Consider the following 57,671-nt stretch of genomic DNA (forward strand, 5'->3'; position numbering starts at 1 on the left):
GTGTCAAATCCAAAATTTGACATTCTCCATTTTTGCTAATTTCACTAGAGAGATTTTGAATCTGTGTTTGACTTATGCCACACTCAAGGCATTTATCTTTATGTGTGCCGATGATTTTTAGCGTGTAGCCTTTTTTCTCACACAGCTCTTTATGATTTTGCAAATCCATTTGTATTTGTTCTTTGATTTTTTCATTTGTGAGATAATCATCAGCCCTAAAGACATAGACATATTTTGTGTTAGATTCTAAGCCCCTTCGTGCCTCGATATTTTCATCGTCATTTTCCCTTTGTCCACCTGTATTTACCACTTTCAATGTTTTTCCACAAGCATCAAAAGTTTCATATTCTAAATTAGTTGTGGTGTGCCAATCTTTTATAAATTTGCACTCTTTTAGGATATGAAATATCGTATCCTTGCCCACGCCCGTTTCGCCTGTCAAAAATACATTGTAAGTGTTGCCCTGTCTTAGTCGCAAAAATGCCACTTCTATCACAGCGGGTATAGTTATCCTATATGCTGGTCCTGCCAAATCTACTCCCGTCCAAAGCCCTGTGATAACCCAGCCTATCGGTCCAGCAAATGCGCTTAAAGCTCGTGTAAGTCCTGCATTTGCTGCGAAGGTAAGCCCTCTGCCAATCACTTGCTTTGCCACAGCATTGGCTACGATTAGGGCAAGCTGATATGACGCAAAGCCACCCGCTTTTATTGCGCCCTGCATAGCAACGAGTGCTGCTTGCTTGCCAAATCCCATTGCACTGCTAATATTTGTGCCTTTGTTTATTTCTTTGACTATTTGTTCTAGCTCTTTTGTATCCATTTTATCTATGGCTTTTTCCAAAATCTTTGCAAACAATTCGCCCTCAATGCGCTCCACAGATGAATTTTTGTTGTAATTAACCCTCAAGTTATCACACACATCACAAAGGATTTCCTTATAAAGCACTCCCTTGCCACCTCTAAGCATTGTTGCGAAAGTGTTGCCACCAAAACATTGAATCTCTCCCATTATTTCCTCAATATATTTTATGTGGTCAGGGTGAAATTTTTTATAAAGAGGATTCATTGTCAATTCTTCAGTGAAATTCCCACTACCCTCTTTGCCTATGAGTATCTCCACAAGCGTGTCCAAATCTGCGCTTTGCATATAGCGCAAAAACTCCAAATCCTCATCAAATCTATAAGCCATAAAGCCTCCTTTTGTTTTTCATAAATTATACAAAAGGGGTGCGACAGCATTTGTCGTCTGCAACATAGTTGCATAAATTTTTGCAAAAATTTTGTGGATTTTTTGCAATTTTTGCGAAAATGTCGTGTGTAGCGGGATTTTCTCAAGCTACGATAAGTAACATTCGTTTTTTTTTTTTTTTGTAGATTGGATTTTGGGGAGATTTAGGGGTATTTTTGATGATTTTTGGGGTAATTTTTTGGAGGTTTAAGCGAGGTTTAAGGTATTTAAGCGGTTTTTAAGGTTTTGTGGGTAGGGGAGGCTTTTTATACAGATTTTATAATGCACTAGCCAAAGGGCATATAAGCTAAGCAAAAAATATCGCATATCATTTGTGTATGCTTTAGATAGCACAAGCGAAATATTTATCATAAACATTTCGCTTGTGAATAATGGAGAGATATAGTAGAGAATACTTCCTAAAGACTTTTTGGGCAGATTTTAGGCTTTTTATTTTTTAGATTTTTTTGGCTTTTTACCTGCATTGGCTTCTTGTGCTTGGCTTTGGGCTTGTGCTTTTGCGGCAATCTCTGCTTTTAGCTTATTGATATTTTCTAGCTGCTTGCACGCTACTTCAAAGCCACCTTTGCAGCCTTTGTCTGCCAAATCCACTGCTTTGTCGATATATTTGTCAATGTATGGTTTTGCCTTAAGCGTGTCTTTTGTTTGCTCAAAGTATGATTTGCCCATACCAAGACAACCCATAGCACTTCCTAGCTCGCAGGCTTTTTCATATAGTCTTGTTTCATTTGCTTTATCTCCTAGCTCGCCTACTACTTTGCCATAAAAAGCACAAGCTGAAGCATACTCTTTATCGCAAGTTTTGTATAGAATGTCTATGTCTTCAGATTTTACTTCCTCGCTAGTAAGCACTGCGACTTTTAGGACGCAGGATTTGTCATTGCCCTTGCCTTTGCACAGTTTGTGAAACTTTTTTACTTGCGTAGATTTGCACTTATCACGCTCTGCACCTTTATCTAGGGCATTGCACTCGGCTTGTTTTTTGCTCCACTCGCTAGTATCTATCTCGCTCCACACTTCCCAATCGCTATTTGGGTATTTTAGCTCAATGCTTTCCCCAATGTCTTGCTGTGTGTTAGCTTGTGTGCTAGTGGCTGCTTGAGTATTAGAAACCGCTTGAGAATCAGCTTGTTCATTAGAATCAGCTTGCACTTGAGGGGCACTTTGAGCTTGAGAATCAGCTTGTTCGCTAGGATTTACTTGTGTTTGAGATTCTTGCTTAGAATCTGGGCTAGATTCTTTGGCAGAATCCGTGCTTAGAGTCTCTCCAAACGCTACAAATCCAAAAAACCCAAACGCTAATACAATCGCTATTTTTTTCATAGCTACTCCTTTTAAAGTTTTAAGTATGTGAGGAAATTTTAGCATTTTTTTTTTAAATCAAATGATTTTTTAGTTGTGAGTGGATTAAAATCTGCGCAAAAAAATAATAAAAGATTATTACTAACTTGTTTTGCTGCCACAGACAAAAGACATAAGGGCATTTTAGATTTTGTCAATCATTAGCACAGAAGCTGGCATAGATTAGCATAGCTCATTAAACGCACTAAGGATTTTTAGCATATCGATATGCTCAGCAAAGTCGTGTGTGCGGATAATGTTCGCTCCATTTTGAAGTGCGAGTAAGTGCAAAGCCAAGCTACCACTTAGTCGCTCGCTTGGAGATTGTCTGCTTGTGATTGCACCGATAGTGCTTTTGCGACTAGCACCTACCAAAATCTCATACCCAAAGTGCTTAAAATGTGCTAGGTTTTGGATAAGGGCTAGATTTTGGGTGTGAGTTTTGGCAAAACCAAAGCCAATATCTAGCACAATCCTGCTTGCTTTGTGTGCTTCTAGCTCACAAATTTTGTGTGCAAAAAACTCATCTACTTCGCTTATGAGATGAGTATATTCACTAAGATTTGCCATATCTTTTGGCGTGCCTTTTGTGTGCATAAGCACTACTTGAGCGTGGTAGTGGGCGATGACTTCAAGCATTTTTTTGCTTTTTATTCCGCTTACATCATTTATCATTGCAAAGTCGTGCTTCAACGCAAAATCCGCTACTTCAGCGTTGTAGGTATCAATAGAAAAGGACACCTTTTTTGCTAGATTTTCTCTTCTTATAAACTCACATACTTCTTTAAGTCGTTTTTTTTCTTCACTTGGGTTTATCAGCTCACTTCCGGGGCGAGAGCTAGCTGCACCTATGTCGATGAGAGTAGCACCAGAATCTATAAGCGAGATTATGGATTCTATCGCCTTTTTTGAGCTGTGTCTAGAGTCTGCATAGAAGCTATCAGGGGTTATATTGATGATTGGCATAATGATTTTGTTTTGGCTATATTTGTTGGCGAGATGGGATTGTAGTTTTTTTGCTATTTGCTTTAGTCCAAAGGGTTGGATTTTGCATTTGTAGATGATTTTTTCTAGCTGTGTGTGCGTAGCGATAAGCAGAGCATTATATAGCTTTTTCTCCCCTAGTATCGCCTCTCTTGGCGTGGCTAAATCCCCCCCCGCGCTTAATGCCTCTTGCTTTAGGATATTTAGTGTGGGTAGGCTTAAATCTTGTAGTGAGAAAGCAAGCACTTCGCCCTTTTTTTGCATAATCTTTGCCCCCATTTTTTCTGTGCCGATTTTGCTAAGCCACTTTGGTAGCAAATCTATATTTACTCGCTCCAAAACCACTTCTTTTTTGCTATTTGAGCTAGTTTGTGTGCTTGCTTGTTTATCTTGCGTGTTTGTTTGTGTGGATAGCTTATGTGCTTCTTGCTTGGGATTTGGGGGGTTTTTTGGCATTTTGACTCTTTTTAGATTTTGCTTAGTTTTTGGGTTTTATAAAGCCCTTTTAGTGTTGTTTGTTTTTTGTCTAAGTAGTAGCATAAGTAGCAGTGGGGTTATCACTAGCGAAATTCTGCGGTAGTTGTGTAGCTCCAAAAGTGCGTTATCAAACATTTCTAGCTCTTCCTCGCTTAGCTTTATACCTGCTTTGTGGATAGCAATTAGTAGGGATTCTACCATTTCTTTGCCACTTGTTTTTGTCCCCTCGCTTGCGTTTATGTTTTTTAGAAAATCAAAGATTTTGCCCAAGTCTAGCCTTGTTATATCAAGTCCAAAAGAAGCAATCTCACTTTTTTCGCGCAAATCCTCTAGCACAAGCCTAGAGCGAATCGTAGGTAGCAAAGCGGTTTTGTTGCGCGTGATGATGATAAAATGGATATTTTGTGGTGGTTCTTCTAGGATTTTTAGTAGGGCGTTTTGGGCTTCATTGCGGAAGTTTTGTGCAGCAATGATGATAGTTTTTTTCTCTTTTTCGGCGATATAGGCTTGGGCGATTATGGCGTGGGCGTCTTCCATTTTGACTTCCTCACATACAAAATCACGCACGATTTCGTTGCGCGAGGCAATCTCATCTTTTAGCGACTGTGCTTTTTCAAAAATATCATAGCTTAGGATAATGTTGCCTGTGTATTGCATTTTGCCTCGATTGTTTTGATTCACTAGATTGGCTACTCTAGGACAACTTTGCCAAGCACAGAAGCATATAGCGATTTTTCAAATAATTGGAGCATCTCAATAAGTTTATAATCCAAAAATTCATCGCTTTCTTTTAGGACAAAAGATTGTCGCACGCCCTCATTTAGCACCCAAAAAAGTCCATTTCCTCTCCCCATACACAAATCCGCCATAATCGTATCGCTCCGCCCCACATACCAAAACATATAATCTTTGTAAGCGATTTTTAGCATATTGCGGATATTTTCCATATTTTCTTTTTGTAGCACAAAATGCGCGGGAAAAAGACTTTTTAGGCTAAGCACGGGTAAAATCGGGCGAGGTTTGCTAGAGCTATGAAATCTTGCTAGCGCATAAGATATGAACCAATCCCTACGCTCATCAGTAGCAAGTAGCAATGCCCCGCCATCTAAAATATGCTTTATCGCAGGGAGTGAAGTATCTGCCCAAATATTTCTTGCTACCTCAAGCCATTGTCTATCATTAGCCCACTTTTTGCAATCGCTGCGGATATTATCTAGCAGCCACGAGCGAAAATCTAACACTTCTTGCATAATATCTCCTTTTTTAAAAATATTTCCCTTTTTGGTTGTGATGGCTTAAGTCGCGCTAATATTTTTAGCCAAACTTAAAAAACATAGCTAACGCGCTTTTTTGATTGACATAAAAATATAAAAACAAAATTTGCATAAAGCTAAGATTTTTGATTTTTTGGATTTTGTCGTTTTGTTTTGTGGATATTGCTTGTGGATTTGCAGCTTGATATTTACACGGGGCAGGATTCTAGCTTGTATGCGCTATGCAGAGCGCGCACTGCATTTTCTGCGTGTCGTAGTCCGATTACCATAGAGACTTTTATCTCACTTGTGGAAATCATCATTATGTTGATATTTTCGCTTGCAAGTGCGCGAAATCCAGCACTTGCCACGCCACTGTGAGATTTCATACCCACACCCACGATAGAGACTTTGGCTATGTCGCAGTCATATTCGATAGATTCTACATCTTTTTTAAATGGCTCTAATGCTAGCTTTGTCTGCTCTATGTCTGTTTGGGGGATAGTAAAATCTATATCCGTCTTGCCATCTCTCCCGATAGTTTGCACTATCATATCTACATTGATATTGGCATTTGCAAGTGCGCTAAAAATCTCTGCGGCAATGCCCGGTCTATCTATCACATCTGCTATGCTTACTCGCGCTTGGTTTTTATCTAGTGCGATTCCACTTACGATTGGCTTTTCCATTATGTCCTCCTCTTTTGTGATAAGTGTGCCCTCTTTTTGGGTAAAAGAGCTACGCGTAACAAGCGTAACACCCCATTTTTTTGCTAGCTCCACAGAACGATTTAGCAAGACTTTTGCACCCATAGAAGCAAGCTCTAGCATTTCATCGTAGCTGATTTTGTCGATTTTGCGTGCGTTTTTTTCGATTCTAGGGTCGGTGGTGTAGACGCCATCGACATCGGTGTAGATTTCGCACAAATCCGCTTTTAGCGCACCTGCTAACGCCACTGCTGATAAATCGCTCCCTCCTCGTCCAAGCGTAGTAGTCTCTCCCTCTGCGCTCACACCCTGAAATCCAGCCACCACGACAATGTAGTCTTGTGCTAGGAGTTCTTTTATGCGTGCGGTGTTTATGGATTCGATTCGCGCTTTTGTATGTGTGCAATCAGTGAGTATGCCCGCTTTTTCGCCACTTAGTGAGATTGCTTTGTAGCCCTTTGATTCTAGGGCGATAGCTAGAAGTGCGGCGGTTACGCGCTCGCCTGCGCTTAGTGCCATATCTACTTCGCGCTCATTTGGTAGCTTGCTAAAGTATTTGGTGTAGTTGATAAGTGCGTCTGTTTGCCCGCTCATAGCAGATACTACGATTACGAGTTGGTTATTTTGGGGATTTTCATTTTTTTCATTTTGGGATTTTTCTTGTGTGGTTTTTAGTGCGTCTATCACGCGATTTGCCACGCTATCGATTCGCTCGCAATCTCCCACGCTTGTCCCACCGTATTTTTGCACGATTAGCATTATAGATACCCTTGCGTTTTGAAGTAGTTTAGCACCTTGCTATACACATCTCGCTTAAAGCTTTTTACTCTCTTAAACACTTCTGCAATCTCTACAAACTGATATGAGACAAACTCTGGGTGCGCTGTTTGTAGATTGATTTTGGCATTTGGCTTTAGCCTAAGCAAAAAATATCGCTGTGTTTGTCCATCAAAGGGTTGCATTTTTGTCCGCACATCTTCGGGAAAATCGTAGTTTATCCATTGTGGGTATTGCGCCAAAATCTCTACTTCATCAGTGCCTATTTCTTCAAGCAATTCCCTAAATAGTGCTTCTTGTGGATTTTCCCCCTCATCTATACCGCCTTGTGGGAATTGCCACACTCCGCGCACATCGCTTCTCTCGCCCAAAAAAAACTCACATTTTTTGGGATAATGTGATGAAAGGATTATAGCTGCGACATTTGGGCGGTATTTTTTTGCCATTTTTTGCCTTTACCTGTGGTTTTGTAGTTTTGTTTTGCTCTATATTTTGTTTTTTAATTTGCTTAAGATTTTTGCTTGTGGCTATTTTAGATTTTGCAATTTCAAAACGCATATTGTAGCATATTTGCGTATTATCTTAGTATTTGTTTTTGGGATAGATTTTGTGTGTTTGTATGTGTGCTACTTGTGTGTAGGATTTGGAAGTGGATTTTGGCAGGTAAGTATTTTTGTTGTGTTTAGTCACAAAGATAGAAGCTATGAATGTGCTTACTACCAAAATCACATAAGAGAAATCTTAAAATCTAAAAAACTAGCGATAGAGGTGGATTGTCATTTTTTCACTTTGTAGGGTTAGCTTTTTTTCATCTTTGTGCGTTATCTCAAATACTCCCTCAAGCCCCCTAACAAAGCGGAACTCAAAGCGGCTAACTTCTCGTGGAGTGCAGATTTTGCGCGTAGCACTTCCCGGGACAATCTCTAGGTGTGTCTTGTCATTCCACGAATACCGCGCATAATACGAGCCACAGCCACTCTCTCCTGAAATCCTATTTTCTTTTGTCTCAAATTCCATTGTAGCGATTTTGTCGATTTGGGCTAGCTCATATAGTGGTGTTGGTTGAGAGCTAGTGCTACCATTTCCGTTACTGCTACCATTGGCATTATTGCCATTGCTTGCGCTTGTCTCGTTGCTAGCATTGCTAGGTGCTTGGCTAGATTCTTGTGGCAGTCCATTTTTTAGCGATTCTTGTGCGTTTTGTGCTAGCACTTGAGGGGAGAGAAATTCCTCATCTGTAATGATGATTTTTTCGACATACCATTGGTTTGCTGGGAGATTGCCCTGCGTAGCTTTGCGCTGGATAAAATCAAACAGAGAGCAACCACTAAATCCACACAATATCGCTAAATTTATCGCTAGTAATTTTATTGCTTGGATTTTTTGCTGTTTCAATGTTTATCCTTTTTTTGTATTTTTGTGCTTGTGAGAATCTCTAAAGCCCCCAAATAGTGCAGATAGAATCTATGAAAGCCAAGTAGAATCTATAAAAAGCCAAAAAAACTATGTGGCTTTAAAAAACTTGAATTGTAGTGAAATCTAAATAACACAAAGCAAAATCTACTCCAAAATCCACAAAATCTTAAATCATTTTTCACTTAAAATGATTTTCTTAAAAAGTAATGTTGGATTTTGCTTGCGAGATTTGATTTTTGTGGTTTTTGGATTTGATAATTTTTGTGGTGTGCTATAAAATCTAGCTATGATTTTTGCGCCTTTCGCACCTATAAATATCACGCAAAAAGCGCAAAAATCCTAAAATCTACTAAGATTTTTAATTTTAGCGGATTTTGGTGCGTTCTAAGATTTTGCGACAAAGTGGGCTAGTAGTGAAATTGCACTTAAAAGCGGGCTGCTCGCTAAAATCATTTGGCTCTATGCTAAAGGCTACACTTTGTCCATTTGCGCGTGCTACTAGGCGATTTTTGGTAAACTCTAATGTGCAGTTGGGTGTATTGGACGCGTTTATGGAGTTTAGGATTGCTAGGCTTGATTCTCTCATAGCACTTAGCGGCTTTGGGTGTAGGGTAAAATCCGTGTAGAGTAGGGATAGTCTTTCTTGCAAGTTGCTAAGCGAGGAAGCAAGGGTGGCATAGCAGGATTTTTCCCTCAAGTGTAAAGAGCTAGGGATAGCTAGTATAAGCACACCTAGAAGTGCGATGACAAACACTAGCTCAATCGTGCTAAAAGCGGATTTTGTGGTTGATTTTGTGCTGAACTGATGACGGTTCATTTATGCTTGCAAATCTATGCTAGTAAAACTCTATGATGATTAAGCACAAGGCTAGAGCACAGAATCTTGCAGGTTGATTCTAAGTGGTTGAGGATAGGCTTTTAGAAGTTTTTGGCATAGTGGGGAGCTAGCAATAGGGGAAATCTCTATACTTAGGGTTGTCGCGTTTGTGTCGATTATCACGCAGTTGTTTTGGGTATCTAGTGTCCCCTCTTTGCCTAGTCGCACGCCATTAGTTTGTGCTATCCAGCGCAGTGGAGATAGCCCTGCGGTTCGCATTATAAACTCGCCATTTAGGACATTTGCGAGATTGTCTTGCGTGGTGGCAGCTACTTGGATAGATGAAATGATAGCTTGTATGTCTTTGTTTATCGCGGCGTATTGGGCATCTGTGCGCGTGGCACTAAGTTTTGGAATCGCAATGGCTGCTAGTATCCCAACTACCGCTATGACAAACACTAACTCAATAAGGCTAAACGCCCCTTGAAGTGATTTTGCTTTGTTTTGCATATTTTTCCTTAGAAGTAGGTTTTGTAGATTTCTTATGTATTTTTAGTCTGCCTAGATTTTATACTTTTTTCTGCACTTTTGATTTTACCCTAAAATCTTATCAAGCATTTTTTTGACAAATTCTGCGCATATTTTCGCGCTTGAGTCCAAAAACTCATCAAAGCTCACATCTGCGCTGCCATCGGCACTATCACTGATAGAGCGAAACACGCAAAAAGGCACACCAAAGCTATCGCATACTACTGCTACGCTCGCGCCCTCCATTTCTACGGCATCTGCACCAAAAGTATCAATCAGCCATTGCTTTTTCTCTGCATTATGCACAAACTCATCGCCCGAAGCGATAACGCCCTCTTTTAGCAAAATCCCCTCTTTTGTCCCTGCACTTTGTGCGCCGTATTCTTGCGCGACAAGGCTAGCTATGCCATTTAGAATCTTGCTAGATTCGATAAATAGCTTGCCCTCTGGGATAAATCCTAGTGGATGTCCAAACGCGCTAATGTCTACATCGTGCTGGCATAGTTTAGTAGCGATTAAAATATCGCCGATTTTTAGGTCTTTGTTTAGCGCACCTGCCACACCACCAAAGATTATCGCTTCACAGCCAAAGTGAGCTATCATCGTGGTAGCAGTCATCGCAGAGTGCACCTTGCCGATTTTGCTATATGCGACATATAGCGTGGCATTTTTATAAGGGATTTCATAATACACATTGCCACCCATAGCTTGTGCTGTGTGTGTGGGAAATAGGCTAAGCAGTGGTGTGATTTCTTCTTGCATAGCACCGATGATACCGATTTTTTGGTAGTTTGGAGTGATAGTAGATTTTTGTGAATCTTGCGGGGTGGATTGCTGCATTTTTGTTTTCCTTAAACTCTCTGTTTTTCCTTACTCTTTTGCTTTTTGTCGCGATATTTTTAGGATTTTCCTAGCTATTTTGCTCTATTTGGGCTATCGTGGCTTTTAGGGATTCTATGTCGCTGACATTTAGCGTGGTTTTTTGGCTTAGGCGTTTGTTTAGCCCTTTTAGCACACTTCCGTGCCCTAGCTCGATATAGCAGTCCACTTCGTTGTCTATGCTTTGGATAGATTGTTTGTATAGCACGGGGGAGGTAAGCTGGAGGCTTAGGAGTTTTAGAGCGTCTTTTGCGCTATTGTAGCTTTGTGCGGTAGCATTTGAGATGATAGGCAGGGCAAAGTTTTCTTTTAGCATTGGTTTTAGCAATGCTTCAAATTCCCCCCTCATTGGTTCTAGTAGCGGACAATGGCTTGCCACTGACATAGCAAGCAACAATACTCGCTTCGCTCCTAAGTCTTTTAGTGCGCTTTGTGCGAAGTCCAAATCCGCCTTTTTCCCCGCACACACCACTTGCCCATCGCCATTGTAGTTGGCAGCCCATATTTGTTTGCCCTCTTTGCGTAGATTTTCACACGCTCTCTCTAGCTTGGCATCTTCTAGCCCCACAACTACGAGCATTCCTGCGTCTATCCCCTCGCAAGTTTTTTGCATTAGCTCACCTCTTTTGCTAGTGAGATAAAGCCCATCTTCAAATCCCACACCCAAAGCCACGCATAGTGCGCTTATCTCGCCTAGCGAATGTCCTAGCGCACATTTGGCTAGAAGTGGGGATTCTTGCTGAAGTATGGTGTGAGCGATTTGGCTTACAAGAAATATCGCTGGCTGGGTGTATTGGGTTTGGTTTAGCAAGTCATTTTCGCTAAAAAGTAGCTTTGTAAAATCAACCTTTAGCTTCTCGCTTGCTATGCCAAACATTTCTTTTGCTATTTCAAAGTTTTCATATAGCTCTTTGCCCATACCTACGCTTTGAGAGCCTTGCCCGGGGAAAACAAACGCATATTGCATAATCACCTCGCTATAAGATTTTATGTATTTAGATTTTTGCGCAAATTTTTGCAAAACGCGTATTTTATCAATTTTTTGCTTAGATTTACACAGATTTTGTGTTTTTTGGATTTTGTGTTTTTGTATTTTTGATACGCTGATACGCGCTTGCAAGCCACAATGGGCTTGCTTGTAGATTTAATCATAACTTTAATAGGCTAAAATTCTTAAAACAAATCTTTGGAAACACGCCTTGAAGCGTCTTTGAAAATGCCTTTGGAAATTTATATGCAGAGTGTTTGGAGCGTTTATGAAAATGCTAGATTCTAGTTTGGATTTTGCTTTATTGGATTGTTTAGATGATTTTGATGATTGCGCTCCTGTATTTTTAGCGCAGAGCGATACCACAGCGGGATTTCTCTGTGCCAATCCCAAAAAACTAAATAGGCTAAAAAAGCGCGATGAAAATCAAAAAATCCTCCTCGCACTTAGTGATTTTATAGAGCTAAAAAAGCGATTTAGGATTCCGCCATTTGCCAAAAAAATGGTGCGAAATGCGAGGAAAACGAGCTTTGTCCTGCCAAATGGAAAAAGTTTCCGCGTGGTAAAAAAACCACAACGCATATCAATGGAGCGCAAAAGAGAATCTAGGGAATCTGGCAAAAAAAAATCTAATGTGCTAGGGCTTGGCTATATCGTGGCGGGTGGCGATATACCAAAATCTAGCTCGCTACATAGTGATTTTTTGGCACATTTTGGTGGGCTATATAGCACTTCGGCAAATGAGAGTGGCAAGCCATTTTCGCTAGAGTGGGCTGTGCAAAATGCCGATATTATCGTGATAGATTCTCTATATGAGGCAAAACCTAGCAAAATCTACAAGCTAGGCAGGACAAAGGCAAAAATCCTGCGACACTAGGAATACCAAGAAATACCAAAATCGCTAGAAATACCAAAAGTCCAAGTGATTTGATAAGAAAAGTAAAAAAAAACAAGAGCAAAATGAGGAAGGAGGCAAAATGAGAATTGATAAATTTCTAAACTCCACAAATGTCCTAAAATCACGCAAAATCTCTCAAGATATGTGTGCTTCGGGCGTGATAGAGGTAAATGGCGTAGTGGCAAAATCTAGCAAGGAAGTCAAAGTGGGTGATAAAATCACGCTAAGATTTTTAGACTCAAGCAAGACATATCAAGTCCTAGCAATCCCCACGACAAAGACTATCCCTAAGGCAAAATCTAGTCAATACGCACTGCTAATAAGCTAGGGCTATATTTTGGTTTGACTTTGGGTTATTTATGTTTGTGGCACGATTTTTGCGCTTAAGTGTTTTGCTATGAAATAAAAAGCCTAGAAATAAACCAAAATAAATCCAAAGGTAAATGTCAAAGTAAATGTATAGTTTTTTTTTTTTGTTATAATCGTGCTATTTAAACATTAAATAAGGTGTGCGAAAAGCCAAACATACAAATGGCAAGCAAAACTAAGCAATATGGCTTTAAGACAACCGCGTTAAAGCAAAATAGACTCCAAAGAGGACAACTCTAAACGAGGTCGCAAAATGAAACAAACCATACTACCAAATCTACCAAAATCTACCAAATCTCCTATCACGCTAAGTGCCCTGCTAGCACTTAGCCTCTATGCAAATGCGCAGGCTGGCGACATTACAAATTCTGTATATGAGCTACAAAACAAGTCAAATGAGAGTAGTGGGACTTTTTCTGTGGGAAGCACGCGCACTTGGAGCACTGCTGGAGCGGATTTTACCCAAAGCTATAAAAATGGCACACTCATCTTTGGCAACACTTCACAATCCCCCAAAACAGATAGCAGTATATGGTTTGGTGGCACGGATTGGCAAAGTGGGCTAGTAGGCTACATAAAGACAAAATTTGAAGCAAAAGATATATATCTCACAGGCACGATAGGTGCGGGGAATGCGTGGGCTACGGGTGGTGGCGCGGAGCTAAACTTCAATGCAAGCAATAGCTTCAAGGCAGAATCACTAGATTTGAAGTTCAACCACGCGGGATTGCAATATAGTAATTTCTTTGTGAGTGCAAACGACATAAACATAAAAAATTCTCAACTAAATGCCCGCTCTGATGGCTTCAAAATGCACTTGAGCTCAAGTAATGGCGATATTACCTTTGATAGCTCAAATGCAAATTTTGGTGGTGAGCTAGTAATCACTTCTGGCAAAAATATCAACCTCACGGGCAATTCTTCGCTTACTTCACGCGGGAATGTTATCCGCCTAAAAGCGCAAAATGGCTCTATCACGGGCAATGGAAATCTAAACTTCTCCTCTGGCACGCCTATATATGTCGGGGTAATTGAAATCTTGGCAAAAGATAAAATCGAGCTAGGCACTGCCAAACTTCAAGTAAATGCCTCCTCACTTGTGGGCTCTATGGATGGACGCATAGAAGTGAAGTCAGAAAATGGCGACATAACTTTTGACAAACTAGAGCTAGTGGGAAATAACGGAATCAGTGCGTTTGGGACTTATGCGCATATCAAAGCAGGTGGTAGCATAAGCGTGAAAACAAATGGCGCGATATACTCAAATCGTGGGCTAAATAACTCCACAGATACCGCAGGGAGATTTACCACCACGATTGAAGCGGGCAAGGACATTACTCTAAACAATACCGATATTTTCTTGCTAAATCAGCTAGCAGGAATCGGTGCTCCTGATAGTATGAAACTCATCGCAGGGGGCAGTCTAACTCACACTGGCACGATAAGTTTCCTTACCAATCAGCAGACTTGGGAGGGGGCTATGCTAGATATTAGCGGTGTGAAAGGAAGCGCGAAGCTAGGCAATATCATAGGCTCGGCTTTCTATATAAATGCAAATAAGACTTTGAGTGCGGATTCTATCACTATCAATGCTCGTCAGACAAATGGTGGGTTTTATGGCACAGGCACACAAATATGGACAAAAGAGGGTGGGAGCTACACTTTCAAGGATATAAATCTAGGCGAGTGTGGGCTTACCCCTTGGAATCACTGCGAGATAGCAAACACAGCTAGGCTTAGCTTTTTTGGCACGAGTGGTGCAGATACAAATGGCGCAGGTGGCAGCGGGACAAATTCATTTGTAAAAGGCTCTACCCTAACCATAGAAAACCTAAGCTTGGGCACTATGGCAGGGCTATATGCGAGCAACATACAAAATACGAATGTCAAAAACATAAGTATGTCAAATCTCTCAACTGCTGTCTTTCATAACCTCACTTTGCAAGAGGGTGGGCATATCACTATGGACGCCACAAGCCAAATCCAAGTAAAATCTCGCGCCTATGAGACAAATACTACCCCTACGCTTGGTAAGGTTACGCTAAATGTCGATGCGAGTGATAGTAAGCCGTTTTTGTCTATCGCCTATGCAGGTAGCAATCTAGAAAATCTAAATATCCAAGCTGGCAAGACTTATCGCTTCATAGATGCGGGCGAGATAGAGTATAAGCTAAAAAGTGGTGGCAGCACAGAGACTTTTCACTGCACTGATAATAAAGAAAAATGCAACACTATCAAAAATATGGTAGGTGTCTATGCAGGTGGGGCGGATTCTGCGAGGCTTGATGTAGGGTTTGGCGAAGATGGCATACTAAGGTCTGCAAAGCTGGGGTTGCAGTTTGAAAAAGTCGCAGACTATTCAACTATCGGTATCAAAGCCACAGCCATAGACTATAAAAATCCTTATGATATAGATGATATACGCTACTATATTTGGCAAAAGGGTGGCAATGAAGCAGTCGCCCAAATCGGTGGAATCTCAAAAGGCGCACATACCGAGCAAACCACACAAACAAGGCTAAATAGCACGATTTCGCAAAACAAAGATTCCCAAGAGATAACGACAAATGACAAAATCTACACTATAAGTGGCAAAGGGGATTTTACACAAAGCGAACTATCTAGCAATACAACCCTGACAGAAGCAGAAAAAGCAAGTGCGGTAGAAAAGAAAGTAACGCACATAGAATCTGATATTTTTAAGTGGTTTAATGTCCTAGCACTTCATCAAAAAGGTGTTGCTTGGACGGCAGTAAATGTCATAGATAGGGATTTGGGATTTTTTGAGGATACGGCTAAGCAGCTAAACAACACACTAGGACAGCTTGTATCTACCGAGCGCAAGTCAAATGCAGCTACGGCTGTCAGATTTGCCTCTGATTTGGCAAAAGCTCAAAGGCTAGTCAAACTCGCTAGAATTGATAACGATGAGCAAGAGTATCGCTTCGCAAATCTACTAAGCCAAAAAAGATATGCTGCAAGCGGTGGGATTAGAAGTGATGCGGGAGGGGATTTTGGGTTTTTGTATAAGTTCTCAAACCGCCACGAGTTTTATAACAATCTTTGGGCAAACGCGCTAGGAAGTGCTACATTTACAGATGGGGGATATGGCACGCTATATGGAGCAAATGTAGGGTATGATAGATTTGTCCCTGTGGGCGAGGGTGGGCTAATAGTCGGGCTTGTGGCTTCTTATGGATATGGTAGCTATAAAGCAGACTTGCTAAAAAACCAAAGCCACAATGTAAATGCGGGAATCTACTCTCGCTCAATCTTTGCAAACAATGAAATCGACATAAATGTGGGATACACTATCGGTATGAATAGTGAGGATTTATACACACGAAACAATGTATGGCTAAGCAGTCTAGACCAAAGCTACAAATACAACACTCACACCATAAACGCCAATGCTAGTTATGGCTATATCTTTAGCACACAATCTAGTGGCTTTGTGTTTAAGCCCTCTTTGGGAATGAGCTTTTATCACATATTTACAGGTGCGCTAGATGCGGACTCTAAGCAGGTGCTAAGTGCGGATAATCCAAACGCTCCAGCGCAAAATCTAGCCGTGCAGTCCCCAGAGGTTTCACGCAATCTTTTCGCGCTAAATCTCGCCCTAGAAACAAGGCAATATCTATCCAAAGGCTCATATTGGTTTGTCAATGTCGGAGCGCAAAGAGATATGTTTATCACGGGTGGAGATGTGCTGCAAGTGCGCTTTGTAGGCGAGGAATCGCTAAACTACAAAAAAAGCGACAATCTAAACACTTTCGCCCTAGCAAGTGCAGGTGGCGAAGTCCAGCTAGGCAGGAGAATGTTTGTGAATTTTTCACTTGGTGGGAAGTATGGGCTTAGCTACAAAGATATAGGCGTGCAGGCAAATCTCGGTAGTAGAATCGTGTTTTAGGGGATTGCTTAGATTTCTTTAGATTTTTGATTTTGGCGTAAATTCAAAGGTGGATTTTGCTAAAAAGTTGCGTTTATTTATGGGTGGATTTTAAGCTTTGCTTTTTGCCAAGAAACTGCGTTACGCGCTTAAAAAGTGGTAAAAATACAAGAGAAATATTTCGCTCAATATGACAAATTTATAAGACTATATATAGTGGGGCGCAATCATTGCTTAGGTCTTTGCTTAAATGGCTTTGTGCTAAGCATTTATATTCTTTTTGTCATATTGAGCGAAGCGAAATATCCCAAAAAGGCGTTCTCCAAAAATAGTTTTCCAAAAATCCCTTAGCAAAATTGCACTTGTATTTTGGCATTTGTTTCTATTATATTTGCCGACTTTTAAATATAATAAATCATAAAATATCTTTTCTCCTAAAAGCTAGCAAACCCTCCTCCTAAATCCCTCTTAAATACGGGATTTTATCTATGAAAATCATAAAAGGAAACAAAAATGCACAAGAAAAAACTAGCAATAAGCATAGGCGATACAAATGGCGTGGGGATAGAGATTATCCTAAAATCTCACAAATATATCTCTACACTTTGCGAGCCGATATATTGCGCTCACAAGACTTTGTTTGCCAAGTCTTTGCACCATTTCAAATCTTTGAGCAAAAAACAAGATTTCCAAGAGATGATAGCCAAAGATATGCACTTCTCTCACCCACACGACACTAGAATCCCTAAAATATCGCCCTCACAGCTTCACAAAGCAAGCGGGCGATACAGCTTTGCTAGCTTCACTCACGGGCTTGACTTGGTGGACAAATCACAAGCGGACGCGCTAATCACGCTCCCTATACACAAAGCTGCGTGGAAAAAGTCAGGTATCCACTACGCAGGACACACCCAAGTGCTAAGGGCGCGATACAAAAAAGACGCCATAATGATGCTAGGCTGTGAGGAAATGCTAGTGGCTCTCTTTAGCGAGCATATCCCGCTAAAGTCGGTAAGTAGCGCGATTAGCACAGATAAATATGTGCGCTTTTTAATCGCTTTGTATCGTAGCTTCAAGTTTGATGAAGCACTTGTGCTTGGGTTTAATCCTCATTGTGGCGATAGCGGGGCAATCGGTGGCAAGGAGGACAAAAAAATAGAATCCGCCATAAACAAAGTCAATAAATTCCTAAAAAAAGAGGTTTTTTGTGGGATTGTCCCACCAGATAGTGCTTTTACCCCTGCGAATCGGGCGAGATTTTCGCTATTTGTCGCTCCATATCACGACATAGGGCTAGCCACGCTAAAAGCCCTCTACTTTGAAAAAAGCATAAATATCAGCTTAAATCTACCCATTATCCGCACTTCAGTCGACCACGGCGTGGCGTATGACATAGCATATCAAGGCATAGCAAGCACGCAAAGCTACCAAAACGCCGTAAAATTTGCCCTAAAAATGATAGATGAGAAGCAAAATATGGAGGAGAGAATCCATAAAACAAGTATGCAAGTCCAAATCCCAGCACGCTAAAATCACAAAATCCAAAATACAATCAAAGCAAATGATTTTGGCAAGCACTTCAAGCACTCGGGCTAAGATTTTGGAGGGCTTTGGTGTGGGATTTTGCCAAGTTGATAGCGGGTTTGATGAGGAGGGGTTGTTTGAAGCACTGCTAGGTGAAGCGACAAAAAGGGTGCGAGAATTTAGAGAATGTGAGGGGCGGGATTTGCGCTTGCAAGGAGGATTTTATCTACAAGGAGATTTTTGCAAAAATCTCTCATCTAATACTTTAGCGCATATTAAAAATCTAATCGGGGAAAATGTGGAGGGCTATCTAGCACTAAATCCTAAGCAAATCGCGTGGGAATGCGCTAAGGGCAAGCTAGAATCCGCGCTTAAGAAAATCACGCAAAATCATTTCACTTCAAGCGGGAGTTTGAGAGAAAAAAATATGCAAGAAGTGCTAAAAGAGGGTGTTTTAGCCTGTGATAGTGTCGTGGTGGTGCATTTGCCACATATCGCTAAAAATCTTAGTGCAAACCCTACCGCAAAATCCGCTCTTGCTATGAAATCGTCCATTGCCCCAAATTCTGCCCTTACTCCAAAACCCACTTTGACTACAAAATCTCTCATCGCTCCAAAACCTGCTACCACCACAAAATCCACTCAAAATTTAGATTCTAGTTTGGATTTTGAAGTTGGGTTTAGCCAAAATCAAATCAGCACAAAAAGCGAAGACGCAAAAAATAACGACACAAGAAACCAACACATAAAAAATCAAAACACAAAAAATCACGCCCGCACAAATCTTTTGCTTCGCAAAGCAAAAACACCAACACAAGCTAGAATTATGTTAGAATTGCAAAGTGGCAATCCTATCAGTATCATCACTGCCTTTGCTTATCAAAGCCACAAGGGCTTTTTTTGCAATATTGATTGTGCGGAGTTTTTGCTAGATGAGTTTTGCCAAGATGATATAGAGCAGTATGTCAAATCATCTCTTTGGCAGGGTAGTGCAGGCTGTGTCAAAGTTGAGGGATTTCACAAGGGATATATCCTCTCTCAAAAGGGGCTAGAGTCTTGCGCTTTGGGTTTAAGCTTTGAGCGGATTTTGCCTTTTTTGGGGATTATTTAGTGATAATAAGCCAAGCAAATGGAAAACGCAAATGAATACACCAATCCTCACTATAATGCTTATCGTTTCGGTAGCCATAGGGCTTATCGGGCTTGTGGTGTTTTTGTGGGGGTTGAGAAGTGGGCAGTTTGATGACTCGGTGAAAATCACGCACGGGGCGTTGTTTGATACGCAAGATGATTTAAATCTAGCCTATCAAGCCTCTATAAAATCAAATAAAGGAGCAACAATGAGTGAAAATACAACTTACAAACTAGCTATCATAGGAGCTGGTCCGGGTGGCATAGGTGCGAGCATAGAAGCCAAGCTAGCAGGGATAGATTCCCTCATATTGTTTGAAAAAACTGCCACGCACAATGCCACGCTAAATAAATTTTATAAAGACGGCAAGCGGGTGGATAGAGACTACAAGGGCGACAAAATCGAGCTAAATGGCGCAATAGATTTCAGCGATAGCAACAAAGAGGCGACTTTGGAAATGTTTGGAGGGCTACTTTCAAAGCATAATATCAATGTCGCTTATCAAAACGACATAGAATCTATCGTGGCTAATGCAGATGGAGAAGCAAATGACTTCACTATAAACACTAGCGGAGGCAAGTCCTACCAAGCCCAATCTGTCATCATCGCCATAGGCAAAATGGGGCAACCAAACAAACCAAGCTATAAGATTCCCTCATCTATTTTGCGACAAGTAAACTACAACGCAAATAGTGTCCAAGAGGGCGAGAAGCTACTAATCGTAGGTGGAGGTAACTCCGCTGTGGAATACGCTTGTGAGTTTGCCAAAAGCAATGACACAACGCTAAACTACCGCAGAAGTGAGTTTACCCGCATAAATGATACCAATGCCAAAGAGCTAGAATCAACCATAGCAAGTGGCAAGCTAAAAACCAAGCTAGGCATAGACATAGAATCTCTAAGCGATGAAAACGGCAAGATAAATGCGCACTTTACCGATGGAAGTGTGGAGGAGTTTGATAGGGCGATATATGCTATCGGTGGGTCTTCGCCTGTGGATTTTCTAAAAAAATGCCATATCGACTTAGATGAAAATAGCCTGCCGATAGTCGATGAAAATTTACAAAGCAGTGTGAAAGGCGTGTTTGTGATAGGGGATATTTTGTTTAAATCTGGTGCAAGTATCGCTTGCGCGCTTTCCCAAGCGCAAAAAGTCATCGCTCATATCGCACCCAAACTTGCCTAAGCAAATCCAACCAAAAGGGAGAGAATGAATCATATTTTGCGCCCATTGCCATTTGTGCTTGCTAGCACCAACATAGGCACGATGATAATAAACCACTGCGATAGACACAGCCACCCTGTGCCAAATCCTGCAAATGAGGATAAGCCCTCCACAAAGCAAAATACGGGGGGGGGGGGGGGTGAACAAATCAAATGATGCAAATAAGTCAAACAATGCAAATCAATCAAATAGTGCAAGTTTTGGTGTAGGATTTCAATACTTACAAACCGCTTCGTTTGACGCAGATGAGGTGATGAGCGCAGTGTCTTTGCTACACTTGCGTAAGCAGTATTTCGGGGAGGGTGTAGTCGCAATCGATGGTGGTGCAAATATCGGCTCGCACGCTATCGCGTGGGGGATAGAGATGACTTACTTTGGCGAGGTGCTAGCCTTTGAGCCCCAAGAGAGAATCTACTACGCACTATGTGGCAATATCACTATAAACAACTGCTTCAATGTCCGCGCACTTCACGCAGCACTAGGCAATCCAAGCCAAGACTCCACGCAAAATCCAACAATAGAAGTGCCTATCCTAAACTACGCTACAAACTCATCATTTGGTAGCTTGGAGCTACGACAAAGGGAAAATAACGAATACATAGGGCAGCCTATCGATTATTCCCGCACGCAAAAAGTGCCACTTATCAGCATTGATTCTCTAAATCTGCCTAGACTTGATTATGTCAAAATCGATTGCGAGGGAATGGAAATAGAAGTGCTAAATGGTGCGATGAAAGCCATACAAAAGCATAAGCCAATCTTGCAAATCGAAGTGATAAAGTCAAATCCACAAGAGATTGTGTCCTTGCTAAAAGATTATGAGATTTTCCCTTTTGGGATAAATTTCCTTTGCGTGCATAAAGATGACCCTTGCCTATCACATATCAACAAAAATGAATAGATTTTGTTTTTGTAATTTTACTTTGCTTAGCATTTTGTCCAAGTGCGAGAAAATCGCAAGAAATCGCAAAAAATAGCGTGAGAGAGTAGTGAAAAAGTGCATAAAAATGGCAACAAAAAGCGCGATAAATAATTAAATGTGAAATAAAAATGCACTGACACAAGGGGCGCAAAAGATTCTAAATGCACTCATAAACAAGCACATAAACACACGCAAAATCCAAACGCAAGTGATTTTATAAAATCTAGCTTTTTTACAAAAAGATTGCCAAAATCTTTGATAACTATTAAAGCACTATCCTAGCAATACTATCTCATCAATATGCACGACTTCATCGCCCCTACTTTTGCCAAGAATGCTCTCTATCTGGCGTGAATCACACCTAGCGATTTTTGCTACTTCTGTCGCGCTATATTTGCTTTGTCCCCTTGCTATTTCTAGTAGTTTTTCTCCCTCTTGCAAGCAGATACTTACCACTTCATCGCTTCTAAACTCCCCCACAACTCCCAAAATCCCTTTTGGCAAAAGGGATTTGTTATGCCTTAGTGCTTGAGACGCCCCCAAATCGATGATGATTTTGCCCTGTGGAATCGCCACAGATTCTATCCAAAATCGCTTTTTTCTGCGAGCTAAAATCTCTTTTGGAAGTGCAAAATATGTCCCCACTCTCTTTAATTCAAAAAAGCGCGTGATAGATTGCTCCTCATTGCCCTTGATGATAGCCACTGCACAGCCCATATTTAGGGCTTTTTTTGTCGCTAGGAGTTTGCTAGACATACCGCCTGTGCCTACTAGATTTGTATCATCGCTTTGTGTGAGGGCTAGCACTCCCTCATCTATATCCTCTACTTCATCGATTTTGCGGGCATTGGGATTTGTAGCAGGGTTTGCGCTATATAGCCCATCGACATCAGATAATATCAGTAGCAAATCCGCGCTTATCGTGCCTGCGACAAGTGCAGCTAGATTGTCATTATCCCCAAAAGTTTCTATGTATTTTAGCTCATCAACCAAAATCGTGTCGTTTTCGTTGATGATAGGGATTATCCCAAAGTGCAGGAGGCGCATTATGCACGAGTGCGCGTGTGTGAATCGCTTGCGTGAAGTCAAGTCATCTTTTGTAAGCAAAATCTGGGCGACTTGGAGGCTATGCTTGCTAAAGGCTTGCTGATATTCCCACATAAGTCTAGCTTGCCCGATAGCAGCACTTGCTTGCTTATCGACTATGTCTTTTGGACGAGATTTTAGCCCTAGCTGCTTAAACCCACACGCCACAGCACCCGATGATACGATGATGATATTTGGGATTTTGGATTTTAGGTGTGCGATTTGGCTAGCAAGAGAGGAGATAAAATCTGCACTTGGGAAAGAGTGGTTTTTGCTAGAATCTTGGCTAGCAAGTATTGAGCTACCGATTTTGATGATGAGGGTTTTGCAGTTTGTGAGATTTGCGCGTGTATTTGGCTGTGCTAAACTCGCTTGCATAGAATCTTTTTGTGCGGAGATTGCTTGCGTAGAGATTTCTTGTTTGCGCTTAGTTTGCGCAGGGCTTTTTTGCGCGGAGCTAGTTCGTGTGGAGTTTGTCTGGCTAGATTTTGCTCCACACGATTTGCGTGAGTTTTTAGATTCCATTAGAGATTAGCTTATCGCTTGAGTGAATTCACCGTTTGTAGCATAGAGTCCGCTGTTTGTATCGTTTTGGAGTTTGCTTCATAGGCTCTCTGCCCTGTGATTAGGTCTGTCATTTCTTCTACAAGTTTGACATTGCTAAGCTCTAAAAACCCTTGACGAAGCGTGCCAAACCCCTCCGTAGTCGCCACACCTACGATAGGGTCGCCCGAAGCGGTTGTGTTTAGGTAGAGATTATCCCCTAGTGAGTGCAAGCCTGCTGGGTTGATAAATGTCGCAAGCTCGATTTGCCCTAGCACATTGCTTACGCCACTATTTGCTTGCACCACGCTGACTGTGCCGTCTGTGCCTATGTTTATTTGTGTGGTATCTTGTGGGATTGTGATTTGAGGCTGGAGGAGGTAGCCTTGTGCGGTTACCATATTGCCCGCGTCATCTAGCTTAAACCCGCCATCGCGAGTGTAGGCTATCGTGCCATCGGGCAAAGCGATTTGGAAAAATCCTTTTCCCTCTATGGCTACATCAAGGTTGTTTTCTGTCTCTTTTGGGCTACCTTGTGAAAAAAGCTTCTGTATTGCGCCCGGGCGCACGCCTAGCCCTACTTCTATACCTGTGGGCGACATTGTGGTTTCGCTCGTGGCAGTGCCTGCGTATTGCAAAGTTTGATAAAACAAGTCGTTAAATTCTGCCCTTTGCTTTTTATACCCTGTGGTGTTTACATTTGCTATGTTGTTTGAGGTGGTGTCGATTTGGAGCTGCTGTCCTAGCATACCTGTGGTGGCTGTGTATAGTGAGCGAAGCATAGTAGTCCTTTCTATTTTTGTGCTCTATTTGGCTAGCATTGGATTCTAGCTTGCGCGAAGTATAGCAAAAAGGATTCCAAATCAAAGCCAAAGACTTTGTTTAGTGGAAATTGTATCGTGAAATCTAGCAGAAATGATTTGGCTAAGTTTTGTCATCATTTGTAGTCGTCTGTCATTGTCTTTGAGTAGGTTTTGACTCAAGTTTTTTGGTATATGTTTCTTTAAAAGCCTAGCTTTTTGATTCTCAAAAAGTCAAGCAAAATGATAAATTATAAAAAACATAATCATTTTATTTGAATTTTGATTTTTTTTTTTTTATAATACGCTTGCTTTTGCAAAAAAAAAGCAAAATCTAAAAATCCCATAAAGGGAGTGAAAAAGGAGCAAAAATGCTAGACACAATCTCAAAAAGCCTAAAAAGCGCAAAACTTGGCTTTATCACATTTGGCACTTTAGGTGCGCTACTAGGCAGTGCGGAGGCTGCAAATATAATCACAGGCGGTGCTTCTAAGCAAGACTGCTATGATACAAATTGTGAGTTTGGTAGATTTGGCGTAGGTGGTGGATACTATGGATTTCAAGGTAGTGAGGCAAATGTAGATAACTACATAGGCTATGCCTCATTTGGTATAAAAGAAGTCTATAAAGCGCGATTTCAAGGGGAGTTTGACATTTTGCTAGGTGGGGGCAAAAGTGAGATAAAAGGTAGCACATTCCCACAAGGATTTAGGAGAAGTGCTGATTCGTTTATATTTGAGCCCGTTATCAAGCTCGGTGTAAATGTGCTTACCAAAAAAGCACCACTATTTGTAAATGCGCTCGTTGGCGTAGAGCAGTATCGGTCTGGATTTGGCGATACAAATAGGTTTTATAGGACTATCGGCTTCACAGGGCTAGAGCTAAATGGCGAAATCCCCGCTGGAAATAAGCTAAGAATCACTTATGGTGCTGGGTATAGCTGGATATTTGGCGCAAACTATCAATATGATGATACAAGGGCAAAAGTCAAAGGCTCTATATCAAACTATGCAGTAAATGCAAATCTTGGCTTTGAATATGATTTGCCTAAGGGAGTTTATGTATATACCAAACTCATCGGCAAGTATCAGCGCATAGACTCTGCTTCTAGTGCTATCTATAATGGCGCAAGTGTGAGCTATCCTCAAAGCAAAGGATTTGCTGGAATGCTAGAAGTGGGGCTTGGATTTTAGCCTAAATAAATCTTAGAATCGTGGAGGTGAAAGGGGGTATCTGCCTTGCTTGCGGTTTTTGGCAAGCAAGGCTTTTTTTTTGCGGATTTTTATCTAGCTTGAAAAAGTCTAGTTAAATTTAGTCATTTCTATATACTTTCTGCATATTTTTACACATTTTTGTATAAAATCGTAACATATTTGTATTTTTACAAAGATTAAAATATATTTTACTTGACAAATTATTTTTTATTCACTTATAATTTACTTGCCACCCCAAAAAGAATTGATAAAGAATTGATAGATTATTAAAATCTTTTTCTTTAGAAAATTCTTTTAAGAGGTGGCAAAATATTACTTCATTGAAAGGAGGCGAGAAATGAAACGAATCATTTCAGTCCTAATGTTTGGCGTTTTAAATAAAAAGTTGAGATTATCATTTGCCTTAGCTGGATTTTTTGGGATATTTGGTAGCGCAAATGCTGCTGGACTATGCTTTCAGGGCGATGATGAGCATTGCTTAAGCGGTAGGTTTGGTGTAGGCGGACTATACTCAAATTTTAGCGGAAGCGGTGCTGGCGTGAATAACTATGGTGGCTTTGTAAATGTCGAAGTAACCGAAGCATATAAAAGATTTCAAGCTATGCTTGGCATAAGGGTAGAGGGCGGAGGTGCTAGCTTCAAAGGAAGCACACTAGCCAATCTAGGCTTAGGCTCTGCGTTTTTTGGCGAAGAGACAAAAGTCAAGCTAGGTGCAAATGTGCTTACCAAAAGAGTGCCACTTTTTATAAATTTCGTATTTGGCAATGAGTATTACAGCACAAATCTTGACACAGTGCAAAAAAGAGGCTTTGAAAGGCTTATTTTGAATCTAGGCTTAGAGCTACAAGGTGCTATCCCACTAGGTGGAAAATCTCGACTAGAATATAGTGCTGGCGCAAGTGCTGTAAGTGCGTATTATGTGCTTGCCAAAACTTACGAAGCACGGTCTAGGGTAGATGATTTTGGGCTAGGTGTGAGTGCTAGCGTAGGCTTTGCAAACGAGATAAATGACCGCTATGAGTGGTATGCGCGTGTTGTCGGCAAGTATCAAAAGCTAGGCACATCTAAAGGCGTGCCGTTTTATCAAAATGGTGGGGTAGCTAACGCTACTACGATAAACTATCCTGCTAGCAACAACTTCGCTGGAATGCTAGAAGTCGGGCTTGGGTTCTAAAGGAGTGTAGATGAGATACTTTGGACTTAGTCTATTGTTTGTTTTTGGGATTTTGCAAGCTCAAGGTGCGGTGCAAAGTCCTGCACCGCAGTCTGTGCAAGGTAGTGCCTCTAACATAGAGCAAGGTGCTATGTCAAAGCCTTATGCCGAGTTCCTCTTTGGCACACAAAATCTAAGCAATCTAAATGTGGAGATTTTATCCCAAAAAGAGCTAGAAGAGACACAAGGTGAGTTTTTTGGCTGGCTTGGCAAATGGATTTCAAGGCTAAATATATGTTGCCTTATAAGCAGACCTGTGCAGGTTGTTAAGTAGCTTTATCTGTCATTACCACACATTTTTTTCAAAAAACACAATGTGTGGTGTTTTTGTTGTAAAAGCTAGTGCTTTAATCGTTGGTGCGTTGTGATACTTGCAATAATACGACTTGCCTTATTTAGACAAATCAAGTAGGGATTAAATCCCTGCTTGGCACATATAATCAAAAGGAGTCAAGAAATGACACTGATTCACAAGCAGGATATGCTAAACAAGCTACATAAAAAACAAAAAGGATTTTTTGGAAAACCAAATATCGCAAAACAAGCAAGCAAAATCCTTTTTGTTTTGGGCATAGGTGGACTTTCTAGTCTAGAGGCTGTTGGGCTGTGCTTTCAGGGAGATGAGGAGCATTGTCTATCGGGTAGGTTTGGTGTGGGTGCAAGCTACTTACACCTAGACTCATCGCAAGCAAAGGCACAATCTTATGGTGGGTTTGTCAATGCTGAAGCGACAGAGTCCTACAAGCGATTTCAGGCGTTGCTAGGTATCCGCTTGGGACTTGGTGGGATTACATATAGTGGGGCTACATTTGATAGCTTAGGTAGAGAAGAGCTAGCCCTAAACACAGATGTAAAAATCAAGCTAGGACTAAATATACTCACAAAAAATATCCCGCTTTTTGTAAATATAGTGCTGGGCGATGACTATTTGGGGGCTTCTTCGGCGAGCGGCACTACTTCTAAAGGGTTTAATAGAAATCTATTTTATGGTGGGCTAGAGCTGCAAGGAGCTGTGCCTGTGTCTAGCAAAGGGCGCATAGAGTATAGTGCTGGGTTTAATGCCATAAGTGGCTGGTATGAGCTAGGCAAGACTTATGGAGCAAAGTCTGGGCTAAAAGGCTTTAGCTACGGAGTGTCCGCAATTCTAGGCTATTCCCAAGACATAGATGAGCGCAAGGAATGGTATATCAAAGCCATTGGCAAATATGAAAATCTAGCGCAATCTAGGGCTGTCCCTTTCTATGCGACTTATGAGGGAAATCCAAATCCAAGTAGTTATAGAAGCTTTGGTGCTAGTCAAAATTTTGGCTTGATGATTGAAGCGGGGATTGGGTATTAGCATTTATCGCATTTCTTAGAGATTTTGCAAAAAGCAAAATCTCTGCATATATTATTCAAGGAATATCAAGTAATGCAAAACATTATTTATCATTTTAGATTTTTTAAAATCACTAGGATTTTTGCGCTATCTTTTGCTATGAGTGCAAGTAGCATAGTAGCACACGCAAAATCTGTAAATGTCGATGAGATAATGACAAAAAGCAATGACTTTAAGCTAATCACTTCTTTTTCTTATATAAATCTTTTAAGCAAAAATGCCTTTAGCGGAATCGCACAGATTCAGCTAGGTAATAATTCTCAAATCTCTGTGCCCATATCTACCACGACAAATCAAGACTATCTCGCTTTCTCTCTTTATGCGCGATATGGCGTGTATAAGCGTGTGGAAATCTTTAGCACAGTAAATGCTTTTTGGCAGCATAGTGTCGCAAAAAATGACATTACAAACACTTATGCTAGCAATAGCACAGGGGACTTTGGCTCGTGGAATGTAGGCGTGCTTGTAGAAGCAAAGCGTGAGGGCAAAGCCCCCGCACTTATGCTAGGAGCGAGTATGGACATCATAGAGAGGGCTTACTATCAAAGCGGGGCAAAAAACCTCCAATACGCCAAAAACTACAATTTCTTTGCGACAAGCTACTATACGATTGACCCTATCGTGCTAGCACTGCAAGCTAGCTTTTCGCTAAGCCTCGAAAAATCCCACCTATCCCAAAGTATAGACAATGGAGAGCGTATCTCACTGCGCCCTATGGTGTATTTCGCTGTGAATCCATACATATCACTAAATGCTGGCATAAGCTACCAATACCAAACCCGAGATAATGTAAATGGTAGCTACCTAGCCCCGCTTGGCTCTTCGCTCGGGCTAAATCTAGGGCTAGCTTATGAGATAATGGCAAATCTTATTTTGTTTGCAGATGCGGAGTTTCGCGAAAATGCGCAGTATAAGACAAGCTCGATTTCACTTATGCTATCTTATAAAATCTAAAAAATGATAAGAAAAATTTTTGCTTGTTGGTTTGTGCCTTGCTTCGTAGCGTTTGCAGAAGTGGGACAATCTAGTCAATCTAGCGCGCCACAAATATCTAGCGAACCACAAGTAGAATCAAGCACACAAAAATCTAGTCAAGCAGAATCTAACAAAGTGGATTCTAGCCAAGCAGATTCTAGTAAGGCAAAATCTAGCGAAGTAGAATCTAGCAATACAAAATCTAGTAAGGCTAGCAAGCAAAAATCTAGCAAATCTAAAAACACTAGCAAGCAAAAATTTAGCGTGCATATTTTTAGTTCCCCTTTGTTTTCGCCTCCATTTGCCCCGATTACAAAAGATAGGCAAATCACAAGCTGGAGTGAAATGCGTGATAAAAATCTCACAAAGCAAGAGTATGATTATAGCTGTGGTGCTGCTTCGCTATCAAGTATTTTGGAGCATTATTATGGGCTAGAAAACGCAAGTGAAAAAGAGATTTTGGATACGGTGCTACTAAAAAAGGGAATCGACATAAACCAAAAAGAAGAAATACAATTTGATGATGAGATGAAGCAAAAGGCGCATTTGTCGTTTTATGATATGGTGGGATATGCGGAGGATAGAGGGTTTAGGGCGTTTGGGTTGGCAGTGGATTTGCCCGCACTATATGAGCTAAAAGCCCCTGTCATCATCTATGTCAAGGTGCGAAATATTGAGCATTTTAGCGTGCTAAAAGGGATAGATTCTAAGTTTGTGTATTTGGCTGACCCGAGCTTTGGCAATATCAAGGTGAGTGTTGCAAAATTTGTAGAGATGTTTTATCCCAAAAAGACAAGGCAGGAAACAAGAGAGGAAAAACAGCAAGCAAAGCTAGCAAAAAAACCTAAAAAATCTTATAACGATGAAGCAGAATCTATGATGATGCAAAATCACTCCCAAAATCGTCTAATGAGGGGCAAGATAATGGCGATAGTGCCAAATATGCAATCCCCACAAAATCAAGCCCCACAAAATGAAAATCCGCAAAATCAAAATCATCAAAATCAAAATAGCCAAGATTTGACTACACAAGAAAATATAGCGCAAAACAACGATTTCACACAAGAAAAATCAACGCAAAATGACTTTGGGCAAAAAAACTTCGCACAAGAAAATTTGACGCAAGAAAAAAAGGACAAAGACTCTCTAGATAAATCTGCACAGGCAGATTCCACGCAAGCAATTCCACAAGCAATCCCGCAAGCAAAATCAAACACAAAACCAAAGATAAATGCAGAATTTATGAAGCTAGAAAAGCACTCTGGATTTGTCTATGAGGGCATAAAAGATATGCTATTTCTAAGGCAGTGATATGCCTATTTATGCTAGGGCAAAAATCTTGCAAAAACTTTTTATCAGTTTTTTACTTAAATTTTTTTTTCAAATTAAAAAAAACTTCTTTCAAAAATACTTCAAAAATTTAAAACCCCCACTTGAAATCTGCTAAAACTTTTTTGAAACTTCTTTGAGATTTTGCTAGATTTTGCAAGCTAAATTTTGCAAAACTTCGCTTGATTCTCGCACTTGAAGCGACATATCACAATGCACATTTTACATAGATTTTACAAAAGCCTGCTAGTTGCTTTTACACTGCGTTGTTATGATTTCGCTGTGTTTGGATTGCGTATGTTGCAAATTCGCACAAGTAAATCAAATCAACAAAAGGAGATACAATGTTGAAAAAAGTTCCACAAACAATCAAAATCGCTCAAATAATCGGGCTTATCTCTTTGGTGCTAGCTTCTTTGGCTTTAAGCGGAGGATTGCTAAAGGCTTCACAAACGGGCAAAATCAATGTGATTTCGCGCGAGGACGGCTCTGGCACAAGGGGCGCGTTTGTAGAGATTTTTGGGCTACTTGAGTCCCAAAACGGCAAAAAAGTAGACACCACAAGCCTAAAAGCAGAAATCACAAACTCTACCGCCGTAATGCTAACAAGCATAGCAAATGATAAAAACGCAATCGGCTATGTCTCTCTAGGCTCGCTAAAATCAATAGTAAAGGGCGTAAAAATTGACGGCGTTGCGCCAAGCGTGGAAAATATTAAGAGTAAAAAATACGGCATTTCGCGTCCGTTTAATGTCGTAATGAAGGCAAAATTTATGAGCGAATCTATCAGTAAAGCCACGCTTGTAAGGGACTTTTTGGATTTTAGTAGGGCAAATGTCGCGGTAATCACAAAGGCTGGATATATCCCGCTTGAGCTAGGCAAAGACGCCAAAAAAGCAGGTAGCAACAATCTAAGTGGCAAAATCATAATCGCAGGCTCAAGCTCTATAACACCGCTTATGGAAAAACTAAAAGAATCATACACTGCGCAAAATCCAAGCGTGAATATTGAGATTTTGCAATCCGATTCGACAACGGGCATAAACTCTGTGGTGCAAGGAATCGCCGACATTGGAATGGTAAGCCGTGAGCTAAAGGACAAAGAGTTAAGCTCGGGTGTAAAGGCGGAAGTTTTAGCCATTGATGGCTTAGCTGTGATAGTGAATCCACAAAACACCATAAGCGATTTGAAAAAAGAGCAAGTAAAAGATATTTTTAGCGGCAAAATACTTAAGTGGGAAGAGCTAGCAAAATAGTATGACTTAAAATGGAAGGGACACCTAAAATAATTTTCTAAGCGTAAAAATCTCACAAAATCTCACAAAAAAGGAGTGTCTATGCAAATTTTTGCCCAAAAGATTTTGCAACTACTAGATATGAAAAAAAAGATTTTACCTGATTTTTTTGCGCAAAATATTTTTCCACAAAATCAGTTTTTGAGAGATTTTATCACGCGAGAAAATGACAAAAAAACTTCACAAAAAAATCCAAAATCCCCCAAAAAACCAAAGAAACCCAAAAATCATATTGTTAGATTTTTTGCGTTGCGATTTTTGCGCGTGTTTAATGTGATAAAAAAACAAAACAAAAAACACAAAAAAGATATTTTTAGCCTTGAGTTTTTTGCTTCAATGCTTTTTGGACTTTGCGCGGTAGTGTGTATAATTGCCGTGATTATCATCTGCGTATTTTTGTTTGGCAATGCTATTCCTACAATCTTTAGCATAGGGGTTAGCGAATTTTTATTTGGCGAAGTGTGGCAACCGCTAAATGAAGTTTTTGGGATTTTTCCTATGATTGTGGGAAGCCTTTATGTAACGGCTTTGGCGATTTTGTTTGGTGTGCCTTTTGGGATTTTGTGCGCGATTTATTTGGCTTACTTTTCGCGCCAAAATAAAATCATCACGCCTTTGGTAGAGCTAATGGCTGGGATTCCTAGCATTGTGTATGGATTTTTTGGGTTGATTGTGATTGTGCCGTTTTTTGCCCAAGTCTTTGACACAAATGGCAAGGGGCTAATAAGCGCGTCTATCCTTTTGGCAATGATGATTTTGCCGACAATCATTTTGGTATCAAAGACAAGCATAGAAGCCGTTAGCAAAAGCTACTATGAGGGCGCAATCGCGCTTGGTGCGAGTAAAGAGAGAGCGGTGTTTTTTGTCGTGCTAAAGGACGCAAAAAGTGGGATTTTGGCAAGTGTGATTTTGGGCGTGGGACGAGCTATCGGCGAGGCGATGGCAGTGATTGTCATCGCTGGAAATCAGCCTATAATCCCTACAAGCATAAGCGATGGACTTCGCACACTTACGACAAATATCGTGCTAGAGTTGGGCTATGCAAGTGGGATTCACAGAGACGCGCTAATCGCTTCAAGTGCGGTGCTATTTGTTTTTATACTGCTTATCAATATGTGCTTTTTGGCACTAAAGAAAAAATCATAAAAGTTTTGGTGTAAATGCGCTAAAAAGGGGCTAAAAATGGGATTCAAAGAAAAAATCGACAAACAAATGATAGCCACCATAAAATCGCAGGATTTCTTGTCGCTATTTTTACGCGCTATTATTTATATCGGTGTGTTTTTCACACTTGCTACTATCGCGCTAATCGTGGGCTATATTTTAATCAAAGGCATTCCGCATTTAAGCCTAAAGATTTTTGAGTTTGAATACTCTACTTTAAATGCTTCGATGACACCTGCAATCATTAACACGCTTTTTATGATTTTGCTTTCTTTGGTTTTTGCACTGCCTTTTGGAATCTTTGGTGCGATTTTTTTGCAAGAATACGCTAAAAACACTAGCTTAGTAGTCGCGCTTATAAATCTGGCTTCGCAAGTGTTAGTGGGGATTCCTAGCATTGTGTATGGGCTTTTTGGATTTTTGGCTTTTGTGATTTATTTTAAAATGGGTGTGAGTATGTTATCTGGTGCGCTAACTCTAGCGGTGATGATTTTGCCATTGATTTTGACTGCCACGCAGGAGTCGCTAAAGTCTGTGCCACAGGCTTACAAAGAGGGCAGCTTCGCGCTTGGGGCGGGGAAGCTACGCACGATTTTTGTGGTGGTTTTGCCTTGTGCGATGAGTGGGATACTAAGTGGCGTGATTTTAAGCATAGGGCGTATAATAGGGGAGAGCGCGGCATTGCTTTATACTTCTGGGAGCGTGGCAAAGGTAGCTGGGGCAAATGACTCTGGGCGGACACTAAGCGTGCATCTCTACGCGCTTTTGAGTGAGGGGCAGTTCATTGAGCAGGCTTATGCTACGGCGGTGGTGCTATTATTTATCGTGGTGGGAATCAACCTGCTTTCAAATGTGGCAATCAAGCGATTCGGCGCGAAATAAGTAAAAAGGAGTGAAAAATGGGCGTTGCATTTAAAATCAAAGATATGAATCTATATTATGGGGATTTTCGTGCGCTAAAAAATATCAATTTGGAATTGCAAGAAAACGAGATAAGCGCGTTTATCGGTCCTAGTGGCTGTGGAAAATCTACTTTGCTAAAAAGTCTAAATCGTATGAATGACTTGGTAGAAAACTGCAAAATCAAAGGGCAGATTTTGCTAAATGATAAAAATATCTACAAAAACTACAATGTCAATCTGCTTCGCAAAAAGGTGGGAATGGTATTTCAAAAGCCAAATCCATTTCCTATGAGTATCTATGAAAATCTAACATTTGGTCCCAAAACACACGGAATCAAGGACAAAACCAAACTAAATGAAATCGTAGAGAAATGCCTAAAAAATGTCGCACTTTTTGATGAGCTAAAAGACAGACTGCAGACTTCCGCGCTATCGCTTAGCGGTGGGCAGCAGCAAAGGCTGTGTATCGCTAGGGCTTTGGCGATAAATCCTGAGGTGATTTTGATGGATGAGCCTACAAGTGCGCTTGACCCGATTTCTACGCTTAAAATCGAGGAGTTAGTCAAAGATTTGCGCTCCAAATACACCATAATCATCGTTACGCACAATATGCAACAAGCAATGCGTATCAGCGACAAAGTGGCGTTTTTTTGGCTGGGTGAAATGGTGGAATTTAACAAAACTAAAATAATCTTTAGCGATGAGGCAAAAGAGAAAAAGACAAGGGACTATATCGCAGGGAGATTTGGGTGAGATTGGTGGAATCTTATAGTTGTGGTGGGCGTTTTGCAAAGGTGGCGAATCTTATAAATTTTACTTTTTGAAAAGTTTGCTATGGCTTCCCACACGCAAGGCATTTAGCTGTAAAATATCATCAAATTTTTCATAGATTAAAAGCAAATCTGGCTTTATGTGGCACTCTCTAGTGCCTTGCAGATTGCCATTTAGCGCGTGGTCGTTATGCTTTGGCTCTAGTGTTTTGCCATTTGCGAGTTTGTCGATTAGTGCGTCTGTCAAGTCTTTTTCTTTGGTTTGTAGCTTTTTGTAGTCCTTGATGAAACTTTTTGCGTAGTTGATATTATATTTCGCCATTTTCTACTGCTATTCTAAATTCTTTCGCGCTACTAAATGTCCGCAATGTGCCGTTTTTACGCGCAGATTCAACCTCTGCCTTTGCTTTTAAAATCCCTTTTTCAAATTTTGTGAGTTTTGGTTTTTTGACTTTTTCAACCCTGCATTTTGCATTCATCGCCTTGCTAAGTGCCTTAAACGCAGGGAGAAACTCATCTTTGACATTTTCTATCACTAAAGTGCTCATTTGCAGATTCCTTATTTTAGATTTTGGTGTATTGTAGCATACTTATTTTGATTCAAAGGGTTTAATTAAACTCTACGATTTTTTACTTTATGTTATTTTTAAGTAGCAATTAAGCAAAATATGTTACAATTCTACACAAATTTTGATTATTGGGATAAAAATGACAATAGACTTAAACAAGCAAATCGCACTATTTTCGCAAAAACGATTGCAAAGCTATGAATCCACCGAGCAACACAAAGAAAATTTCTTGCTTATACAAAGATTATGCGCTAAAATCGGGCTTTTGGAAATCATCACGCGCAATAAAGTCGCACAGATTTTGCAAATAGGCGATGATGAGTTTGTATCTAAGCAAACGCTAGGCTTTTGGGGCGATAAAATCAATGAGTGCAAAATCCACAATGCCCTTGTAAATCTAGCGCATATAGATTTCAAAAAATACTCAAAGTTTAATAAAAAAGACAAAATGCGGAACTATCAAAAAGTCATCGTGGCTTACGCGCTATTTCGCACGATGAGAAACCGCGCTTTTCACTTTGAAAATCTTTTCAAACGCAATGCGAATGGGACTTCTAGGCTTTCTACTTGTCTAACTTTTGGCAAAACAAAAATCGTGGCGGGGATAGAGCCAGACAAAATGGAAGCATTTTTAGATGATATGATAGAGGCTTTTGATAGCGAGTTAGCAGGATTTTTTGATTGAAGTGATTGAAAGTTTTGCTTAAGGCTAAAAGGTGGCGGTAAAGCACCGCCGTGAATACGCGCAAATTATAGCGCGTTTTTAGTGCGTTGTCAATAGTAGTGCTAGGTGGATTCTATGATTTTTATTTCGTTTGAATCTAAATCATAGAGTTGATAGACTAGCTTATCGATTTGAGATTCAAGCGTGGTGGTGTCGCTTTGCGAATCTTTTGCTTTTAGCTCTAAAATCTTATCGACTAGATTCACAATCTTATCTGCGATTTTTTGATTTTTGGTGTTTAGCTTTGGAATCGGTAATTGCTCATATAAATATGTTTGAATCTCTGGGAACAATTCCTCTTTTTTTGGTTGTGAATTTTTTAAGATAATAAAAATTTAGCAGTTTTGAGTTTAGCAATGCTAGGATAAATTTGGGATTATATTTCGCATTTGTGATTTTTATGCCATAGATATTTTTGGTAAATGCGTAGGATTCGCTTGTCATACTAGCACTCAAACGCTTATCGACACGCCTTAAATAAATCAAATCTTTTGATTGAAAAAAGTCAAATAATCTTTGAATATCTTTTAGTTTTGAATCTATAAAAGTTTGATTCCACTCAACGCTATACGCCTTTACTTCGCCACCACATAAAATTTTCATTCCTTTGCGAAAATCTCTCACAAAATTCTTGCCATATTCTGCGCCGCGCTTTGTTTGCATTATTGATTTTAGCAGAATCGTATCTTTGCAAATCTTATCAAATAGTGCAATCAAATTTTTATCCACATTAAAGATAATTTCACTTTTGGCATTTTGTGCAAAAATATCCTTTTCTACATTGTCGATAAAATTAAAAATTTCATTTGTTTCTTTGTAGTGTTTTATGGTGCTTTGATTTGGGGTGCAGATTTGAATCTCAGCTATGACATTTTCAGTTTTGGCGCGTGTGAATGGATTTGATTCGCTTAATGAAAGCAAATTGACTTTTTCTAAAAAATATTTGCGCATTGATTGCAAACTCTCATTGACAAGCCAAAATCTAGGTGTGATAAAATTCACATAATAATTTGGCTTTGCGATTTTAAAGCCCATTTCAAAAAACATTGTGTATAGGTCGCTATTCCATTTGTATTGCGGATATTCTATCTTTCTCTTTACCACATACGGCGGATTACCTATAATCAAATCAAATCCCATAAAGTCGCCTATGGAATCAAGTTCATTGGGCGTTGGATTTTGTCCTGCGCGTTTTTTCGCGTTGTGTAGTTTTGCTTTTTCTTGCTTTGATTGCAAGGATTGCAAATCAAGCACTTCAGGGAATTCAAATCGCCATTCAAAAGTTTGTTGTTCTTTTATGGATTGTATGTTGTCAAAATCCGCTTTGATAGAATCTAGAAGTTTTTGCCCTTGGTTGTCAATCTCTTTTGGAGTGGAATACTCAAATACATCGTCTTTGTTTGCTTGTATTTTTGGAATAAATTTCATTCCATTATTTCTACTGATTTTTATCATTTCCATACCAAATGGTGTCCCAATATCAAACACCTCGTCCCCATAGATTTCTATGAAATTTTTAAGTTTGTCCTTCATCTGTTTTGATACAAAGCTATTATCCAAAAGCGTAGTTTTGAAATATGATTTGATAGATTCTATCTCTTTAGCGATTGCTTGCTTGTCGCCTAGTTTTTCTTTGTAGGTTTGCACCAAGTCGTTATAGCGTAAAAGTTTTTCTCTAAAATTTTGAGAGAACTCAGAATTTTGATTTTTGAGCCATTTTAGGGTATATGGCTTTGGATTGCCATTTTCATCGGATTCATTGAGCTCAAAAAGGCTTACTAAGCTATTGCCACACTTTATGTTTATGTCAATATTTGGGAGCGTTTGCAGTTCTTTTGAAGCGATATTTTCATAATAGCTGTATTTGAGTAGCTCTATCCAAAGGCGTAGTTTGCAGATTTCTACAGAATTTGGGTTTATATCCACGCCAAAAAGGCAGTTTTCGATAAGCTCTTTTTTGGTATAGAAAATCGCCTTTTGGATTTTGTGCGCTTCTATGCCCTCGTGTGCGGGAATGGCATAATCTAGCATTTTGCCCTGCGAATCTTTGATAAGCAACTCATCATTTTCTAGTGCCAAATCAATGTCGCTAAGTCGCCTCCCATCGCAATCAAGCAATAATCCCAACTCACTTTTTATAGAGATAAGCTCATTTAGCGCGGAGACTAGGAAGTGTCCGCTCCCCACCGCAGGGTCGCAAATGCGGATAGAGAGAAAGATTTTGTTGTATTTGGCTAAAATCTCTTTTGTGCTGTCATTGTGAAATTCCACGCATTGCGTGGATTTACCCACCCCTAAATCCCCTCCGCAGGGGAGGGGACTTTTTAAGTCGTGGCAATCCAAAGTTTCCCCCTCCCTTGCGGAGGGGGCTAGGGGGTGGGTATCTATTTTATGGATTGCTTCGTTATGGCTATCGCCACTGCCTCGCAATGACGAATCTAGCGCATTTCTAGCGTGGCGGATTTCGCGGTGGATTTCGTCCTCTATGTCGGCTATGGTTTTGCACTGCCATTTTGGATTCGCGCTATTAAATTTTTCCACCACGATTTTGCGAATCGAGCTTTGGCACATATAGCGCGTGATAAAGCTAGGCGTGTAGAAAGAGCCCTCTTTGTAGCCATTTAGCTTTTCAAAGACTAGCCCCAAAACAGCGGAGTTTATGAGCTTATCGTGGTTTGTCTTGGCGTAGTTTTGCACATCGCTAGGCGTGGTGGTGAAGTCATAAGCGTGTAAAAACGCAAATAAATACTCTAGCAAGGGAAGTGAATCATCTTTGCATATATATTTCTCACGCAAAGTTTTATCACGGCGTAATATCGAATCTGGCGCGATTTTTAGCTCTCTAGATTCAAGAGTGGCGATTTCAAAGCCTTGCGATTCAAGCGCGGATTTCTCAAAAAGGCTAGAGTTTAGATAGGGGATATTTGCTAGATTTTGCGGAATGTCGGCGCGATTTTTCACGGCTAGGACTTTGAAAAATAGCGTATTTAGCGCACCAAAATCACGCAAAATGCTAATGTCTAAAAAGGGCTTCTCAATGTGGCGGAAACTTAGTAGCATTGATTCAAGTAGGCGTAAGAATAAAATGCGGTTATTCCACAGCATAATAAGCGGGAAAATGTGGGAGTCGAAAATGTCGGCTGAATCGCTAGAATCTTGGCTTGATTTGCTCGAATCGCTAAAATCTCGTGGCAGTTTGTCGGCAAAGTCGCTTTTGATTGAATGCAGTAGCGTGTTTGGCGTGGGGCTTGGCAAAATCAGTGCCTTGCGGTTTTGCTCGACTTGCACTAAGCCTAAAATGTAGAGTAGCTCTTTGTAAAATCGCTCATTTAGCGTGTTTGCATCGATATAGTGCGGGATTTGTAGCAAGACGCTTGGCGATAAAAGCGCGTAAAATAGGGCTAAGTCGCGTGGCTTTTCTACAATGGAGGCGACATTGACATAGCAAAACTCTAGCGTGGCATCAATGTCTGGCAAAATCCGTGCGATTTCATCATAAAATTTGCTCGTGCTTGTGTCTGTGCCCTGCTTTTTATCGCAGTTCTTATACGCGGTGTCAATGCGCTTTTGTGCTGCTTTGTCAGCGTTATTTGCGAAAAGTTTGTGGTAGGCTTTGGCGTTTATTATGTAGAATTCGTGCGCGGTGCAAAGGATAATGTGCTTTATGTTGTTGTTGGTGTGAGATTCGCGCAGGTAGTAGAGAATGGACTCATAGAATGCTTTGGATTCCAAAGATTCCCCCTCCCTTGCGGAGGGGGTTAGGGGGTGGGTTTGATTTTGTGGCGTTTTGACAAATTCTGCCTTGTTGCTAAGCGACTTGACTTCAAAAAGCACTTTTGGAATATCATCATCATAAATCGCCAAATCCGCCTTACCGCGCGTATTACAATCATAATCAAAGGTGGTGGATAAAAACTGCGCGATTACATTCTTTTGGAACTCCTCGCTATCACCTTTTTGCGCGTTTTTTGTCATAGTGGCAATCGCGCTTGCAAACTCGCTCAAATCCTCGCTAGGAGCTAAATCTCTACACTGCCCCCCCCCCCTTAATGAACTCATCTAAAGCGATATGTTTGTAAATCATCGTTGTCCTTTTGTGAAATCATTGGGAAATCAAATTATACAACACAAAATTGTGTTTCTGATTTTTGCAGTGCGACTTATCAAAAATCGTGGAATCTTAAGTTGAGCATAAGTTGCAAAGTATTACAATTATTTCACTTGTGGTTATTTAACATTGTCGTTTTTGTTGCTGCTTAGCTATAATATTCCAAAATCAAAAGCAGGATTGATTTATGAGTAAAAAAGACGAAATCAAGGCTAGAATTAGTATTTTTCAAGCTATTATTATTTTGCTTATAACTACGCTATTTGCTATATTTGGTTATACGGCGATTCACTATAAAGAGTATGATTTGATGCTTGTTGTATGCACAGTATTAGCTTGTGTGTTTCTTGTGGTTATGATTTGCATTTGTGTGAAGTATTTTCTAAAATATGTAAAAAAATTAAGGAGGCTAAAATGATTGGTGTGGTTGCTGTGGTATTTGCTTTTATTGCGTTTTTTGGCTCGCTACTTTATGTGGCTTATGCTGTTGGTAGGGATTAGAATTTTGCTACTCCTTATGCTAGATAAATTCAAATAAGCAATAGTAAAAATGAATCACTTGGACGAACAGCATATACACATCTTGCAGGGAATTTATAAATCATCTTGTGGTGGACTAAAGAGAGTATTGATTGGGGAAGATGGTGGCATTTACATAGCGAATACAAAAGAAAGATTAGATTGTGTACATTGCTTAGAATTTCTACAAGAACAAGGGTATATTGCTGGTATAGAAAAGCCTATACAAAGAATGAATGGCGATAAAGTATATATCTTGAATATAGAAATCACTAGGGAAGGAATAGAATTTGTCAAAAATTTAGAAAATCAACAAGATATAATCCAAAATGAAAACACCAAATCATACAGAATCTCACCAAAAATAAAATCTGTATTGTCAAAAATTATCATTGGCGTTGTTGTTGGCATTGTTGCAACTGTTGTTGGTGGCTTGATTTTGCATTTTTTAACTAGATAGTAGATATTTTACTAAAGATTTTACATTCAAACTCCACAACTATCCCTTAGCCTATCCACCACAGCATTTGTAATATCCTCACCACTCCAAACGCCTCCCCGCTAAATTTATCCTCTCCATTCGCATAGCACTTCACAATCCAGCGATTGCCCTCTTGTTTTATAGGTATCCAAAAATGATAGCCCCTCATTCCCTCTTTTTTTAGAAATCGCTTTGTAGATTTTCTCTAGCTCACTTATTTTGCGTGTGTAGTCGCTCTATCCAACGCTAAAGATCCCACCCTTATAGTAGCTGTATTTGGCTCTTTTGAAGTCCCCTCCCTTAGTGCAAGGGGGGTTGGGTGGGTATCTTTTTTGTTAGTAAAAAACGCGGAAAACTCGTCATTATACCTCACTTTTTCGTCATTGCGAGAATTTGCGTTAGCAAATTCGTGGCAATCCACCACGCCGTCATTGCGAGGCAGTGGCGAAGCCGCAACGAAGCAATCCATTTATTTATTTTGTGGATTACTAAAGAAACTTTGACTTCGCCTTGTTTTGCCACGCAAGTATTGCGACTTGCTCGCAATGACAGAAATATTTTCGTTTGCTTTGTTGGCAACGGAAGCATTTGCATTGCTAGCAGTTGCTGACTTTACTTGAAGCACGGAGGTGGTATCTACCCACCCCCTTAATCCCCCTCCGCAATGGAGGGGGAAATAATTGGTTTGTCTGCATTTGTGCTAAGGGAGGATAACTCTTAAGATTGTCGTATTGAGTGCAAGCGAAATATCTAAATGAATTTGCACATTACTTGTTTGCTTGGATACTTTTGCATTTTTTGATAGTTTTAAGCTTTTGAATTTTTGGATACTTCGGTTTCTTGCGAAACTTCAGTATGACAGCTTTTCATCATTGCAAAGCTTGCCTTTAGGCTTTGTAAAATAATCGTTGTCCTTTGTCAAAATCGTTGTTCTAAGTCAAATGATGCAAATTTTCAAAAGTTATGACAAACTCACTACCCTTGCCTAGCTCACTATTTAGCGTGATTGTGGCGTTGTGGATTTTGGCTACGCGCTTGACTATGGCTAGTCCTAGTCCGTTGCCACCTAGCTTTTTGCTACGACTTTTATCTATGCAATAAAATCGCTCAAAAACGCGCTCTTGCTCACTTGGCGCGATGCCTATGCCATTATCACTCACGCGTAGAATCACACCATTTTCATCGCTCTTTAGGGTGATTTTCACGGCACTACCTTTGGGGCTGTATTTGATAGCGTTTTCACTAAGGTTGTAAACCATATCCTCAAGCAAAGCTGGGATACCCAATACTTCAAATTTTTGCACTTCAAAATCTTGTGATTTTTCTAAATCACGATTCGTGATTCGTGAATCGTGATTGCCCAAAATCTCTGCGGAAATTTTTATGTCTTTGTCCTTTGCTAGATTTTGTAGATTTGGCAAAATGTTTGCGATGAGGTTTGGTAGATTTACACGCTCTTTTTGTGGACAGTTCGCGCTTCTCTCAAGCGATGAGTCCAAAAACGAAATTTTTAAAATTTTGTCAATGAGTGTCAAAAGTCGCTTTGACTCGCTATAAATCCTAGCGATAAACTCATCTCTATCTTTATCTAGCACAAGCCCATTGCAAAGCATTTCACTACTTGCGAGTATGGCAGATAGTGGCGTTTTTAGCTCGTGGGTTACATTGGAGCTAAACTCTTTTCGTAGCTCAAAAATATCTTTTTGCAGACTTTTATCAAATAGCAAAATGATGATTGCTTTTAGCTTGTCTTTGATAAAAATAGGCATACAAATGACTTGTAAAAAATACTCATTTATGCTTATCTCAAAGGTTTGATTGCTTGAATCTATGCTTTCTTTTATCGCGTGGGTAAAATCACTCATAAGCGCGAAAATATTGATATGCTGATTGTAAGGCGTTAGTCGTAAAATCTGCAAGGCTTTGGCGTTGCTCTGTGTGATATTGCCTGTGCTATCTAGGACTAAAAATCCCTCGTTCATATTTTTTGTGATTATGTCAAATTGTAATTTGCTTTGCTTTATGGATTTTAGCTGTTTTTTGATTTTCTTTTTTTGCTTGGAGATTTGCTGCATAAATATGTGTAGCTCGGCGTAAGGATTGGTTTTTATGGGGTGGGAGAGATTGATATTTTTGATAGGGTTTGTGATAAGTCTTGATAGCAAAACGCCCAAAATCACGCTTGCAATCGCGCTAAAAAATAGCAGTGTAACAAAAAGCGAAGTGAAGTTTTTTAGGTAGAGGGAGTCTTTTTGCTTGCTTACGCGCAGTATGACTTTTTGTGGTTTGTTTTGCTGGAGTTTGTTTTCAAGTTTGCCAAAAATGCCACTATCTGCAAAGTCGCCTTGCGGAGAAATAAATTTTGTGAAGTATAGATTTTCTTTATGCTCTGTGCTTGATAGCCGCAGGGATTTGTGGCTTTTGCCTTGCAGTAGATTTTGCACTTCCTCGCGCTCTAAGTGATTATCAAGCGTGCGTATGTCGATTTTGTTGTCAAAAAGCACTTCCCCTTGCAAAGAGATAATACTCACACGATAGGCAGAATCAACATTTGGGGCTTTGTCAAATGAGTTTGCATACTCCTCTAAATCCCTAAACACTTCTTCTTGGTGCTTTTGGTGCAAAAACACCGCGCTAATGACTATGCTAAGTAGCTGCACAGACACGATAAGCAAAAAAATCACAACCACAAGCCTAAAAGATAGGCTTTTTGGTTTAGGAAATCTCATCAAATACATATCCCACCGAGCGAATGTTTTTTATACATTTGCCATAAGAGCCAAGCTTTGTGCGCAAGGAGCTTATGTGCATATCCACAGTGCGAGTGTTATCTACGCTATATCCCCAGATAGATTCTAGTAAGTCATCTTTGCTAAAGATATTGTTTTGGTTGCTAAAGAGCAAAAGCAAAAGCTCAAATTCTTTTTTGGTAAGGCGGATATGGGAATCATCTATGCTTACTTTGTGCGAATTTGGCAGGATTTTTAGCCCTTTGTATTGGAGGGTGTCATCTAGCTTTTTTGTATTTCGGCGCAAAAGGGCTTTGATTCTAGCGATTAGCTCTAGTGCTGAAAATGGCTTTGTGAGATAGTCATCTGCGCCCAAATCAAGCCCGTTTATTTTGTCATACTCGCTACCTAGCGCACTTAAGATGATGATAGAAATGCCTTTGTATTTTTGATTTGCCCTCAAAGTCTTTATCACACTAAGCCCGCTTTCATTTGGCAGCATAATATCACACACCAAGACTTGACAAACCTCTTTTTCAAGCGCGTTATAGAGGCTTTGTGCGTTTTCAAAAATGAGTGAGTGCATATTTTGATTTTTTAGCGCGTAGGCGACTAGCTCGGCGATACTTTGGTCATCTTCCAAAATATAGACAATATTTTTAGACATATTTCTACTCCAAAACCTTGCAAAATCTATTGCTGTATTATAGGCTAGATTTGTCCCTATACTATACACTATCTTGCTTGCAAAATGCGCAAAAACGCCAAGATTTTACAAAGATTTTACATTTTGATTTTGCATTGTGTTTAGCATTTGAGAATCTTTGTAGAATCTAAACACAATTTAAGCCCATTTTGTATAAAATTTTGAAATTTTGCAAAAAATAAAGCATAGACGCAAAAAGCAAAATCTAAACGCAGTGAAACGCCCTACAAATCGCAATAAAATCATTCCCTAAGAACTTCAAAAGGACTTCAAATGCCACAACGCACCGACATTAAAAATATCTTACTTATTGGCTCTGGACCCATTGTCATTGGGCAGGCGTGTGAGTTTGACTACTCTGGCACGCAAGCTGCAAAGACGCTCAAAAACTTGGGCTACCGCGTGGTGTTAATCAACTCCAATCCCGCTACGATTATGACTGACCCTGATTTTGCCCACCGCACTTATATCGAGCCGATTACCAAAGAAGTCATCACAAATATTATCGCACAAGAAAAAATTGATGCGATTTTGCCTACTATGGGCGGACAAACCGCGCTTAATGTCGCAATGGAAATGTATGAAAGCGGGGCACTAGATGGGGTAAAGTTTTTGGGTGCAAACCCCGCTGCAATCAAAAAAGGCGAGGATAGACAGGCGTTCAAAGAAGCAATGCTAAAGATTGGAATGGACTTGCCAAAGAGCCATTATGCCTACAATGAGGAGGAGGCAGAACAAGCCGCGCAAAATATCGGCTTCCCGCTTATCATTCGCGCAAGCTACACACTCGCAGGTGGCGGCAGTGGCGTGGCGTATAATATCGAGGAGTTTAAGGCGTTAGCAAAAGCGGGGCTAGAGGCAAGCCCGATAAATGAGATTCTCATCGAGGAAAGCCTACTAGGGTGGAAAGAATTTGAAATGGAGGTAATCCGCGATAAAAATGATAACTGCATAATCGTGTGTAGCATCGAGAATCTAGACCCTATGGGCGTGCATACGGGCGATTCTATCACTATCGCTCCCGCGCTCACGCTCACGGACAAAGAGTATCAGCGAATGCGCGATGCGAGCTTCAAAATCCTGCGTGAAATCGGCGTGGATACGGGCGGGAGCAATGTGCAATTTGCCATAAATCCTAAAAACGGGCGAATGACGGTGATAGAAATGAACCCGCGCGTATCGCGTAGCTCGGCACTAGCGAGTAAAGCCACAGGCTACCCCATAGCCAAAGTCGCCACAATGCTTGCCGTTGGATTTAGCCTTGATGAGATTAGCAATGACATTACAGGCACACCTGCAAGCTTTGAGCCTAGCATTGATTATATCGTTACCAAAATCCCGCGCTTTGCGTTTGAGAAATTCCCCCTAGCGGACTCTACGCTTACTACTTCGATGAAGTCTATCGGTGAGGTTATGGCGATTGGCGGGTGCTTCAAAGAGAGCTTGCAAAAGGCGTTGTGTAGCTTGGAGAATGGACTTTGTGGCTTTGATAGTATCACAAGTGATATTGAGCTAGCAAAGAGGGAAACGCGCCGTCCAAATGCTAATCGAATCCTCTATGTCGCGGATTGCTTTAGGCTTGGGCTTAGTATCGATGAAGTGGCGGATTTAAGCCACATTGATAAGTGGTTTTTAAGCCAAATCTATGAGCTAGTGAGCGAGGAAGGGCGTGTAAAAAGTGAAATCTTGCGTGATTCTCAAGCTATGCGAAACCTCAAATCACAAGGCTTTAGCGATAAAATGCTAGCAAGGCTTTTGGCGCAAAATGAGGGCGTGGAGGTAAGTGAGGGCGAAATCTATATGGCGCGAAAGGAAATGGGTGTGGTGGCGCGGTATGAGGAGGTGGATACTTGTGCGGCGGAGTTTGAGGCGCTTACGCCGTATCTATATTCCACAATCCCCTGCAATCCATTGGGCAATTCGTCTTTGGGTAATCATTGCACAGATTTACTAGATTTTGAGAGTTTGCAGACGCTTAAGTCTAGCTCACTCCCAAAATCTAGCAAAAACTCCACAAGCACCACCGCAAATACTAGAATTGTAGATTCAAGCATTGCCGATTCACGCGAATCTTTATCGCAAAAAGACAACGCGCAAAAGGTTTTAATCATCGGTGGGGGACCAAACCGAATCGGGCAGGGAATCGAGTTTGACTACTGCTGTGTGCATTCTAGCTTCGCGCTCAAAGATTTGGGTGTGCAAAGCATAATGTATAACTGCAACCCAGAGACCGTTAGCACGGACTATGACACGAGCGATACGCTGTATTTTGAGCCTATCGACTTTGAGCGCGTGCGCTCTGTGGTGGAGAGAGAAAAGCCTAGTGGAATCATCGTGCATTTTGGTGGGCAAACTCCGCTCAAACTTGCCAAAAATCTCACTACAATCGGAGCAAAAATCATCGGCACAAAGGCTTCTGTAATCGACACCGCGGAGGATAGAGAGAAATTTGCCGCGTTCGCACAAAAGCTAAACCTAAATCAACCCCAAAACGGCTCTGCTGTGAGCAAAGATGAAGCCTTTGACATAGCGCACAAAATCGGCTATCCTGTGCTTGTGCGTCCAAGCTATGTGCTAGGTGGGCGGGCTATGCGTATCGTGCAAAGCGATGAGGAACTGCGCGTGTATATGGACGAGGCGGTTAAAGTGAGCGAGGATAGCCCCGTGCTGATTGATAAGTTTTTAGACCACGCTACCGAGCTTGATGTCGATGCGATTTGCGATGGGGAGGAAGTCTATATCGGCGGGATTATGCAGCATATCGAGGAAGCAGGCGTGCATAGCGGGGATAGCACGAGTGTTTTGCCTAGCATAAGCATAGATGAGAAAATGTTAAAATTGATTTGTGAGAAAACCGAGCAAATCGCCCTAGAGCTAGGAATCATAGGGCTACTAAATATCCAATACGCTATCCACAAAGACACGCTATATATCATTGAGGTAAATCCACGCGCTTCGCGCACCGTGCCTTTTGTGAGTAAGGCTACGGGGATTCCGCTAGCGAAAGTCGCTACACGAGTAATGTGGAATTGCACTATAAATTCGTCTTTGGGTAATCATTTGGGTAATCCCTCCACCTCGCTTCACTGCGGCGCACACTCAAGTGCACCTCATTCGCAAGGCGAAGCGATTACCCAAAGCATCACCGCAAATACTAGAATTATGGACTCAAAAAATAACTCTACTATAAACGCAAATTCTAGTATTGTGAGCGAGAAATCGGGGTTGTGTAGCCACGAGCGAGGAAATAAGACTAAAGCGTCTATTGACGAAGCGAGTGGCAAACTCCACGATTTATCGCCACAAGGCGAATTTGCAAAAGGCATTTTGCGTGAAGCACTAAAATTTTATGATATTTTCAACCGCATAGATTTCACTACTAAGCCACTAAGCCACAAGACACTAAATCATATTTCTGTCAAAGAATCTATTTTCCCCTTTAATAAGCTAAATGGTGCGGATTTGATTTTGGGACCAGAGATGAAAAGCACGGGGGAGGTTATGGGGATTTCTTCGCGCTTTGGGATTAGCTTTGCCAAAGCGCAAAATGCCAGCAAAAACACCCTGCCAAAAGAGGGCAAGATTTTTATTTCTCTTGCTGATTGTGATAAAGAGTTTGCACTAAGTGTGGCGAGTAAATTTATCAATCTAGGGTTTAGCGTGTGTGCGACAAGCGGGACACATAGGATTTTGCAAGAAGCGGGGATTGCTATCTCTTGCGTGCTAAAGATAAGCGAGGGACGCCCAAATATCAAAGATTTGATAATGAATAAAGAAATCGCCCTAGTGATAAACACAAGCGATGGAGCGCAAAGCACAAATGACGCAAAATCTATCCGCCGACAAGTGCTAAAAAGCTTGATTCCTTACTTTACGACTATCGCTGCTGCGGAGGCTGCCGCAGAGTCTATAAAAGAAATCCAACAACACGATAGCAATATCCCCAAAGCCTTGCAGGATTTTATGTAAAATGTCATTTTTGTGAGATTATGTGGCTTGAAATATTTTGGAAAAATGACTTAAAAAATTGCGAACCTTATGTGATATGGCTTGGGCATTATTGTCTAAAATAGCTACTATGCGAGCTGACATTTACGCAAGCAAGGATAAGCAAATCATCTTGCCTTTTATAGATTAGGTAGCAAATCAGGGCGTATATGACATTATTTAGCCCCTTTAGACTCTCTACCACTCGCAATGCTTCAGCATTACATTTTCTATAATCAGCGTCATTTCAAACCTTTAATTTTATATTCATTGCAACATTATAACGCAAGGTTGCAAAAAGCATTAAAGATAAAATCTATGATTTGCCAAGCCAAAATTCTTTCCAAAAAATTGTCAAAATTTTTGTATTTCTATATTTTTTCACACTAAATATTTTTTCATTTAGTCGTTTTCTAGGTGAAGTTAGCAAAAGCAAAGTTTTTATATCTCTTTCAAAAATTTTATATATTTCGTTTTTATCACCACCTTGTGCTAAAAATTTATCAAAATGTTCATCGAATCTATATTTTGTATAATCCAAAAGTTTGGTTAAATTATATTTTTTAGCGAGTTTTGCATTTAGCTTAATTCCTTCAAATGCGCTTAAAAGTGCCTTCTTACTTATATCTTTGTGTGGGTTAAAATATAAATATGTCGGCTCTTTTAGCGCATAAAATTGCTTTGCCTTTATCATTGCCTCAACAAAAAATGGCGGGTCCTGAAAGCGACTAAAATGTGGAAATCTTATATCTTTAACCAAATCTTTTGCATAAATAAAACGATAAAATCCATAGTCAAATTGATAACTTTTATAATCCACAAAGCCATCTTGCTTAAAAAAGAATCCATCAGTTTGCCTAGTTGAATCCACTTGATATTTAAACGCCATAGAACCACCACAAATTTGCACCCCTTTTTCTTTGGCGGTGTGATATAAAATTTCTAGCGTATCATTTCTATAAAACCTATCATCACTATCCAAAAATGCAATAAATTCGCCTTTCGCCTTTGCTAATCCTGCGTTTCTAGCTACTCCAGCACCCATATTTGATTGCTCGATTAGATTTATGCGACTATCTTGCCTTGCAAATTCGCGTAAAATCGCTCCCGTGCTATCCGTGCTTCCGTCATTTATGCAAATGATTTCTATATCACTTAGGGTTTGTGCTAAAATAGATTTAAGGCAATTTTCTAAAAATGCTTCACCATTATATATGGGTAAAATAACACTAATTGTTGGTATTTTAGACATTTGCAAAGCCTTTTTTAATCTCAAAATTTCCTAGTTTGAAGTGGATTTCGCCATTTCTGATTCGTAGTCTAAATACGCGCCTACGAAGCTCTTTAAATGGCAATTTCGGCACTTTACCTGCCATAATCGTTTGCACCCATTTTTTGATTTTTGGCTCAAAGTATTTAAATTGTGGATTTTTGTAAAGCGCAAAAACTTCGTGCATTCTTTTAGCGTATATGGCTCTATTTTTGGCATTTTGTTTTTTGAAAAAATCGTAATTGCAAAGCGAAGCACCATAAAAAAACTCCTCTTTCAATTCGTCAATCAAAGAATTTTTTAACAACGCCTCTCTTGCTTGTAGCGTTGCTTCAATGTGTCGCATTAGTTTTTTTGGCTCTGCTTGCATAGAATTACCTTGCCCTAATTCTGTTCTATAATGATAAAGCGGTTCTTTGATAATATACATTTTTGGCACTGTGGCTAAAACCTCCATAGCAAAAGGAAAATCTTGGTAAGCCGCACCTGCCGTTTCATAGAATTTGATATTTTTTACAAAGTTAGCCTTGTAAAGTCCTGTCCATATACTCGCGTGAAAAATAAAAATCTGCTTAAATTCCTCTCGTGGATTAAAGGCATAATTGGGTGCTAGATTTAGGTCTTGATATTTGGGATTATAAGTGTGATTTTTCTCTAGCGAGTGCGAATCATACACAAAAAAGTTGCATTTCACTAGCTCGACATTTGTTTGCTTTGCTTTTGTGTAGAGTTTTTCATACATTGTAGGATTGATAAAATCATCAGATTCGACTATACCGATATATTCACCCCGTGCTTGTGCTATGCCACGATTTACCGCTACGCCATATCCGCCGTTTGACTGTTCGATTAGATTTATGCGACTATCTTGCCTTGCAAATTCGCGTAAAATCGCTCCCGTGCTATCCGTGCTTCCGTCATTTATGCAGATGATTTCTGTATCTTGCAAAGTTTGGCTTACCACGCTTTGCATACATTCGCGGACATATCGCTCGACATTGTAGCAGGGGATTACTATTGATACTTTTGGTTGCATTGTTGCTCCTTATGTTTGATTTTTATGTAATGTTTAAAATAATGCTTGATTTTACGCCACAAGCCTTTGGGCTTTGGCTCTAAAAGCTCGGCGTAAAAATTGCGTGGCGAATCCAAAATCTTTGCTAATTTGCGTCTTTGATGCCACTTAAAGCCACAAGATTTGATTTGGGATTTGCTTAAAAGCGCAAAATCTTTTTGGAATCTATATAGAAATTCTAGCTTTGATTCATCGGCGATTCGCCCGACATTCCACCTATATCCGCAAAATTTTAGATAATGATATAGCCCACTATAAACACTCATAAGGTTTTCTCTCTCCAAAAATCGCGCTATATAGTCATACTCATCGCAAATGCAATACACTTTGCCTTTGTCATTTGATGATGAAGATTCATTATCCGTGCGGTAGCAATAGTGCGCCTTATCTAGCAAGTAAAGCGAATCTGCTAAAATAGTAGTGATAAATGAAAATCCTGTGTCTTGGTAGGACGCGCCTAATGATTCGTTAAATCTAATGTTATGCTTTTTTAAAAATTCGCGCTTAAAAATACTGCTTTGATTCATTTTCCACGCGGTTTTTAGTAGGGCGATTTTGGTTTTTATGGATTTTGGGCTTGAATCTAATCGTGAATCCGAGCGTGAATCAAAAATGAGTTTTTTGCCATAAAAATGCGCATTCTTTACTATGGGCGTATGTGTGAATTTATACGCGTCATTATCCGTGTGGAAGCATAAAATATCGCTTTTAACTATATCGCAATCTTGCGCCTTTGCTATGCTATAAAGTCGCTCAAACATTGTGGGCTTGATGAAATCATCAGATTCGACTATGCCGATATATTCGCCCCGCGCTTTGGCAATGCCTAGATTCATCTGGTAGCCATAGCTTTTGCGCTCGGCTATGATAAAACTAATGCGCGAATCGCTCTTTGCATAATCTTGCAAAATCTGCAGTGTGCCATCAGTGGAGTTTGCATCTACGACTATGATTTCTATATCGCGTAAGAGTTGATTTAGCACGGAGTCTATACACTCTTTGAGATAGTGCGCAGAATTTAGCGTGGGGATAATGATAGAGATTTTGGGGTTATTTTTGTTCATTATTGCAGCTCCTTCTTTGCTAGACTTAACGCCTCACTTATGATTTTATCCATATCAAAGTATTGATACGCGCCAAGTCGTCCGCCAAAGATGATATTTGATTGCTTTTGGGATAAGGCTTTGTATTTGGCATAAAGGGCGGCGTTTTTCTCATCATTGATAGGATAAAACGGCTCTTTGCTTATGTCCCAAGATAGCGGAAACTCAATGCTTAAAATCGTGCTAGGGCTATCCACAAACTCAAAGTGCTTATGCTCAATAATGCGCGTGTATGGAATCTCTAAGTCGGTAAAATTCATAACCGCTACGCCTTGATAGTTCTCACACTCTAAAATCCGCTCCTCAAAGCGCAATGAGCGATATTCTAGCGCACCAAAAGCATAGTCAAAGTAGCTATCAATCGCCCCTGTGAAAATAATCTTTTTGGCGATTTTGTGGAAATACTCTTTATCGCTTAGAAAGTCCGTATTTAGCTCTACTTCGCAATGTGCTAGGAGCTTTTCAAAGATAGGCGTGTAGCCACCTTTGGGAATGCCTTGATATGGGTCGCTAAAATAATTATTGTCATAGATAAATCGCACAGGGATTCGGCGGATAATGCTTGGTGGTAAATCAACACACGCCTTGCCCCACTGCTTTTGTGTGTAGCCTTTGATGAGCTTTTCATAAATGTCATTCCCTACAAGAGAGATTGCTTGTTCTTCTAAATTGCGCGGGGTGTGGGTGATTTTGGCTTTTTGGGATTCGATAATCTCTTTTGCTTGTTGTGGGGTTAGAAAGTTTGGCGTAAGTGGAGTGTGGGAGAAATTTTGCGGAGTTTTAGAATGTGGCGCGTTGTGAGAGTGTATGATTTGCGAATGAAGTGAGTTAGATTTTTGTGAATTGTTAGCGGATTTTATGCCGTGAGTGGTTCTCCCCCCCCCCCAATAATGTGCGTGATATTTTGTGCTTTTGCACCATTGCCAAAAATCTGCGCAAAAGTATTCATATTAAAGGGCAGATTGTAGATTTCGCCTTTATAGTTTGCAAGGGGAGAGTTTATGAAGTGGTTAAACTCGCAAAATTGATTTATGTATTTCCAAATCTCACGCTTTGTGGTGTGGAAAATATGTGCGCCGTATTTGTGGATATTTATGCTTTGTCCGTGCGAATCAAAGCCTTGCGTGTAGCAGTTGCCACCGATATGATTGCGCTTGTCAATCACAAGGCACTTTTTACCTCTTTTACTTGCTTCATAGCCAAAGACTGAGCCAAAAAGCCCAGAGCCTACGATAAGATAGTCATATAGCTTCATTGTGATTTGCACCTCTTAGATTTTGCTACTTTTTAGTCGCCAAATTTCAATCCCGCAATTATAGCCGTTTTTTTTTTTTTTTGGTTTAAATTAAATCAAAAATAAAATCCTTAAAATTCCCTATATTTTTAGATTTTTATCAACTCTTTTTTATTATTATTGTGCAAGATACATTAGCTACAAAAAGGAGCATAAATGCAAAACACCACACCACAAAATCCACCCAAAATCCTAATCATCGGCGGAGGATATGGCGGGCTAAAAGTCGCGCTAGGACTACAAAGAAAGCTAAAATCCCCCGCACACATTACGCTTATATCAAAGCACGACTACCACTACCAAACCACCCTCCTACACAAAGTCGCCATAGGCACGCTAGGCTCGCGCAAAGCTAGAATCTTTTATCGCAAAATCTTAGACCCTCAAAAAGTCGGCTTTATCAAAGACAAAATCATAGAGCTATGCCCACAAGAAAACAAAGTAAAAGGCAATGGCGGAGAGTATCATTACGATTATCTAGTCATCGCACTTGGGTTTAAGCCAGATAGCTTTGGGGTAAAGGGTGTGGATAAGCACACTTATAAGCTATCTTCGCTAAATGCCGCGCTAAAACTTACCAAAAATATTGAAAACAAATTCAAAGAATATACCCACACCAAAAATCAAAAAGACTTAGAAGTGGTTGTTTGTGGCACGGGATTTACAGGGATAGAGTTTACCGCAGAGCTTGCTACACAGCTTGATGAGCTTTGCCTTATTTGTGGGATTGATAGGCGATTGCCAAAGCTTACTTGCATAGGGAGAGCAAAGCAGATTTTGCCTGTGTTTGAGCAAAGTCTAGCCAAAGTAGCGCAAAACAAGCTAGAAAAATACGGCGTAAATGTCCTAACAGGCACAGACATAAAAGAAATCCAAGAGGGCAAAGTAATCGCACAGCGAGATGGCATAGATGTAGAGATAGAGGGCAATACAATCATTTGGAGTGCAGGCGTAAAGGGAAGCGACATCATCGAAAAATCCATAATCCCAAACAAAAAGGGCAGAATCCCTGTAAATGCCCAGCTACAATGCGAGCCATACCCAAATATCTATGTGGTGGGCGATAGCGCACTTGCTACGGACAAAGATGTTATTCACGCGCCCACAGCACAGCTCTCTGCACAGATGGGGGACTATATCGCCGAGCTTCTTATCGCAAAAGTGAAGGGCAAAGAGTTTCAAAAGCCGTTTAAATTTTATCACAGAGGGACGGTGTGCTCTATCGGGCATACTGATGGCGTGGGTGTCGTCTATCACAAAAATGTCAAAGGCGAGTTTGCCGCGTTTATGAAAAACACCATAGAAAATAAATGGCTTTATAGCTTGGGTGGATTTGGAATGGTATTTAAAAAAGGGCAGTTTAGGTATAGGACTAGCAACTAGCTGCGCGTTTTCGTGCTTTTGGATTTGGTGTGGCTAAAAACTTTTCGCGCTTAAAAAGAAATTTATCAAAAACACGCTACAATACGCTACTTTGTTTTGGCAGGCTTTTGTTTTATTTGGCAGATTTTATTTTATTTTGGAAGGTTTCACAAGATGCGCTTAAGACTAAATCATATCGGCTATATCGCCAACAAAATCGCCCTAGAGCTTTACAACGCTAGCTTTGTAACGCTAAATGTCCCACTAGAATCACTATCAAAAGTCGCCCAAGAAATCCTAGAATCTGATACTAAAAAAGAACTTGCTATCGATAAAAAAGCCCAAGAAATCGTAGATGAAAATCAGCAAGAGGTGGATTTTATCCGTGCTGATGAGCGGAGGCTTTTTGGGCTTATCAAGCGACAAATTGCAAATGAAGAGAAGTTTTTGCTTTTTTGGGACGATAGGTATAATGCCCTCTCTCACAAGATTTTGGATACGCTTATCCAAAAGCAATATATCAGCTTCCATATCAGCAACAATCAAGTGAAAAATGTGATTTTCAAAGCGATAGATTCTTTTGCCAAAATGCACGATAGTATCCAAGATGAGGTAATGCAAAAAATCAAAAACTACAAGCGCAAACTACTAGCAGGCACTGATGAATACGAGCTAATCTATGAAAAACTCTATGATGAGGAGCTACGCAAGAAAGGGTTTTTGTAGGATTTTGTGGGTTTGGTGGTTTTGTGGATTTTGGTGGCAGTTTTTTGTAGCATTTTGGCAATGGTTGGTTGCTTTTGGAGAGGTAGTTGAGGGTAGTTATCGTTAGGAGGCTATTTTTGGAATCTTTGTTAAGGAAAACAAGTATGAAAAAAATCTCTACAAAATCACAGAAAAAACAAGTTTGGATATATTGTGCAAATGGTGCGTTTTTTAGTGGGAGGCTTTTTGCAGGGGGTGGCACGAGTGTGGGCGAGCTAGTGTTTAACACCTCTCTTTGTGGATACCAAGAAATCATTACCGACCCGAGCTATGCAGGGCAATTCATTACCTTTTGTATGCCAGAGATTGGGATTGTGGGGACAAATGAGCAAGATTGCGAGAGTAAGGGGGTGTTTTGCAGAGGGGTGCTAGTGCGACATTATGAAGATTTTGTGTCAAATTTTCGCTCTACGCAGAGCTTGGAGAAGTTTTTGGACTCTAAAGGTGTGCTAGGGATATGCGACATAGATACCCGCGCTATCGTAAAAATGCTTCGCAAGGAAGGTGCTATGATGATGATAGCTTCTAGCGAGATAAGCGACAAAGATGAGCTAGCTAGGATTCTATCTAGCTCTACTCCCATAGAGTTAGAAAATCTAATTGAGCAGGTAAGCACCAAGTCGCCTTATACGCACGATGAAGCGGAGTTTGACTTTGCCAAAATGCAATATGCCAAGCCAAAGACACATACCAAAATCATAGTCATAGATTTCGGTGCGAAGCGAAATATCCTAAATGAACTTGCAGAAGTCGGGCTAGAGCCTGAAGTGTGGGGGTATGAGTTTAGCGCGGAGGAGGTTATCACTCGCTTTAGGGAGGGCGAGATTGGCGGGGTGTTTCTCTCAAATGGACCGGGCGACCCTAAGTTTTTACGCCCACAGATTGAGCAAATCAAAAAACTAATAGAAGCAAAAATCCCTATGTTTGGGATTTGTCTAGGGCATCAGCTATTATCAATAGCGCACGGACACCAAACGCATAAGCTAAAATTTGGACATCACGGGGGGAATCACCCTGTGAAAAATCTAACCACCCAAAGCATAGAAATCACTTCCCAAAATCATATCTACTCTGTGCCAGAGTCCATAGCGCAAGTCGCTCATATAACGCACAGAAATCTTTTTGATGATAGTATCGAGGGGGTGCGCTATAAAGATTCGCCGATTTTTTCCCTGCAGCATCACCCAGAGGCAAGCCCCGGTCCAAGAGAATCACGCAGTATTTTTGCGGAATTTGCCACATTGATAAAAGAGCACAAAAAGGCGTAAGGTATCGTAAAATTAGTAAAAACTGATTAGTAAAAATATAAAAAAGTCTCTAGTTTTTTTGTTAAATATTATTTTTGCTACAAATTTTATCTAGGCAGATTTGGATTTTGTCTCGCTTCCCATTCTTGTATTTGCTCAATAAGTGGGGCTATGTCGTAATTTTTGATTTTAGATTCCATTGTGGCTAGGTATTTATCAATATTTTGCGGTGTCAAAATATGCGTCCCATTTGCGATGGCATCAAGTTGCATACTATTCATATCTAAGTAATAATGTGAGTGGTCGCAATAATTTGCGATATTACCCGCATAGTCCAAGTTATCAAAACCATAGATTTTAGCATTTTCTAGATTCGCGACTTTTTGTGTGAGATAGGGCAAAATCTGCCTTACTTCAGCAAAAATCTCTTTGCCATTTCTGCCCTTATGATACACTTCGTTAAACGGAAAAAGAGCATAGAAAAATCGTGGATAAGGCGGAAATATGAGATAAAACTCAATTTGTGGATTTTCTCTAATCGTCTCTAATATGCTCTCTTGCAAATAGATTTTTTGCTCATCAAAATTTAGTCGCTTTGTTTCCTCGCTTTTGGGGCGAAAGTCATTTTTTACATACTCGCTATATTGCTTCGCAGTTTGCTCTTTTTGCCACTCAGTCCAATTTACCATTCCACCAAAATATTTTCGCTCACTTCGATAAGTTTGCGCTATCGTTTCTAAGTCATTTTTATCGCCCACACATTCTGCCTTTTTGCTCCACCTTAAAGCGCATTTGATAAATTTTTTATTCAAATCACGCTTAAATTTTTCTAAAAATAAACCCTCTGTATAAAGGCGCGAATCAACCCGCCAAGAAGTAGAATTTTCCCTATCGCCATTTATCAAAGCAAAATTATCAATCGAAAAAATCACTTGCTTGATATTTTTGCGCTTTAGCGCGTAGTCTAGTAGGATTTTGCGCTCACTAAAATCGCTCCCAGCAAGGCTTAGATTTACCCACTTGCCACCTAGCTTTTGCCCCGCTTCTTTTGCCGAAGTGTTTTCAAGCAACGAAGTGCCTAAAATCACGCTATCAAAGTCCGCGCTATCAATGATTCCTTTTGCTTGAATCCGTATATCGCTATGGTAAGTAGTAGCGCGAAATATAGGCTTATGAAATAACCAAAATGGGTCGTAAATGTATAGCAACGCACACAATGCAAATCCACTAAATACTACCACGCTGACAATCCCAGCAAAGCAAATACTAAAAATTTTGTATTTTTTTGCGCTCATACTCGTCCCCTAAAAATTAAAATACAAAAATGGTGTGTATGCGTTTGAATCAAGTAGATTTGAGAGCATAGCCCAAATGGCTATATAAAAAAGTGCGATAGTTAGCACAAAGCGCGTAAATACCGCACCACCTTTAAGATAAATCTTTTTGTTAAAAATGCGTAGCGCAAGGCGAAATCGCAAATATTGCGTGTCAAAATTTTTCAGCATTTCAAAGCTATTTTTACACGCCAAACACACGATAAATGCGATAATAATATAAAAAATCGTGTCATTTCGCCCACCTATTTGCGCTAGGACTTCAGGCATTCTGTGTAGTTTCTGTGGCAACTCTACCCATACAATACCAAACATTCCTTTGATAAGATTCACCGCACCATTTAGATTTTCGGA

54 protein-coding genes and 1 pseudogene (1 of these 55 only partly in view) are annotated in these 57,671 nt (G+C 40.3%); 25 read left to right on the forward strand and 30 right to left on the reverse strand.

Annotation, left to right across the window (positions count from 1 at the left end; genetic code table 11):
* Positions 1-466: 466 nt before the first annotated feature.
* The 12 genes and pseudogenes from HMPREF2086_RS12025 to fabD form a co-directional block, all read right to left on the reverse strand.
* Positions 467-1,189: pseudogene (locus HMPREF2086_RS12025) on the reverse strand (DUF3944 domain-containing protein); the annotation flags it as partial.
* Positions 1,190-1,678: 489 nt separating this feature from the next.
* Positions 1,679-2,572, reverse strand: coding sequence for a hypothetical protein (locus HMPREF2086_RS02515; RefSeq protein ID WP_023927183.1), 894 nt, complete (start codon positions 2,570-2,572; stop codon positions 1,679-1,681).
* A 201-nt stretch (positions 2,573-2,773) separates the two neighbouring features.
* A complete protein-coding gene (gene folP / locus HMPREF2086_RS02520) occupies positions 2,774-3,919 on the reverse strand; it encodes a dihydropteroate synthase (RefSeq protein WP_034560782.1) in 1,146 nt (381 codons plus the stop codon).
* A 147-nt stretch (positions 3,920-4,066) separates the two neighbouring features.
* A complete protein-coding gene (locus tag HMPREF2086_RS02525) occupies positions 4,067-4,732 on the reverse strand; it encodes a DNA polymerase III subunit delta' (protein WP_051397595.1) in 666 nt (221 codons plus the stop codon).
* Between the two features lie 8 nt (positions 4,733-4,740).
* Positions 4,741-5,301 carry a HobA family DNA replication regulator gene (locus HMPREF2086_RS02530; RefSeq protein WP_023927186.1) on the reverse strand — a complete coding sequence of 187 codons (561 nt, stop codon included), beginning with the start codon at positions 5,299-5,301 and terminating at the stop codon, positions 4,741-4,743.
* Between the two features lie 212 nt (positions 5,302-5,513).
* Positions 5,514-6,770, reverse strand: a complete 1,257-nt coding sequence (locus HMPREF2086_RS02535) for an aspartate kinase (RefSeq protein ID WP_023927187.1) — start codon at positions 6,768-6,770, stop codon at positions 5,514-5,516.
* Complete coding sequence (locus HMPREF2086_RS02540; RefSeq protein WP_023927188.1) at positions 6,770-7,234, reverse strand: RNA pyrophosphohydrolase; 465 nt, start codon at positions 7,232-7,234, stop codon at positions 6,770-6,772. The genes HMPREF2086_RS02535 and HMPREF2086_RS02540 overlap by 1 nt, the downstream gene beginning before the upstream one ends.
* 310 nt (positions 7,235-7,544) lie before the next feature.
* Positions 7,545-8,183, reverse strand: coding sequence for an META domain-containing protein (locus HMPREF2086_RS10625; protein WP_023927189.1), 639 nt, complete (start codon positions 8,181-8,183; stop codon positions 7,545-7,547).
* A 385-nt stretch (positions 8,184-8,568) separates the two neighbouring features.
* Positions 8,569-9,021 (reverse strand): type II secretion system protein, encoded by a 453-nt coding sequence (locus HMPREF2086_RS02555; protein WP_023927190.1) that lies wholly within the window; start codon positions 9,019-9,021, stop codon positions 8,569-8,571.
* Positions 9,022-9,072: 51 nt separating this feature from the next.
* Positions 9,073-9,531: a type II secretion system protein gene (locus tag HMPREF2086_RS02560; RefSeq protein ID WP_023927191.1), complete on the reverse strand. Its 459-nt coding sequence runs from the start codon at positions 9,529-9,531 to the stop codon at positions 9,073-9,075.
* 84 nt (positions 9,532-9,615) lie between these two features.
* Complete coding sequence (locus tag HMPREF2086_RS02565; RefSeq protein ID WP_023927192.1) at positions 9,616-10,389, reverse strand: 5'-methylthioadenosine/adenosylhomocysteine nucleosidase; 774 nt, start codon at positions 10,387-10,389, stop codon at positions 9,616-9,618.
* 70 nt (positions 10,390-10,459) lie between these two features.
* Positions 10,460-11,449: an ACP S-malonyltransferase gene (fabD, locus tag HMPREF2086_RS02570; protein WP_408605725.1), complete on the reverse strand. Its 990-nt coding sequence runs from the start codon at positions 11,447-11,449 to the stop codon at positions 10,460-10,462.
* Positions 11,450-11,684: 235 nt separating this feature from the next.
* On the opposite strand from fabD, the gene HMPREF2086_RS02575 reads away from it, so the two are divergent.
* The 8 genes from HMPREF2086_RS02575 (at position 11,685) to HMPREF2086_RS02610 (ending at position 21,354) form a co-directional block, all read left to right on the forward strand.
* Positions 11,685-12,293: a hypothetical protein gene (locus HMPREF2086_RS02575; RefSeq protein ID WP_023927194.1), complete on the forward strand. Its 609-nt coding sequence runs from the start codon at positions 11,685-11,687 to the stop codon at positions 12,291-12,293.
* Positions 12,294-12,393: 100 nt separating this feature from the next.
* Positions 12,394-12,642: an RNA-binding S4 domain-containing protein gene (locus HMPREF2086_RS02580; RefSeq protein WP_023927195.1), complete on the forward strand. Its 249-nt coding sequence runs from the start codon at positions 12,394-12,396 to the stop codon at positions 12,640-12,642.
* A 294-nt stretch (positions 12,643-12,936) separates the two neighbouring features.
* Positions 12,937-16,593: a vacuolating cytotoxin domain-containing protein gene (locus HMPREF2086_RS02585; protein WP_023927197.1), complete on the forward strand. Its 3,657-nt coding sequence runs from the start codon at positions 12,937-12,939 to the stop codon at positions 16,591-16,593.
* A gap of 492 nt (positions 16,594-17,085) precedes the next feature.
* On the forward strand, positions 17,086-18,102 hold the full coding sequence (gene pdxA / locus HMPREF2086_RS02595; RefSeq protein ID WP_023927198.1) for a 4-hydroxythreonine-4-phosphate dehydrogenase: 1,017 nt from the start codon (positions 17,086-17,088) through the stop codon (positions 18,100-18,102).
* A complete protein-coding gene (locus tag HMPREF2086_RS10630) occupies positions 18,035-19,207 on the forward strand; it encodes a Maf family protein (protein ID WP_084330297.1) in 1,173 nt (390 codons plus the stop codon). The genes pdxA and HMPREF2086_RS10630 overlap by 68 nt, the downstream gene beginning before the upstream one ends.
* 31 nt (positions 19,208-19,238) lie before the next feature.
* Complete coding sequence (ccoS, locus tag HMPREF2086_RS02605) at positions 19,239-20,414, forward strand: cbb3-type cytochrome oxidase assembly protein CcoS (protein ID WP_023927201.1); 1,176 nt, start codon at positions 19,239-19,241, stop codon at positions 20,412-20,414.
* Positions 20,415-20,438: 24 nt separating this feature from the next.
* Complete coding sequence (locus HMPREF2086_RS12030) at positions 20,439-20,609, forward strand: hypothetical protein (protein WP_023927202.1); 171 nt, start codon at positions 20,439-20,441, stop codon at positions 20,607-20,609.
* Complete coding sequence (locus HMPREF2086_RS02610; protein ID WP_051397597.1) at positions 20,593-21,354, forward strand: FkbM family methyltransferase; 762 nt, start codon at positions 20,593-20,595, stop codon at positions 21,352-21,354. Before HMPREF2086_RS12030 ends, HMPREF2086_RS02610 begins: the two co-directional genes overlap by 17 nt.
* A gap of 294 nt (positions 21,355-21,648) precedes the next feature.
* On the opposite strand, the gene proB is transcribed toward HMPREF2086_RS02610, so the two are convergent.
* Together proB and flgG are read right to left on the reverse strand one after the other, a co-directional pair.
* Positions 21,649-22,986 carry a glutamate 5-kinase gene (gene proB, locus HMPREF2086_RS02615; RefSeq protein WP_023927205.1) on the reverse strand — a complete coding sequence of 446 codons (1,338 nt, stop codon included), beginning with the start codon at positions 22,984-22,986 and terminating at the stop codon, positions 21,649-21,651.
* Positions 22,987-22,997: 11 nt separating this feature from the next.
* Positions 22,998-23,786 carry a flagellar basal-body rod protein FlgG gene (gene flgG / locus HMPREF2086_RS02620; RefSeq protein WP_023927207.1) on the reverse strand — a complete coding sequence of 263 codons (789 nt, stop codon included), beginning with the start codon at positions 23,784-23,786 and terminating at the stop codon, positions 22,998-23,000.
* Positions 23,787-24,175: 389 nt separating this feature from the next.
* Here flgG and HMPREF2086_RS02625 point away from each other — a divergent pair, with 389 nt between their 5' ends.
* The 10 genes from HMPREF2086_RS02625 to pstB all read left to right on the forward strand — a co-directional run bounded on the left by HMPREF2086_RS02625 (position 24,176) and on the right by pstB (position 34,027).
* Complete coding sequence (locus HMPREF2086_RS02625; protein WP_023927208.1) at positions 24,176-24,997, forward strand: hypothetical protein; 822 nt, start codon at positions 24,176-24,178, stop codon at positions 24,995-24,997.
* A gap of 358 nt (positions 24,998-25,355) precedes the next feature.
* Positions 25,356-26,192, forward strand: a complete 837-nt coding sequence (locus tag HMPREF2086_RS02630; RefSeq protein WP_023927210.1) for a hypothetical protein — start codon at positions 25,356-25,358, stop codon at positions 26,190-26,192.
* Positions 26,193-26,202: 10 nt separating this feature from the next.
* Positions 26,203-26,505 carry a hypothetical protein gene (locus HMPREF2086_RS02635; protein WP_023927211.1) on the forward strand — a complete coding sequence of 101 codons (303 nt, stop codon included), beginning with the start codon at positions 26,203-26,205 and terminating at the stop codon, positions 26,503-26,505.
* Between the two features lie 183 nt (positions 26,506-26,688).
* Complete coding sequence (locus HMPREF2086_RS02640) at positions 26,689-27,570, forward strand: hypothetical protein (RefSeq protein WP_023927212.1); 882 nt, start codon at positions 26,689-26,691, stop codon at positions 27,568-27,570.
* A 72-nt stretch (positions 27,571-27,642) separates the two neighbouring features.
* Positions 27,643-28,563 (forward strand): hypothetical protein, encoded by a 921-nt coding sequence (locus HMPREF2086_RS02645; RefSeq protein ID WP_023927213.1) that lies wholly within the window; start codon positions 27,643-27,645, stop codon positions 28,561-28,563.
* Between the two features lie 3 nt (positions 28,564-28,566).
* Positions 28,567-29,895, forward strand: coding sequence for a C39 family peptidase (locus HMPREF2086_RS10635; RefSeq protein ID WP_023927214.1), 1,329 nt, complete (start codon positions 28,567-28,569; stop codon positions 29,893-29,895).
* Positions 29,896-30,257: 362 nt separating this feature from the next.
* Positions 30,258-31,169: a substrate-binding domain-containing protein gene (locus tag HMPREF2086_RS02655; RefSeq protein ID WP_023927215.1), complete on the forward strand. Its 912-nt coding sequence runs from the start codon at positions 30,258-30,260 to the stop codon at positions 31,167-31,169.
* A gap of 81 nt (positions 31,170-31,250) precedes the next feature.
* A complete protein-coding gene (gene pstC / locus HMPREF2086_RS02660) occupies positions 31,251-32,354 on the forward strand; it encodes a phosphate ABC transporter permease subunit PstC (protein ID WP_023927216.1) in 1,104 nt (367 codons plus the stop codon).
* Positions 32,355-32,390: 36 nt separating this feature from the next.
* Complete coding sequence (gene pstA, locus HMPREF2086_RS02665) at positions 32,391-33,254, forward strand: phosphate ABC transporter permease PstA (RefSeq protein WP_023927217.1); 864 nt, start codon at positions 32,391-32,393, stop codon at positions 33,252-33,254.
* Positions 33,255-33,271: 17 nt separating this feature from the next.
* Positions 33,272-34,027, forward strand: coding sequence for a phosphate ABC transporter ATP-binding protein PstB (gene pstB, locus HMPREF2086_RS02670; RefSeq protein ID WP_023927218.1), 756 nt, complete (start codon positions 33,272-33,274; stop codon positions 34,025-34,027).
* Between the two features lie 60 nt (positions 34,028-34,087).
* Here the strand turns inward: pstB and HMPREF2086_RS02675 are convergent, their stop codons facing one another.
* Positions 34,088-34,366, reverse strand: coding sequence for a type II toxin-antitoxin system YafQ family toxin (locus tag HMPREF2086_RS02675; RefSeq protein WP_023927219.1), 279 nt, complete (start codon positions 34,364-34,366; stop codon positions 34,088-34,090).
* Complete coding sequence (locus HMPREF2086_RS02680; protein ID WP_023927221.1) at positions 34,353-34,592, reverse strand: hypothetical protein; 240 nt, start codon at positions 34,590-34,592, stop codon at positions 34,353-34,355. The genes HMPREF2086_RS02675 and HMPREF2086_RS02680 overlap by 14 nt, the downstream gene beginning before the upstream one ends.
* A gap of 160 nt (positions 34,593-34,752) precedes the next feature.
* Here HMPREF2086_RS02680 and HMPREF2086_RS02685 point away from each other — a divergent pair, with 160 nt between their 5' ends.
* On the forward strand, positions 34,753-35,298 hold the full coding sequence (locus tag HMPREF2086_RS02685; protein WP_023927223.1) for a hypothetical protein: 546 nt from the start codon (positions 34,753-34,755) through the stop codon (positions 35,296-35,298).
* Between the two features lie 101 nt (positions 35,299-35,399).
* Here HMPREF2086_RS02685 and HMPREF2086_RS02690 read toward each other — a convergent pair whose 3' ends face one another.
* Both HMPREF2086_RS02690 and HMPREF2086_RS10640 read right to left on the reverse strand, forming a co-directional pair.
* The gene (locus tag HMPREF2086_RS02690; protein WP_023927224.1) at positions 35,400-35,630 is read right to left on the reverse strand and encodes a hypothetical protein; all 231 of its coding nucleotides are present in this window, start codon (positions 35,628-35,630) and stop codon (positions 35,400-35,402) included.
* Complete coding sequence (locus tag HMPREF2086_RS10640) at positions 35,599-39,396, reverse strand: type IIG restriction enzyme/methyltransferase (protein WP_023927226.1); 3,798 nt, start codon at positions 39,394-39,396, stop codon at positions 35,599-35,601. Before HMPREF2086_RS10640 ends, HMPREF2086_RS02690 begins: the two co-directional genes overlap by 32 nt.
* A gap of 236 nt (positions 39,397-39,632) precedes the next feature.
* Here HMPREF2086_RS10640 and HMPREF2086_RS02700 point away from each other — a divergent pair, with 236 nt between their 5' ends.
* Together HMPREF2086_RS02700 and HMPREF2086_RS02705 are read left to right on the forward strand one after the other, a co-directional pair.
* Positions 39,633-39,863, forward strand: a complete 231-nt coding sequence (locus HMPREF2086_RS02700; RefSeq protein ID WP_023927227.1) for a hypothetical protein — start codon at positions 39,633-39,635, stop codon at positions 39,861-39,863.
* Between the two features lie 132 nt (positions 39,864-39,995).
* Complete coding sequence (locus HMPREF2086_RS02705) at positions 39,996-40,424, forward strand: hypothetical protein (RefSeq protein WP_023927228.1); 429 nt, start codon at positions 39,996-39,998, stop codon at positions 40,422-40,424.
* A gap of 46 nt (positions 40,425-40,470) precedes the next feature.
* Here HMPREF2086_RS02705 and HMPREF2086_RS11370 read toward each other — a convergent pair whose 3' ends face one another.
* The 4 genes from HMPREF2086_RS11370 to HMPREF2086_RS02720 all read right to left on the reverse strand — a co-directional run bounded on the left by HMPREF2086_RS11370 (position 40,471) and on the right by HMPREF2086_RS02720 (position 43,841).
* Positions 40,471-40,614, reverse strand: coding sequence for a hypothetical protein (locus HMPREF2086_RS11370; protein ID WP_156921306.1), 144 nt, complete (start codon positions 40,612-40,614; stop codon positions 40,471-40,473).
* Between the two features lie 45 nt (positions 40,615-40,659).
* Positions 40,660-40,914 (reverse strand): hypothetical protein, encoded by a 255-nt coding sequence (locus tag HMPREF2086_RS02710; protein WP_023927230.1) that lies wholly within the window; start codon positions 40,912-40,914, stop codon positions 40,660-40,662.
* A 463-nt stretch (positions 40,915-41,377) separates the two neighbouring features.
* Positions 41,378-43,174, reverse strand: a complete 1,797-nt coding sequence (locus HMPREF2086_RS02715; protein WP_023927232.1) for a sensor histidine kinase — start codon at positions 43,172-43,174, stop codon at positions 41,378-41,380.
* Positions 43,161-43,841, reverse strand: coding sequence for a response regulator transcription factor (locus HMPREF2086_RS02720; RefSeq protein WP_023927233.1), 681 nt, complete (start codon positions 43,839-43,841; stop codon positions 43,161-43,163). The genes HMPREF2086_RS02715 and HMPREF2086_RS02720 overlap by 14 nt, the downstream gene beginning before the upstream one ends.
* Before the next feature lie 312 nt (positions 43,842-44,153).
* Here HMPREF2086_RS02720 and carB point away from each other — a divergent pair, with 312 nt between their 5' ends.
* Positions 44,154-47,849, forward strand: coding sequence for a carbamoyl-phosphate synthase large subunit (carB, locus tag HMPREF2086_RS11375; protein WP_023927235.1), 3,696 nt, complete (start codon positions 44,154-44,156; stop codon positions 47,847-47,849).
* A gap of 88 nt (positions 47,850-47,937) precedes the next feature.
* Here carB and HMPREF2086_RS12300 read toward each other — a convergent pair whose 3' ends face one another.
* From HMPREF2086_RS12300 to HMPREF2086_RS02750, 6 genes are all read right to left on the reverse strand, one after another.
* Positions 47,938-48,072 (reverse strand): hypothetical protein, encoded by a 135-nt coding sequence (locus tag HMPREF2086_RS12300; RefSeq protein WP_267902065.1) that lies wholly within the window; start codon positions 48,070-48,072, stop codon positions 47,938-47,940.
* Positions 48,073-48,183: 111 nt separating this feature from the next.
* Entirely contained in the window at positions 48,184-49,119 is a 936-nt protein-coding gene (locus HMPREF2086_RS10645) for a glycosyltransferase family 2 protein (protein ID WP_023927237.1), read from the reverse strand.
* Positions 49,112-50,173: a glycosyltransferase family 2 protein gene (locus tag HMPREF2086_RS10650; protein ID WP_023927238.1), complete on the reverse strand. Its 1,062-nt coding sequence runs from the start codon at positions 50,171-50,173 to the stop codon at positions 49,112-49,114. Before HMPREF2086_RS10650 ends, HMPREF2086_RS10645 begins: the two co-directional genes overlap by 8 nt.
* Entirely contained in the window at positions 50,152-51,276 is a 1,125-nt protein-coding gene (locus HMPREF2086_RS02740; RefSeq protein WP_023927239.1) for a glycosyltransferase, read from the reverse strand. Before HMPREF2086_RS02740 ends, HMPREF2086_RS10650 begins: the two co-directional genes overlap by 22 nt.
* Positions 51,276-52,175, reverse strand: a complete 900-nt coding sequence (locus tag HMPREF2086_RS11130; protein WP_084330299.1) for a UDP-galactopyranose/dTDP-fucopyranose mutase family protein — start codon at positions 52,173-52,175, stop codon at positions 51,276-51,278. The genes HMPREF2086_RS02740 and HMPREF2086_RS11130 overlap by 1 nt, the downstream gene beginning before the upstream one ends.
* Positions 52,172-52,570, reverse strand: coding sequence for an NAD(P)-binding protein (locus HMPREF2086_RS02750; RefSeq protein ID WP_023927241.1), 399 nt, complete (start codon positions 52,568-52,570; stop codon positions 52,172-52,174). Before HMPREF2086_RS02750 ends, HMPREF2086_RS11130 begins: the two co-directional genes overlap by 4 nt.
* 195 nt (positions 52,571-52,765) lie before the next feature.
* Between HMPREF2086_RS02750 and HMPREF2086_RS02755 the strand changes: the two genes are divergently transcribed.
* The 3 genes from HMPREF2086_RS02755 (at position 52,766) to carA (ending at position 56,004) form a co-directional block, all read left to right on the forward strand.
* Positions 52,766-53,992: an NAD(P)/FAD-dependent oxidoreductase gene (locus HMPREF2086_RS02755; protein WP_023927242.1), complete on the forward strand. Its 1,227-nt coding sequence runs from the start codon at positions 52,766-52,768 to the stop codon at positions 53,990-53,992.
* 153 nt (positions 53,993-54,145) lie between these two features.
* Positions 54,146-54,697 (forward strand): DUF507 family protein, encoded by a 552-nt coding sequence (locus HMPREF2086_RS02760; protein ID WP_023927243.1) that lies wholly within the window; start codon positions 54,146-54,148, stop codon positions 54,695-54,697.
* A gap of 143 nt (positions 54,698-54,840) precedes the next feature.
* A complete protein-coding gene (carA, locus tag HMPREF2086_RS02765) occupies positions 54,841-56,004 on the forward strand; it encodes a glutamine-hydrolyzing carbamoyl-phosphate synthase small subunit (protein WP_023927244.1) in 1,164 nt (387 codons plus the stop codon).
* Between the two features lie 86 nt (positions 56,005-56,090).
* Here carA and HMPREF2086_RS02770 read toward each other — a convergent pair whose 3' ends face one another.
* Both HMPREF2086_RS02770 and HMPREF2086_RS12035 read right to left on the reverse strand, forming a co-directional pair.
* Positions 56,091-57,278 (reverse strand): hypothetical protein, encoded by a 1,188-nt coding sequence (locus HMPREF2086_RS02770; protein WP_023927245.1) that lies wholly within the window; start codon positions 57,276-57,278, stop codon positions 56,091-56,093.
* A 9-nt stretch (positions 57,279-57,287) separates the two neighbouring features.
* Positions 57,288-57,671, reverse strand: the end of a protein-coding gene (locus HMPREF2086_RS12035; RefSeq protein ID WP_023927246.1) for an MBOAT family O-acyltransferase. Its footprint extends 1,620 nt past the window's final position; the window shows 384 of its 2,004 coding nt (coding positions 1,621-2,004); its start codon lies beyond the right edge, outside the window; its stop codon occupies positions 57,288-57,290.

Origin of the sequence: Helicobacter macacae MIT 99-5501 (assembly GCF_000507845.1) — a bacterium.
Lineage (GTDB): Bacteria > Campylobacterota > Campylobacteria > Campylobacterales > Helicobacteraceae > Helicobacter_B > Helicobacter_B macacae.

Bases quoted from the DNA above. Each gene is read 5' to 3' on its own strand.
- HMPREF2086_RS02515 (WP_023927183.1), bottom strand. From the start codon at position 2,572: ATGAAAAAAATAGCGATTGTATTAGCGTTTGGGTTTTTTGGATTTGTA.
- HMPREF2086_RS02530 (WP_023927186.1), bottom strand. From the start codon at position 5,301: ATGCAAGAAGTGTTAGATTTTCGCTCGTGGCTGCTAGATAATATCCGC.
- HMPREF2086_RS02535 (WP_023927187.1), bottom strand. From the start codon at position 6,770: ATGCTAATCGTGCAAAAATACGGTGGGACAAGCGTGGGAGATTGCGAG.
- HMPREF2086_RS02540 (WP_023927188.1), bottom strand. From the start codon at position 7,234: ATGGCAAAAAAATACCGCCCAAATGTCGCAGCTATAATCCTTTCATCA.
- HMPREF2086_RS02555 (WP_023927190.1), bottom strand. From the start codon at position 9,021: ATGAACCGTCATCAGTTCAGCACAAAATCAACCACAAAATCCGCTTTT.
- HMPREF2086_RS02560 (WP_023927191.1), bottom strand. From the start codon at position 9,531: ATGCAAAACAAAGCAAAATCACTTCAAGGGGCGTTTAGCCTTATTGAG.
- HMPREF2086_RS02565 (WP_023927192.1), bottom strand. From the start codon at position 10,389: ATGCAGCAATCCACCCCGCAAGATTCACAAAAATCTACTATCACTCCA.
- HMPREF2086_RS02575 (WP_023927194.1), top strand. From the start codon at position 11,685: ATGAAAATGCTAGATTCTAGTTTGGATTTTGCTTTATTGGATTGTTTA.
- HMPREF2086_RS02580 (WP_023927195.1), top strand. From the start codon at position 12,394: ATGAGAATTGATAAATTTCTAAACTCCACAAATGTCCTAAAATCACGC.
- HMPREF2086_RS02585 (WP_023927197.1), top strand. From the start codon at position 12,937: ATGAAACAAACCATACTACCAAATCTACCAAAATCTACCAAATCTCCT.
- pdxA (WP_023927198.1), top strand. From the start codon at position 17,086: ATGCACAAGAAAAAACTAGCAATAAGCATAGGCGATACAAATGGCGTG.
- HMPREF2086_RS10630 (WP_084330297.1), top strand. From the start codon at position 18,035: ATGAGAAGCAAAATATGGAGGAGAGAATCCATAAAACAAGTATGCAAG.
- ccoS (WP_023927201.1), top strand. From the start codon at position 19,239: ATGAATACACCAATCCTCACTATAATGCTTATCGTTTCGGTAGCCATA.
- HMPREF2086_RS12030 (WP_023927202.1), top strand. From the start codon at position 20,439: ATGAATCATATTTTGCGCCCATTGCCATTTGTGCTTGCTAGCACCAAC.
- proB (WP_023927205.1), bottom strand. From the start codon at position 22,986: ATGGAATCTAAAAACTCACGCAAATCGTGTGGAGCAAAATCTAGCCAG.
- flgG (WP_023927207.1), bottom strand. From the start codon at position 23,786: ATGCTTCGCTCACTATACACAGCCACCACAGGTATGCTAGGACAGCAG.
- HMPREF2086_RS02625 (WP_023927208.1), top strand. From the start codon at position 24,176: ATGCTAGACACAATCTCAAAAAGCCTAAAAAGCGCAAAACTTGGCTTT.
- HMPREF2086_RS02630 (WP_023927210.1), top strand. From the start codon at position 25,356: ATGAAACGAATCATTTCAGTCCTAATGTTTGGCGTTTTAAATAAAAAG.
- HMPREF2086_RS02635 (WP_023927211.1), top strand. From the start codon at position 26,203: ATGAGATACTTTGGACTTAGTCTATTGTTTGTTTTTGGGATTTTGCAA.
- HMPREF2086_RS02640 (WP_023927212.1), top strand. From the start codon at position 26,689: ATGACACTGATTCACAAGCAGGATATGCTAAACAAGCTACATAAAAAA.
- HMPREF2086_RS02645 (WP_023927213.1), top strand. From the start codon at position 27,643: ATGCAAAACATTATTTATCATTTTAGATTTTTTAAAATCACTAGGATT.
- HMPREF2086_RS10635 (WP_023927214.1), top strand. From the start codon at position 28,567: ATGATAAGAAAAATTTTTGCTTGTTGGTTTGTGCCTTGCTTCGTAGCG.
- HMPREF2086_RS02655 (WP_023927215.1), top strand. From the start codon at position 30,258: ATGTTGAAAAAAGTTCCACAAACAATCAAAATCGCTCAAATAATCGGG.
- pstC (WP_023927216.1), top strand. From the start codon at position 31,251: ATGCAAATTTTTGCCCAAAAGATTTTGCAACTACTAGATATGAAAAAA.
- pstA (WP_023927217.1), top strand. From the start codon at position 32,391: ATGGGATTCAAAGAAAAAATCGACAAACAAATGATAGCCACCATAAAA.
- pstB (WP_023927218.1), top strand. From the start codon at position 33,272: ATGGGCGTTGCATTTAAAATCAAAGATATGAATCTATATTATGGGGAT.
- HMPREF2086_RS02675 (WP_023927219.1), bottom strand. From the start codon at position 34,366: ATGGCGAAATATAATATCAACTACGCAAAAAGTTTCATCAAGGACTAC.
- HMPREF2086_RS02680 (WP_023927221.1), bottom strand. From the start codon at position 34,592: ATGAGCACTTTAGTGATAGAAAATGTCAAAGATGAGTTTCTCCCTGCG.
- HMPREF2086_RS02685 (WP_023927223.1), top strand. From the start codon at position 34,753: ATGACAATAGACTTAAACAAGCAAATCGCACTATTTTCGCAAAAACGA.
- HMPREF2086_RS10640 (WP_023927226.1), bottom strand. From the start codon at position 39,396: ATGAGTTCATTAAGGGGGGGGGGGCAGTGTAGAGATTTAGCTCCTAGC.
- HMPREF2086_RS02700 (WP_023927227.1), top strand. From the start codon at position 39,633: ATGAGTAAAAAAGACGAAATCAAGGCTAGAATTAGTATTTTTCAAGCT.
- HMPREF2086_RS02705 (WP_023927228.1), top strand. From the start codon at position 39,996: ATGAATCACTTGGACGAACAGCATATACACATCTTGCAGGGAATTTAT.
- HMPREF2086_RS11370 (WP_156921306.1), bottom strand. From the start codon at position 40,614: ATGAGGGGCTATCATTTTTGGATACCTATAAAACAAGAGGGCAATCGC.
- HMPREF2086_RS02710 (WP_023927230.1), bottom strand. From the start codon at position 40,914: ATGGATTGCTTCGTTGCGGCTTCGCCACTGCCTCGCAATGACGGCGTG.
- HMPREF2086_RS02715 (WP_023927232.1), bottom strand. From the start codon at position 43,174: ATGAGATTTCCTAAACCAAAAAGCCTATCTTTTAGGCTTGTGGTTGTG.
- HMPREF2086_RS02720 (WP_023927233.1), bottom strand. From the start codon at position 43,841: ATGTCTAAAAATATTGTCTATATTTTGGAAGATGACCAAAGTATCGCC.
- carB (WP_023927235.1), top strand. From the start codon at position 44,154: ATGCCACAACGCACCGACATTAAAAATATCTTACTTATTGGCTCTGGA.
- HMPREF2086_RS10645 (WP_023927237.1), bottom strand. From the start codon at position 49,119: ATGTCTAAAATACCAACAATTAGTGTTATTTTACCCATATATAATGGT.
- HMPREF2086_RS10650 (WP_023927238.1), bottom strand. From the start codon at position 50,173: ATGCAACCAAAAGTATCAATAGTAATCCCCTGCTACAATGTCGAGCGA.
- HMPREF2086_RS02740 (WP_023927239.1), bottom strand. From the start codon at position 51,276: ATGAACAAAAATAACCCCAAAATCTCTATCATTATCCCCACGCTAAAT.
- HMPREF2086_RS02750 (WP_023927241.1), bottom strand. From the start codon at position 52,570: ATGAAGCTATATGACTATCTTATCGTAGGCTCTGGGCTTTTTGGCTCA.
- HMPREF2086_RS02755 (WP_023927242.1), top strand. From the start codon at position 52,766: ATGCAAAACACCACACCACAAAATCCACCCAAAATCCTAATCATCGGC.
- HMPREF2086_RS02760 (WP_023927243.1), top strand. From the start codon at position 54,146: ATGCGCTTAAGACTAAATCATATCGGCTATATCGCCAACAAAATCGCC.
- carA (WP_023927244.1), top strand. From the start codon at position 54,841: ATGAAAAAAATCTCTACAAAATCACAGAAAAAACAAGTTTGGATATAT.
- HMPREF2086_RS02770 (WP_023927245.1), bottom strand. From the start codon at position 57,278: ATGAGCGCAAAAAAATACAAAATTTTTAGTATTTGCTTTGCTGGGATT.